53 protein-coding genes, 1 riboswitch and 1 other annotated feature (2 of these 55 only partly in view) are annotated in these 57,671 nt (G+C 39.8%); of the genes, 16 read left to right on the top strand and 37 right to left on the bottom strand.

All coding sequences use genetic code 11. The annotated features are described in order from the left end of the window. From treP to treR, 3 genes are all read left to right on the top strand, one after another. Positions 1–34 carry the 3' end of a PTS system trehalose-specific EIIBC component gene (gene treP / locus LC455_RS09240; protein ID WP_223590115.1) on the top strand. 1,391 nt of this gene lie to the left of the window's left edge, so the window shows 34 of its 1,425 coding nt (coding positions 1,392–1,425); its start codon lies off the left edge, out of view; the stop codon is at positions 32–34. Positions 35–107: 73 nt separating this feature from the next. Then, positions 108–1,775 carry an alpha,alpha-phosphotrehalase gene (gene treC / locus LC455_RS09245; RefSeq protein ID WP_223590117.1) on the top strand — a complete coding sequence of 556 codons (1,668 nt, stop codon included), beginning with the start codon at positions 108–110 and terminating at the stop codon, positions 1,773–1,775. Between the two features lie 14 nt (positions 1,776–1,789). Next, complete coding sequence (gene treR / locus LC455_RS09250) at positions 1,790–2,503, top strand: trehalose operon repressor (protein ID WP_223590119.1); 714 nt, start codon at positions 1,790–1,792, stop codon at positions 2,501–2,503. A 52-nt stretch (positions 2,504–2,555) separates the two neighbouring features. On the opposite strand, the gene LC455_RS31670 is transcribed toward treR, so the two are convergent. Then, entirely contained in the window at positions 2,556–4,106 is a 1,551-nt protein-coding gene (locus LC455_RS31670; RefSeq protein ID WP_223590121.1) for an ATP-binding protein, read from the bottom strand. A 192-nt stretch (positions 4,107–4,298) separates the two neighbouring features. Here LC455_RS31670 and LC455_RS09260 point away from each other — a divergent pair, with 192 nt between their 5' ends. Further along, the gene (locus LC455_RS09260; RefSeq protein WP_223590123.1) at positions 4,299–4,976 is read left to right on the top strand and encodes an SOS response-associated peptidase; all 678 of its coding nucleotides are present in this window, start codon (positions 4,299–4,301) and stop codon (positions 4,974–4,976) included. Between the two features lie 115 nt (positions 4,977–5,091). Here LC455_RS09260 and LC455_RS09265 read toward each other — a convergent pair whose 3' ends face one another. Further along, a complete protein-coding gene (locus LC455_RS09265) occupies positions 5,092–5,586 on the bottom strand; it encodes a GNAT family N-acetyltransferase (RefSeq protein ID WP_223590124.1) in 495 nt (164 codons plus the stop codon). A gap of 135 nt (positions 5,587–5,721) precedes the next feature. Further along, positions 5,722–6,087: a c-type cytochrome gene (locus tag LC455_RS09270; RefSeq protein WP_223590125.1), complete on the bottom strand. Its 366-nt coding sequence runs from the start codon at positions 6,085–6,087 to the stop codon at positions 5,722–5,724. A gap of 214 nt (positions 6,088–6,301) precedes the next feature. On the opposite strand from LC455_RS09270, the gene LC455_RS09275 reads away from it, so the two are divergent. From LC455_RS09275 to LC455_RS09285, 3 genes are all read left to right on the top strand, one after another. After that, on the top strand, positions 6,302–6,499 hold the full coding sequence (locus LC455_RS09275) for a hypothetical protein (protein WP_223590126.1): 198 nt from the start codon (positions 6,302–6,304) through the stop codon (positions 6,497–6,499). 96 nt (positions 6,500–6,595) lie between these two features. After that, a complete protein-coding gene (locus LC455_RS09280) occupies positions 6,596–6,994 on the top strand; it encodes a hypothetical protein (RefSeq protein WP_223590127.1) in 399 nt (132 codons plus the stop codon). A gap of 142 nt (positions 6,995–7,136) precedes the next feature. Further along, positions 7,137–8,027: an alpha/beta hydrolase gene (locus tag LC455_RS09285; protein WP_223590129.1), complete on the top strand. Its 891-nt coding sequence runs from the start codon at positions 7,137–7,139 to the stop codon at positions 8,025–8,027. A 499-nt stretch (positions 8,028–8,526) separates the two neighbouring features. Here the strand turns inward: LC455_RS09285 and LC455_RS09290 are convergent, their stop codons facing one another. The 13 genes from LC455_RS09290 to LC455_RS09350 form a co-directional block, all read right to left on the bottom strand. Beyond that, positions 8,527–8,811 (bottom strand): GNAT family N-acetyltransferase, encoded by a 285-nt coding sequence (locus tag LC455_RS09290; protein WP_263297737.1) that lies wholly within the window; start codon positions 8,809–8,811, stop codon positions 8,527–8,529. 183 nt (positions 8,812–8,994) lie between these two features. Then, a complete protein-coding gene (locus tag LC455_RS09295) occupies positions 8,995–9,714 on the bottom strand; it encodes a YebC/PmpR family DNA-binding transcriptional regulator (RefSeq protein WP_223590130.1) in 720 nt (239 codons plus the stop codon). A gap of 155 nt (positions 9,715–9,869) precedes the next feature. Further along, positions 9,870–10,067 carry a CLC_0170 family protein gene (locus LC455_RS09300; protein WP_223590132.1) on the bottom strand — a complete coding sequence of 66 codons (198 nt, stop codon included), beginning with the start codon at positions 10,065–10,067 and terminating at the stop codon, positions 9,870–9,872. Positions 10,068–10,090: 23 nt separating this feature from the next. Then, entirely contained in the window at positions 10,091–11,305 is a 1,215-nt protein-coding gene (locus LC455_RS09305; protein ID WP_223590133.1) for a Ger(x)C family spore germination protein, read from the bottom strand. Continuing rightward, on the bottom strand, positions 11,286–12,395 hold the full coding sequence (locus tag LC455_RS09310; RefSeq protein ID WP_223590135.1) for a GerAB/ArcD/ProY family transporter: 1,110 nt from the start codon (positions 12,393–12,395) through the stop codon (positions 11,286–11,288). Before LC455_RS09310 ends, LC455_RS09305 begins: the two co-directional genes overlap by 20 nt. Then, the gene (locus LC455_RS09315; RefSeq protein WP_223590902.1) at positions 12,343–13,962 is read right to left on the bottom strand and encodes a spore germination protein; all 1,620 of its coding nucleotides are present in this window, start codon (positions 13,960–13,962) and stop codon (positions 12,343–12,345) included. Before LC455_RS09315 ends, LC455_RS09310 begins: the two co-directional genes overlap by 53 nt. A 186-nt stretch (positions 13,963–14,148) precedes the next feature. Continuing rightward, positions 14,149–15,414 (bottom strand): threonine ammonia-lyase IlvA, encoded by a 1,266-nt coding sequence (gene ilvA / locus LC455_RS09320; protein ID WP_223590137.1) that lies wholly within the window; start codon positions 15,412–15,414, stop codon positions 14,149–14,151. 83 nt (positions 15,415–15,497) lie between these two features. Then, positions 15,498–15,767, bottom strand: a binding site (T-box leader). A 165-nt stretch (positions 15,768–15,932) separates the two neighbouring features. Continuing rightward, a complete protein-coding gene (locus LC455_RS09325; RefSeq protein ID WP_223590138.1) occupies positions 15,933–17,528 on the bottom strand; it encodes an amidohydrolase in 1,596 nt (531 codons plus the stop codon). 152 nt (positions 17,529–17,680) lie between these two features. Continuing rightward, on the bottom strand, positions 17,681–19,315 hold the full coding sequence (locus LC455_RS09330; RefSeq protein WP_223590139.1) for an ABC transporter substrate-binding protein: 1,635 nt from the start codon (positions 19,313–19,315) through the stop codon (positions 17,681–17,683). 48 nt (positions 19,316–19,363) lie between these two features. Further along, complete coding sequence (gene opp4C, locus LC455_RS09335) at positions 19,364–20,281, bottom strand: oligopeptide ABC transporter permease (protein ID WP_223590141.1); 918 nt, start codon at positions 20,279–20,281, stop codon at positions 19,364–19,366. Positions 20,282–20,298: 17 nt separating this feature from the next. Continuing rightward, a complete protein-coding gene (locus tag LC455_RS09340; protein ID WP_223590142.1) occupies positions 20,299–21,249 on the bottom strand; it encodes an ABC transporter permease in 951 nt (316 codons plus the stop codon). A gap of 30 nt (positions 21,250–21,279) precedes the next feature. Further along, entirely contained in the window at positions 21,280–22,272 is a 993-nt protein-coding gene (locus LC455_RS09345) for an ABC transporter ATP-binding protein (RefSeq protein ID WP_223590144.1), read from the bottom strand. Further along, positions 22,269–23,285, bottom strand: coding sequence for an ABC transporter ATP-binding protein (locus tag LC455_RS09350; protein ID WP_223590145.1), 1,017 nt, complete (start codon positions 23,283–23,285; stop codon positions 22,269–22,271). Before LC455_RS09350 ends, LC455_RS09345 begins: the two co-directional genes overlap by 4 nt. 235 nt (positions 23,286–23,520) lie before the next feature. Here LC455_RS09350 and LC455_RS09355 point away from each other — a divergent pair, with 235 nt between their 5' ends. Further along, the gene (locus LC455_RS09355; protein ID WP_223590147.1) at positions 23,521–24,258 is read left to right on the top strand and encodes a response regulator transcription factor; all 738 of its coding nucleotides are present in this window, start codon (positions 23,521–23,523) and stop codon (positions 24,256–24,258) included. A 13-nt stretch (positions 24,259–24,271) separates the two neighbouring features. Then, positions 24,272–26,041 (top strand): sensor histidine kinase, encoded by a 1,770-nt coding sequence (locus tag LC455_RS09360; protein WP_223590149.1) that lies wholly within the window; start codon positions 24,272–24,274, stop codon positions 26,039–26,041. A gap of 73 nt (positions 26,042–26,114) precedes the next feature. Here LC455_RS09360 and LC455_RS09365 read toward each other — a convergent pair whose 3' ends face one another. Together LC455_RS09365 and LC455_RS09370 are read right to left on the bottom strand one after the other, a co-directional pair. Further along, positions 26,115–27,302 carry a M20 metallopeptidase family protein gene (locus LC455_RS09365; RefSeq protein ID WP_223590150.1) on the bottom strand — a complete coding sequence of 396 codons (1,188 nt, stop codon included), beginning with the start codon at positions 27,300–27,302 and terminating at the stop codon, positions 26,115–26,117. A gap of 14 nt (positions 27,303–27,316) precedes the next feature. Further along, on the bottom strand, positions 27,317–28,504 hold the full coding sequence (locus LC455_RS09370; protein WP_263297738.1) for a M20 metallopeptidase family protein: 1,188 nt from the start codon (positions 28,502–28,504) through the stop codon (positions 27,317–27,319). A 199-nt stretch (positions 28,505–28,703) separates the two neighbouring features. Here LC455_RS09370 and LC455_RS09375 point away from each other — a divergent pair, with 199 nt between their 5' ends. The 3 genes from LC455_RS09375 (at position 28,704) to LC455_RS09385 (ending at position 30,162) form a co-directional block, all read left to right on the top strand. After that, entirely contained in the window at positions 28,704–29,216 is a 513-nt protein-coding gene (locus tag LC455_RS09375) for a gamma carbonic anhydrase family protein (RefSeq protein WP_223590152.1), read from the top strand. A gap of 231 nt (positions 29,217–29,447) precedes the next feature. After that, a complete protein-coding gene (locus LC455_RS09380) occupies positions 29,448–29,933 on the top strand; it encodes a DUF2975 domain-containing protein (protein WP_223590906.1) in 486 nt (161 codons plus the stop codon). 1 nt (position 29,934) lies between these two features. Continuing rightward, entirely contained in the window at positions 29,935–30,162 is a 228-nt protein-coding gene (locus tag LC455_RS09385; RefSeq protein ID WP_223590153.1) for a helix-turn-helix domain-containing protein, read from the top strand. A gap of 238 nt (positions 30,163–30,400) precedes the next feature. Here LC455_RS09385 and map read toward each other — a convergent pair whose 3' ends face one another. The 14 genes from map to nirB all read right to left on the bottom strand — a co-directional run bounded on the left by map (position 30,401) and on the right by nirB (position 48,709). Continuing rightward, positions 30,401–31,141 (bottom strand): type I methionyl aminopeptidase, encoded by a 741-nt coding sequence (gene map / locus LC455_RS09390; protein WP_223590154.1) that lies wholly within the window; start codon positions 31,139–31,141, stop codon positions 30,401–30,403. Positions 31,142–31,263: 122 nt separating this feature from the next. Next, positions 31,264–31,944 carry a YdeI/OmpD-associated family protein gene (locus LC455_RS09395; RefSeq protein WP_223590156.1) on the bottom strand — a complete coding sequence of 227 codons (681 nt, stop codon included), beginning with the start codon at positions 31,942–31,944 and terminating at the stop codon, positions 31,264–31,266. A gap of 83 nt (positions 31,945–32,027) precedes the next feature. Then, positions 32,028–33,353: an MDR family MFS transporter gene (locus LC455_RS09400; protein WP_223590158.1), complete on the bottom strand. Its 1,326-nt coding sequence runs from the start codon at positions 33,351–33,353 to the stop codon at positions 32,028–32,030. A gap of 139 nt (positions 33,354–33,492) precedes the next feature. After that, a complete protein-coding gene (locus LC455_RS09405) occupies positions 33,493–35,172 on the bottom strand; it encodes a SpoIID/LytB domain-containing protein (RefSeq protein WP_223590160.1) in 1,680 nt (559 codons plus the stop codon). A 105-nt stretch (positions 35,173–35,277) separates the two neighbouring features. Next, complete coding sequence (locus LC455_RS09410; RefSeq protein WP_223590162.1) at positions 35,278–35,547, bottom strand: aspartyl-phosphate phosphatase Spo0E family protein; 270 nt, start codon at positions 35,545–35,547, stop codon at positions 35,278–35,280. Between the two features lie 223 nt (positions 35,548–35,770). Continuing rightward, complete coding sequence (locus LC455_RS09415; RefSeq protein ID WP_223590164.1) at positions 35,771–37,012, bottom strand: ATP-binding protein; 1,242 nt, start codon at positions 37,010–37,012, stop codon at positions 35,771–35,773. A 175-nt stretch (positions 37,013–37,187) separates the two neighbouring features. Next, entirely contained in the window at positions 37,188–38,054 is an 867-nt protein-coding gene (locus LC455_RS09420) for a proline iminopeptidase-family hydrolase (RefSeq protein ID WP_223590166.1), read from the bottom strand. Beyond that, complete coding sequence (locus LC455_RS09425; RefSeq protein ID WP_223590167.1) at positions 38,047–38,706, bottom strand: Type 1 glutamine amidotransferase-like domain-containing protein; 660 nt, start codon at positions 38,704–38,706, stop codon at positions 38,047–38,049. The genes LC455_RS09420 and LC455_RS09425 overlap by 8 nt, the downstream gene beginning before the upstream one ends. A 14-nt stretch (positions 38,707–38,720) precedes the next feature. Beyond that, positions 38,721–39,548, bottom strand: coding sequence for a hypothetical protein (locus LC455_RS09430; RefSeq protein ID WP_223590169.1), 828 nt, complete (start codon positions 39,546–39,548; stop codon positions 38,721–38,723). A gap of 120 nt (positions 39,549–39,668) precedes the next feature. Beyond that, a complete protein-coding gene (locus LC455_RS09435; protein WP_223590170.1) occupies positions 39,669–40,787 on the bottom strand; it encodes an NADH-dependent flavin oxidoreductase in 1,119 nt (372 codons plus the stop codon). A 341-nt stretch (positions 40,788–41,128) separates the two neighbouring features. Next, a complete protein-coding gene (locus LC455_RS09440; protein ID WP_223590172.1) occupies positions 41,129–42,883 on the bottom strand; it encodes an AAA family ATPase in 1,755 nt (584 codons plus the stop codon). A gap of 711 nt (positions 42,884–43,594) precedes the next feature. Then, positions 43,595–43,888, bottom strand: coding sequence for a hypothetical protein (locus tag LC455_RS09445; protein WP_223590174.1), 294 nt, complete (start codon positions 43,886–43,888; stop codon positions 43,595–43,597). Between the two features lie 139 nt (positions 43,889–44,027). Next, positions 44,028–46,178, bottom strand: a complete 2,151-nt coding sequence (nasC, locus tag LC455_RS09450) for an assimilatory nitrate reductase catalytic subunit NasC (protein WP_223590176.1) — start codon at positions 46,176–46,178, stop codon at positions 44,028–44,030. Positions 46,179–46,342: 164 nt separating this feature from the next. Beyond that, positions 46,343–48,709, bottom strand: coding sequence for a nitrite reductase large subunit NirB (gene nirB / locus LC455_RS09455; protein WP_223590178.1), 2,367 nt, complete (start codon positions 48,707–48,709; stop codon positions 46,343–46,345). 329 nt (positions 48,710–49,038) lie between these two features. Between nirB and LC455_RS09460 the strand changes: the two genes are divergently transcribed. Further along, a complete protein-coding gene (locus LC455_RS09460) occupies positions 49,039–50,244 on the top strand; it encodes a nitrate/nitrite transporter (RefSeq protein WP_223590908.1) in 1,206 nt (401 codons plus the stop codon). A gap of 57 nt (positions 50,245–50,301) precedes the next feature. On the opposite strand, the gene aspA is transcribed toward LC455_RS09460, so the two are convergent. After that, positions 50,302–51,732 (bottom strand): aspartate ammonia-lyase, encoded by a 1,431-nt coding sequence (gene aspA / locus LC455_RS09465; RefSeq protein WP_223590910.1) that lies wholly within the window; start codon positions 51,730–51,732, stop codon positions 50,302–50,304. 36 nt (positions 51,733–51,768) lie between these two features. After that, positions 51,769–52,773, bottom strand: a complete 1,005-nt coding sequence (locus LC455_RS09470; RefSeq protein ID WP_223590180.1) for an asparaginase — start codon at positions 52,771–52,773, stop codon at positions 51,769–51,771. A 184-nt stretch (positions 52,774–52,957) separates the two neighbouring features. On the opposite strand from LC455_RS09470, the gene LC455_RS09475 reads away from it, so the two are divergent. Next, positions 52,958–53,314 carry a helix-turn-helix domain-containing protein gene (locus LC455_RS09475; protein WP_223590182.1) on the top strand — a complete coding sequence of 119 codons (357 nt, stop codon included), beginning with the start codon at positions 52,958–52,960 and terminating at the stop codon, positions 53,312–53,314. A gap of 29 nt (positions 53,315–53,343) precedes the next feature. Here LC455_RS09475 and LC455_RS09480 read toward each other — a convergent pair whose 3' ends face one another. Continuing rightward, positions 53,344–53,544 carry a hypothetical protein gene (locus tag LC455_RS09480; RefSeq protein WP_223590184.1) on the bottom strand — a complete coding sequence of 67 codons (201 nt, stop codon included), beginning with the start codon at positions 53,542–53,544 and terminating at the stop codon, positions 53,344–53,346. Beyond that, entirely contained in the window at positions 53,522–55,282 is a 1,761-nt protein-coding gene (gene thiC, locus LC455_RS09485; RefSeq protein ID WP_223590185.1) for a phosphomethylpyrimidine synthase ThiC, read from the bottom strand. Before thiC ends, LC455_RS09480 begins: the two co-directional genes overlap by 23 nt. Before the next feature lie 148 nt (positions 55,283–55,430). Next, positions 55,431–55,544: riboswitch (TPP riboswitch) on the bottom strand. Positions 55,545–55,707: 163 nt separating this feature from the next. On the opposite strand from thiC, the gene LC455_RS09490 reads away from it, so the two are divergent. Continuing rightward, positions 55,708–55,887 (top strand): small acid-soluble spore protein H, encoded by a 180-nt coding sequence (locus LC455_RS09490; protein WP_223590187.1) that lies wholly within the window; start codon positions 55,708–55,710, stop codon positions 55,885–55,887. Positions 55,888–56,215: 328 nt separating this feature from the next. After that, a complete protein-coding gene (locus tag LC455_RS09495; protein ID WP_223590188.1) occupies positions 56,216–56,953 on the top strand; it encodes a spore coat protein in 738 nt (245 codons plus the stop codon). Positions 56,954–57,022: 69 nt separating this feature from the next. On the opposite strand, the gene LC455_RS09500 is transcribed toward LC455_RS09495, so the two are convergent. Beyond that, a protein-coding gene (locus LC455_RS09500; RefSeq protein ID WP_223590190.1) for a DUF475 domain-containing protein crosses the window boundary here: on the bottom strand, positions 57,023–57,671 show its 3' portion. The gene runs 77 nt beyond the window's last position; only the last 649 of its 726 coding nucleotides appear in the window; its start codon lies off the right edge, out of view; the stop codon is at positions 57,023–57,025.

Raw genomic sequence — 57,671 nt, forward strand, 5'->3', positions numbered from 1 at the left:
AACAGGTGTTAAAAAGTTTTCTGTAAAAAAATAAAACTCCATTAGGAGGGAGACGGACTCCCTCCTTTTTGACATTAGAATAAAAAAATTTTAGGTGGGTGTTTGAATTGGCAACATCATGGTGGAAGAATGCAGTGGTATATCAAATCTATCCAAAAAGTTTTTATGATACATCAGGAAATGGTACAGGGGATATCCAGGGTATTATCGAAAAACTCGACTATTTAAAAAATCTCGGTGTCGATGTACTTTGGCTTACCCCTATTTATCAATCTCCACAGCGTGATAACGGTTATGATATAAGTGATTACTACCGCATTCACGAAGAGTATGGAACTATGGAAGATGTTGATCGGCTGCTCGAAGAAGCTCATAAACGTGGGCTTAAAATCATTATGGATATTGTCATCAACCATACGTCAACCGAACATGAATGGTTTAAACAAGCAAGATCCTCCAAGGATAACCCCTACAGGGACTTTTATATTTGGAAGGATGGTGAAAATGGCGGGCCTCCGACAAATTGGGAATCAAAATTTGGCGGTTCTGCTTGGGAATATGATAAGGTAACGGGGCAATATTACCTTCATTTATTCGATGTCACACAAGCGGATTTAAACTGGGAAAACGAGCAAGTCCGTACTGCTTTATATGATATGATGCATTTTTGGCTAAAAAAAGGTGTCGACGGCTTCCGGCTTGATGTGATAAATCTTATTTCCAAGGACCAGCAATTTCCTCAGGATGAAAGTGACGGACGCAAATTTTATACCGATGGCCCGCGGATTCATGAGTTTCTTCATGAAATGAATGAAAAGGTTTTTTCAAAATACGATATCATGACCGTTGGTGAAATGTCGTCAACGTCCATTGATAACTGTATTGGGTATACCAACCCTAATCGTGAAGAATTAAACATGATTTTTAGTTTCCACCATTTAAAAGTAGACTATCCGAATGGGGATAAATGGACGAAGGCGGAATTTGACTTTCAGGCTTTAAAGCAAATTCTTTCCAAGTGGCAGCTGGAAATGAATGAAGGCGGCGGCTGGAATGCCCTTTTCTGGTGCAACCATGACCAGCCTCGTGTAGTATCCCGTTTCGGTGATGACAAAAAATATCACAAAGAGTCGGCCAAAATGCTGGCAACGGCTTTGCATATGATGCAAGGAACCCCTTATATTTATCAAGGGGAAGAATTCGGAATGACAAACCCAGACTTTGATTCGATTGACGAATACCGCGATGTTGAATCGATAAATATTTTTAACATCAAGAAAAATGAAGGCCTGGATGAACAAGAAATTATTGAAGTCCTTAAGCAAAAATCCCGGGATAACTCTAGAACTCCTGTTCAGTGGAATGCTAGTTTTCATGCAGGTTTTACGGCGGGAACTCCTTGGATTGAAACAGCAGCCAATTATCAAGAGATTAATGCTGAGAACGCACTTCAGGATCCGACTTCCATCTTCTATCACTATCAAAAGCTAATTCACTTAAGGAAAGAATATGATGTGATCACGGACGGCAATTTCGAGTTAATTTTAGATCGTGATGAAGAAATATTTGCTTACGTAAGGGAAAACGGGCCGGAAAAATTACTGGTCATAAACAATTTTTATGGGAACGAAAAATTGATCACCCTCCCTGCCCATTTGCATCTTGATGATTATATTAGTGAAATGTTAATCTCAAACTATACAGATTCCCCTTCATTAAAAAGGGAAATCCAGCTGCGGCCATATGAGTCGCTTGTGTATTACCTGAAAAAATGAACGGAGAGGTCAACATGACGAACAAGTATCTAACCATTTATAACACCATTGTCGAGCAAATAAAGAGCGGCGAAATTCCACCGCAGACGCTCCTCCCTTCTGAGAATGAATTATCCGAACAATTCCATACCTCCAGGGAAACGATTAGAAAAGCGTTGAATTTGTTGTCGCAAAATGGCTATATTCAAAAAGTTAGAGGCAAAGGTTCGATTGTGATTGATCTTTCGAAGTTTGATTTTCCCGTTTCGGGCTTGGTCAGCTTTAAAGAGCTGGCACAAAAAATGGGCCGAAAACCAAAAACGATTGTGAATGAGTTTTCCTTAATCAAACCCGAAGCCTATATTCGGCAGCAACTTCACCTTTCAAGCAAGGACCTAGTTTGGAAAGTAGTTAGAACGCGGGAAATGGGCGGAGAAAAAATTATTTTAGATAAAGACTTCTTAGGTAAAAAATATGTACCCCATTTAACTGAGGAAATTTGTGCGGATTCGATTTATCAGTATCTTGAAAACGACTTAAACATGACCATCAGTTTTGCCAGAAAAGAAATTGTCGTGGAAGAGCCTACCAACGAGGATCGGACACTTCTGGATTTGGAGGGCTTTCATAATATCGTTGTAATCAAAAACTATGTCTATTTAGATGATGCAAGCCTTTTTCAATACACAGAATCAAGGCACCGTCCTGATAAATTCCGCTTTGTTGACTTTGCGCGGAGATCACGGTAACTCATAAGGAGACCCCTAATATTTAAAAAGGGATCTCCTTTTTCATATTTTTTTAGGCATTGTTCCCTGCCAGATAATCTTTCAAAGCGAATTGTAGTGTCCCTTTGAAATCCGCTACCTGGTCCAAATTTATGCCCAAATGAATTAACATCTTGACTATTTCTCCACGTAAACCGGTTACGACCGTTTTACACCCCATCATCGCTATGCCATTAATAAGATTCATTAATGAACGAGCGACTTCGGACTCCATCTGAGCAACACCCGAAAAATCGATGATGAGTGTTTGGATATGTGAATTTCCTATCTCTGAAATGGCTTTGTCTTCAATTGTTGAAACACGGTAGCTATCAATCTGTCCGATTAGCGGTAAAATGCAAATATTAGAAGAGATTGGGATGATCGGAACAGAGAGATTTTCTACTAATTTTCTTTGCGATTCTAGCAGTTCATCTTTATATTTTGTATAACTGATGAAAAAATAGTTTAGAAACTGATCAATCATTTGATTAATATTTTTTTCAAGCGTGAAGAATTCCTCTAAATCCGACATGGAATTGGTGCCTGCTTTGTAATTATAAAGGAAATCCCATAATGTTCTTCGAATGGCTTGAACCCACTCGAGCTTAAAAGCAATTGTTAAAGAATACCTTGACCATGCCACACCTTCCTGTTTGGCAAAGGAGATTAATTCATGCTCGCGTCCTTCAACAACAAACATGGCTAGTTTATGTGCATTATTTAAAAGATTGATATTACCCAATGTATGTATTTCTTCAATTTTATCTCTCACATTAATAGCTTCATTTAATAAACAATTTTCAAATTTTGCTCGATTAGCGACAAAAAAATCCTTTAACGTACTACTTTCTTCCACATCAAGCTCCAACCTTTTCACACCTCTTTTTTGTAAGTTAAATTGTTTGGGCAATCGTATTGTAAAGGTTGTCCCCTTTTTTTCCTCGCTGTCAATATTGATTTTCCCTCCATGCTGATAGACCACAGAAAACACTTGAGTTAATCCCATACCTGTTCCGTGATCCTTTGTGGTATAAAAAGGAGTACCAAGTAATGACAATTTTTCTGTTGGGATTCCAACTCCGGAATCTTCAATACTGACTATAAGTTCATCATGAGCTGCAAAATGGCAGATCGTTAAGTTGCCCTTCCCCTCAATTGATTCAATGGCATTTTTTATCAGATTGAAGAAAGCTTTTTTAAATTGATTCTTCTTCCCATAAATCGAATTGTCCGTGTCTTTAAATTGAGTGACTACTTGAATATGGTATAATTTGTCTTGAAATAAATTAAGGATGGACTCAAGCTCTACTGCAAGGTGAAAAGATTGCTTTTCTTCTTCCTCCTGATCCGGCTTAGAAACTTGGAGAAGATTATTTAAAGTTGTTAAAGCATTATCCAATTCTGTTTGTGCAATATTGATATAATCTGGTTTGTTCTCATGTTCAAGGAGTTGTAAAAAACCCTTTACTGCCGTTAATGGATTTCGAACTTCATGGGCTATACCAGCAGCAATTTGTCCTACAGATGCTAGTTGGCTTAAATGATTCTTAGTATCTACCTGCTCTTGATACGTTTCATTCACAATCACAATACCCTTTCTTTTATTACAAATTTTCTAATGCCTTAAAACAAATTGAATTATTTAGTATTTCTAAATAATTTTACCAAAATATTCAGAAAATTAATAGGTTAAATTTTCCTAGTACTATATAAATTTTGAAAAAAGCATCCTTATTTAGGTAAAATAATTGTAATTAGTTATGGGGGGATGAGTATGTGCGGCCGGTTCACATTAACAGCAAGTGTCGAGGAAATTATTGAAAGGTTTTTGATCGATTCTTTTTTAGAAGAAGAATTATTTTCGCCCAGCTATAATATTGCCCCCTCCCAGTCCGTCTTGGCGGTCATTAATGATGGAACTTCAAACCGAATGGGATTTTTAAAATGGGGGTTGATTCCACCCTGGGCAAAAGACATGTCCATTGCCAATAAAATGATTAATGCTCGAGCTGAAACCTTAGCTGAAAAGCCAAGTTTCAGAAATGCTTTTAAGAAGAAACGCTGTTTAATTATCGCCGATAGCTTTTATGAATGGAAGCGTCATGAAGATAAAACGAAGACCCCGATGCGAATTAAACTTAAATCTGAGGAATTGTTCGCGATGGCAGGCCTTTGGGAGCAATGGAAATCACCAGAGGGTAAAGCTATTTTCTCCTGCTCTGTTATCACCACCACTCCCAATGATTTAATGGCAGATATTCATGATCGGATGCCGGTGATTTTAAAGCCTGAGGATGAAAATACCTGGCTCAATCCCACTATTTCCGATCCTAACTTTTTAAATCAATTCCTAGTGCCGTTTGATCAAAATCTTATGGAGGCGTATGAGGTTTCCTCACAAGTTAATTCTCCTAAAAATAACAGCATTGATCTTATACAAAAAATTTGTTAAAAATTTTTTTAAAAATGGACATGTTCACTACATGCAAGTCCATGCTTGTTCATATGATGTATTACCCATAAAAGTTTTCCTTCTTTGGAAAGTGGCTGCGCCACTTTCTTTTTTTTTATAATTTCATGTGCAAAATGTACATCGGCCCCTGCCGGCCCATAGCTCGTATTCCTTCATCAATAAATCCGGATTTTTTATAGACATGCTGAGCGATGGTATTTATTTGGTTAACAGCAAGGATAATTTCATTTTTCCCTGGAAAATGCTCTTTCACGAATGCCGGCAATAATTCTAAAGAACTCTGAGCAATTCCTTTACCTTGAAAGGATGAATCCACTGAATAAGCTCTCAATAACAGAGCCTGCTTATTATCTGAATAATCCTTCACCCCATTCCAACCATGGAGGACGAAAAAACCTGCAATCTTATCTTTATAAAGAATCAATGTGGGAACACGCTCTTCATCATTTTCACATGCGCGAATGGCATCTATTGGATGTGCAGTGAATCTGGACTGTTCCTGAGACAAATAATAATTTTCCAACAAATGCAGATTCTCAGTTTGATAAAATTCTAAACGGGTTAACCCCTTCGAAATGGATTGTTCCATCCCCTATTCCCCTCCTTAAAAAGCATATCTTTCAATTTGATAGTATATCAAATTGAAAGATAGATTGTTGTGATTTTGTAAAATAAATCAAAATAGTCCGAACTTTGTCCGGACTATACCACAACTTAAGTATCATTATTTTTGATCCCATAAGTAACTTACTACAGCATCATATTCTTCTTTCGATAATGAAGCGGGGGCTGATTTTGGCATATTCTTTGAAACGAAAGCTTGTAGATCTTCCTTCGTTTTAAAATCAGCATGGATTCTGTTTGCATCCAGTACTTTTTGACCACCTGTAATGTCGCCGGAACTATGGCAGGTTATACAGCTTTTTTGAAAAATTTCATCCCCTGCTAAAGCAGCCGCCGGCTTACTCTCTTCCTGTTTTACAGCTTCTTTCGCTGGTTCCTTCGCGCTATCGCTGTCATCTTTGCCGCAAGCGCTCATGATACCAATCAAAAGAATAAAAAAAATGGCAAACCCAAAAATCTTTTTCAAGCCTCCACCTCTATTCTTATAGATTCTTAGAATTGCAAAAAAGCGGCAATTCCTAAATCCATATTATTGTAAAAGCTGTACAATTATTCCTATGCGTTTAGTAAAAAATGGACATAAATCTTACCGATGATACCGGGATGAAATGCCTATATTTTCCTTTGAAATGGGGATGTTAATATATGAAACCTAAACCAATGAAAATGGAGATGAAAATATGACTGACAGCAAACCAGCTCACGAAGAAGCACCTCTAGAGGCTGCAGACCAAATTAATAGTTTGCATACTTACAGCTTGGCAGCTAAAGATGATTCTTTAAATACTACCGACCAAATCACTGCCAATACCCTTGCTGAACCCGCAAAAGCAGCAAATGATTCGGCGGAAAATATGGTGGAATCGAAAAACCAATAAGGTAAATTTAAAAATAAATCCTCACCTCCCCAAAAATGTCATATCCTCCAGAACTGAACATAAAATAGAATATACGTTCGTAGGGAGGCGAGGATTTTGGTTAAACAATCCTTGATTACAGGTGAGATGTTAGTCAGGTATTACGAACTCAATAAACAGAAAAAAGAAATCGAGCTCGAAATGAATGCATTAAAAGAAGCTTTTCAAAGTTATTTTAATCATTTAGTTGGCATTGACCATAAAGGCGAAATCACCATTAGCGGCTATAAGCTGCAAAGGCAAATTCGGAAAACGGAAAAATATCATGAAGTGGAAACAATTAAAAGATTAGAAGAATTAAAGATGAATGACCTCATCCAAGTTGTGAAAAAACCGGATGATGTGAAAATCAAAGCTGCTCTTAATCTAGGTTTTTTAAAAGCCGATCAGTTGGATGGGTGTATTATTACTACTAATACCCCTGCGATTTCTGTTAAGCCGTTAACACCAAAATAAATTTTATCTCTAAAGAGGAACCTACATCTTTGATCTGTAGGTTCTTTTTTCATTGGTGTTAAATATTGGAGGATTTTCAAGAATGATGGAGAAATACATATATGTAAACACTTACATACCTTTTGAAAGGGGTAATTAGGAAATGGCAAGTCAAGAAAGTTTGTTAGTTCGGCAATATTTAAAGTCTTTTTCGTCCAACCAATCGGCAGAATTTAATCTTGAAGCAGCTAGAAATGGATTGGAGGCTTTATCTGGTTTAACACCGGTTGCATCCGATATTAGCGTAGAAAAAACAGAAATCGAAGGAATTCCGGCGGAATGGGTAGTGGCTCCAAATGCTGCTCTTGATCGTGTATTCCTTTACCTTCATGGCGGCGCCTACATCATGGGAAGCTGTAACACTCATCGTTTTTTAGCTTCTAAGCTTTCAAGGTCTACTGCTGCTCGTGTTTTAGTCCCAGAATATCGACTTGCACCAGAAAATCCTTTCCCAGCAGCGGTTGAGGATGCGGTTAAAGTGTATCGCTCTTTAATTTCTTCTGGTATTTCACCCGAACAAATCGTCATTGGCGGAGATTCAGCTGGCGGCGGTCTAACCTTATCAACACTGTTAACGTTAAAGGCCGAGGGAGATAAATTGCCAGCCTTGGCTGTTCTTCTGTCACCTTGGACTGATTTGGAAGGTACTGGAGAATCCATGGATACTCGTGCAGCTGTTGACCCTTGGCTATCTCCTAATTCATCACGTGTAGTCCCGGCTTTATATATCGGTGATTTGGATCGTCGTCACCCACTTGTTTCACCAATTTATGCTGATTTATCTGGTCTGCCTCAAATGCTGGTCCATGTCGGAAATGATGAAATCCTATTAAGCGATTCGGCCCGCCTTGTTGACCGTGCCCGTGCTGCGGGAGTCGAAGTCAACTTTAAAGTTTGGGATGATATGTGGCATGTCTTCCAAACCTTCCAAATTCCTGAAGGCCAGCAATCGATCGATGAAATCGGCGAATTTGTTGTTAATCAATTGGGCTAGTTTTAAATGGAACGCTTGGACTTATTCCGAAGCGTTCTATTTTTTTGTCGTATAAGTTGTAAGCTAAGTATTAGATCTTAAGTTGAATTTCCAGTTAATATCCAGAAAATGTCGTAAATTTTTAAAAATAAGTAGTAATTACGGGAATATAGGTCGTAAATTGCTAAAAATACGTCATAAGTTTTGGAGGTTCGAAAGGATTTCCAGTTATTATCCAGAAAGTGTCGTGAATTTTAAAAAAATAAGTATTAATTAAGGGAATATAGGTTGTAAGTTGCTAAAAATACGTCATAAGTTTTGGAGGTTCGAAAGGATTTCCAGCTATTATCCAGCAAGTGTCGTAAATTTTAAAAAATAAGTAGTAATTGCGGAAATATAGGTCGTAAATTGCAAAAAATACGTCATAAGTTTTGGAGGTTCGAAAGGATTCCATAAAAAAAGAAAAGCCCTTAGAAAACTAAGGTTTTTCTCTACAATTCTAGCTCCCAAGTTTCACCGACTAATCATGACCCAAAATGTGATGATTCTCTTCAGCGACCAGTTTAAAACCCTGCGTCTGATAGATATGTCTAGCCTCGATTAAAATACTATTGGTCCATAAAACCATTTTTTTATAGCCAACTTGCTTAGAAAATTGAATACATTCCTTTACAAGCCGGGTACCGAGACCCAACTCTCTGGCCTCAGGGTCTACTAAAAGCAACCTTAGTTTGGAGATAGAATTGCCACCATCCAAATTGCCACCATCTACGACAAAAACGGATCCAACCACTTCTCCGTTCATTTCCGCAATCCAGCAGCGTTCTTTAATCCCTTTTCACCTATTCTACCAGAACCACACAGAGTGCCCGACTTCTTCGATTTTTCCTACTCATGGGCACCAGCGAGTAACAAAATCCAGTTTCATAAGAGGAGGAATATACCAGAAATAAAAAACAGACCCATCAATAGGGTCTGCAATTAAAGCTTATTCATCTAAATCAACATTATGATACACTTGCTGCACATCATCTAAATCTTCTAAAGCATCGATCATTTTTTCAAATTTTGCTTGTCCGTCCTCTGGCAGGGTAACGTCGTTTTGCGCAAGCATAGTTAATTCTGCAACCGTAAAATCAGTGATTCCCGCACTTCTGAATGCTTCTTGAACCGCATGGAACTGTTCAGGCTCAGCATATACGATGACTTGATCCTCTTCTTCGATGATGTCGCGCACATCTAAATCAGCTTCCATTAATAGCTCAAGTACTTCTTCTTCTGTCTTACCTTCCACACCAATAACAGCAGTAGCATCAAACATATAGGCTACAGAACCGCTGACACCCATGTTTCCGCCGTTTTTACCGAATGCCGCACGAACGTCTGAAGCGGTACGATTTACGTTATTTGTTAATGCATCGACGATCACCATGGAACCGTTTGGACCAAAGCCTTCATAACGAAGTTCGGTATAGCTCTCTTCTGAACCGCCTTTTGCTTTATCAATCGCACGGTCAATAATATGTTTTGGTACATTGTATGTTTTGGCACGTTCAAGGACAAATCGTAAAGCTTGATTGGATTCTGGATTTGGTTCACCTTGTTTTGCTGCTACATAAATTTCAACACCAAACTTTGCATAAATACGACTCGTATTTGCGTCCTTTGATGCTTTCTTTTCTTTAATATTGTTCCATTTACGACCCATTTTGAACACTCTCTTTCTTCTTGATTCAATGCCTATTCTATTGCCTATAAATCAATAAATTATACATGCTCCACTTGCACAGATATTATTATACAGTAAATAGGCCATTTGTTAAGTGATAAATATTTAAAAAAATAAAGGGTTGCCTATACAAATCATAGAAAAATATTGTACACCCAATTGACACTCATTAAGGTAAACCCAAGAGAGATGTTTATCCAGCCTAAAACCTTCGATGCTTTTTGTTCTTTTTCTAGATTTGCATTCTTATATGCTTTAACATCCGTCAACAGAATTAAAGCGCCTGCGACGTAAAGTAAAGTGACCACATATCCTAAGTAACCAATATTCAAAATTCAACTTCCTTTCTCTCTGCCTATTTTGCTTTCATACCAACTCGATGAATGTTTGTTTCTACATGAACATCAAAGGTTAAATCTTTATAAAACCTATCCCAATTTTCTTTTGTTTTAATTTTTCTATTCCAATAACTCGGTAGTTTTGCTCGAAAATGCTCCCCAAAACCAAAGATATCTGATTTAGTTTTTTGTGTTTTTTTAATTAAATCCCGGATGGATTTAGCGGTGTCTTTTGATGCCTGCTTATCGATATCTCTAATCATCTTAGATTTTAATAAGGAAATGGTTGGACTATACTTTTCATCAATTTCGCTCTCGTATCTAACCTTAATATCAACATGGGGGTTGCCGTCTTTTATTCTAACCTTAATTTTGGTATTTCTGGAAACAGCCCTTACCAATACCATTTCTTCCTTTCCTGGTATTTTTGTAAAAGCTCCATACCCGCCTTTTTTTATTCCAATGATAGACATATAAACTCCTATTTCCGAAGGGCTTGTCTTGCCGACCATGCGATCGCCATGAAAATATGCGAAGCCGTTTAATTGAATATTTGATCCTTTTTTGAGTGCTAAGTAAGGTAGGATTGGATCCTGACCTTTACTTGAAAGAATGGCCCAAAATAGTCCAATAAAACTTGGGGGGAATTTTCCAAGAGCTGTAAGATTATCAACCATGTCAGCCAAATAAAGTGATGGAACGCGTTCAAGTTCTGGAGACAATTTCATATATTTGGCTGCTGGTTCTTTTGAAACCACTAGCGAAGCCGTTCTACGTATTTCTGGATTGCGCTTAAGGAAATCATTAAACCGCTGTGTGCCTCTTTTCGCAACCTTTTCATTTAAAACGATTATCCGTAAATGTCCAAGAAATAATTTATCCGCTAAATCTTGCTGAAGATTAAGAATAGCATCATCTAATGTATGACCAACCACTTCCATGACTAATACGGGCTTTTCAGCACCGCCTGTTTGTACTGGACCTAATGGTATCCGGCCAGGGATGGCAATTTGTGCAGTTAATTTAATCATTTGTTCGCTTGGAATTGGAAATTGATTCTTTAAATGGGAAATTTCATCTTCTTTTGGCGCCTTCGAATCAACAACGTCAATACCTATCGCCAATACAGTTGCGCGCTGCTCAATTTCTTGACTGTCCCAGCACCCTGATAGTAAAGGGAAAAGAAGGAAAAAAAGAATAATCAGCTGAAGCTTACAATTGTTGTGAAACACTTTTCTTCCTCCTCCAGCCCTTTATGAAATCTATCAATAATAACAAGCCAGGATAAAAAATAGTGATCAATAAGCCTGCTCTGCCTACGTATTGGATAACCTCATACAATTGTAATATGTCTTTGGGAACCATGGCCAAAATAAAAACAAAGGGGAGAATAAAGTAACTCAGCATTTTATGATCCTTAAGATGACATATTTCCTTGATGGAATGAATGGTAAAGAAATAACTCGAAAAAAGTGTCGTGAAAACGGCAGTTACCCATACCGCTAGAAAAATGACATCCAGCCTCTGCAAAATATTGCCTGGCACTGTGGTTGTTCTGGCCAACTCCAATGTAGGCCAGAAAATTTGTTTGATCTCTTCAGGACCAAACACAGCAACTGTCGCAATGACCAATAAGAGGTATAAACCACCAGAAATAGATATGCCCCAAAAGCTTGCCTTCAACGCTTTATTAGGCGTTTTCATTGAAGGAATAATCATCGTGATGATGAAAGTACCTTGAAAAAGCGCAGAGATTGTTAACATGCCCGTAAACATATCATAAAAATTTGTGCCAATAAGAGGACGTAAATAAAGGATATTGGCATTCTTTAATGACAAAACAACTACAATCATGGCAGGTGCCAATATCATTGGAACATAAAAATTGTGAATATAGGAAAATACGTTAATGTTGTTTCTACAGCTTAAACAAGCAAGCAAAAGCATGACTATGACGGTAACCTCCAATGGTGTTTCTCTTAAGACTGCAGAAACCACAACTTCCCCAAATTCACGCGAGGCAAGTCCAGTTAAAATTAAAAAAAAGAAAATAACAAATAAACTGCAAAATCTCCCCATCCATTTACCTAATATTTCCTGGCTGTATGTGATGATGGTTTTTTCTGGATGACGCATTCCCAGTACAGTGATTATAAATAACCCAATAGCTGCCAAAGCTATACCGGATAATGTAACAAGTGGCGCACCTGTATCACCAGCTCTCACAGCAAATAAGGGCAGTGGAAGAACTCCTACCCCAATAATGGTACTAATTAAGATTGTCGATGTTTGAAGTGTTGTGATTTCTTTCGGATCCCCCATTATTCAAACCCTCCCGTTGATCATTGCCAATCTTACTGTGTTTTAAGACTGTGTTATTATTTTTTTTAAGTCTATTCCGATTATCAGGGTGGAGAAAATTCGGTCTTTTTGGCATCCACCATAAAGGACTTCGAAAGACTACATCTTTTATGCCTTGATAATCCTCTGGGGAAACAGGAGCCATATATGGTACACCAAAAGATTTTAACGACAGCATATGATTAAAGATAAAGATAATTCCAATCACAACTCCGTATAAACCGAAAATTCCAGCCATAATCATAATTGGAAACCTGAGCATTCTTAGGGCAAAGGCGGCTGAATATGCTGGAGTTGCAAACGAACCAATGGTAGTTATGGCAATGACGACTACGGTAATCGGGCTGGATAACCCCGCTTCAACTGCCGCCTGCCCAATAACTAAAACACCTACAATTGATAATGCACCGCCTACTTGCTTAGGAAGACGAACTGTAGCTTCCCTTAATACTTCCATAGCAACTTCAATTATCAAAACTTCAAAAACCGCTGGAAAAGGAACTCCTGCTCTTCCGCCAGCCACAGCAACGGCAAATTCGGTTGGCAGCAATTCCGGATTAAAAGAAATTAAGGAAACATAAAGGGATGGAAACACTAATGAGAAAACTAAAGCTAATATCCTTGCCATTCTGACAAAGCTGCCCATCAAAAACCTGGAAGAGTAATCCTCCGTTGTTTGATAAAATTGGTTAAACACAACAGGAACCATTAAGGCAAAGGGTGAACCATCCACAAGAATAGCCACCCTGCCTTCGATTAAATTCGCCACTGTCCTATCGGGCCTTTCAGTACTTTGCGTTTGCGGAAATGGCGAAAAAGGATTATCCTCGATAAATTGTTCTAAATAGCCAACATCCATAATCGCATCAATATCAATTTCAGATAATCTTTTTTCAACTTCCTTTATGACTGTCTCGTTAGCAATACCTTTTAAATAGCAATACGCTACAGTTGATTTGGTAAGCCGACCTATATTCATTGTTTTTACTTGGAAATCTGCTGTAGGGAGTCGATATCTTAGTAAGGCAATATTCGTTGCTATATTTTCAATAAATCCTTCACGAGGACCCAAAATAACTTGTTCTGTTTCCGGCTGGGCAATGGATCGCTTTTCAATGCTCCTTGTTCCGATATGAATGGCTTCTTGAATACCATCGATGCAAATTACTGTTTCACCGCGCAACAGAACCTCAATTAATTTTTCAATATTAGATTCTATTCGTGCTTGACAATGATATAAAGCTTCATTAAGAATCAAATCAATTAATTGAAGGAGAGGCTTTTCTCTACCTAACAAATGTTCGGGGACATACATTAAGGGCTTTAATATATCAATATTGATAATTTCCATATTAACTAAATTAGGAAAATAGAAAACTGCCGCATGATATTGACCAAAAATTTTAAAATACTTTATATCAAGATCATCATTTTCTCCTAAAATTTCTTTGATTAATTCCTCTGTTTCTTTTAACGAACTCGTAGTTGGTGCGTCACTGTGCTCCTCTATTACTTTACTTGGGACCAGAGGTTTTGCTTTTATAGTGCTTAATTTTCTTTTGTTAGTATTTCGAAATAAAGACACATCACCACCACCCTTTTATAACTTTTACCAATTTAATATAAATATTCCAATAAGGCATGCTGTTTTGGTGTGATTACATACAAAAAAGTGGTTCAGGTTATACTGAACCACTTTTTGGCAGGATTATCGCTATACAAGCATTTGAAATAAGGTACTATCTTTGTTGACTTCCCGATAAACGAATCCCTTTGTTTTGATCCGATCAATTAATGGATAGTAATCGTCTTTATCCTTTAACTCAATACCAACCAGAGCCGGGCCGGTTTCACGATTATTCTTTTTCGTATATTCAAAATGGCTAATATCATCATTTGGACCTAGGACGTCTAATAAGAATTCACGTAATGCACCTGGCCGCTGCGGGAACTGGACAATAAAATAATGCTGCAGGCCTTCAAATAGCTTCGAACGCTCTTTAATTTCCTGCATTCTTCCGATATCATTGTTTCCGCCGCTGACGATACAAACCACCGTTTTTCCTTTAATTTCATCTGCGTATGTATCTAAGGCCGCAACGGAAAGTGCTCCTGTTGGCTCAACGACAATCGCATTTTCGTTATAAAGAGTTAATAGGGTCGTACATACCTTTCCTTCTGGAACAACGATGATATCATCAACAATTTCTTTACAAATATTGAAGGTCTTGGTTCCTACTGTTTTAACCGCGGCACCATCAACAAATGGATCAATTTTTTCAAGTGAAGTTACTTCACCCTTTACGATTGATTCCTTCATTCCAGGTGCTCCTTCAGGCTCGACACCAATTAAATGTGTCTCAGGAGAGATGTGCTTTAAATATGTTCCTACCCCGGCCATAAGCCCGCCGCCGCCGATTGCGCCGAATAGATAATCAACTTTTTCTGGACAATCATTAAGAAGTTCAACCGCCACCGTACCTTGACCCGCGATGACGTCAAAGTCATCAAAAGGATGAATGAAGGTTCGGTTTTCAGCACGGCTGCATTCCAGCGCCTTTTCAGAAGCATCATCAAAGGTATCTCCAACTAATACAATTTCAACACTATCCCTGCCCCAGAATTTCACTGAGTTTACCTTTTGTTTAGGGGTTGTGGTTGGCATGAAAATTTTGCCGTTAATTTTTAATAGATGACAAGAGTAAGCCACTCCTTGGGCATGGTTGCCTGCACTTGCACAGATAATTCCGTTTTGCATTTCTTCAGGGCTTAGTTTTTTAATCCGATTATAGGCCCCGCGAATTTTAAAGGAACGGACACTTTGCATGTCTTCCCGTTTTAAATATACATTACAGCCATACCGTTCAGATAATAAATGGTTAAATTGCAGAGGAGTTGGCGAAATCACGTCCCTAATCGTGTGACTTGCAATGATGATATCCTCTACATTCAGCGTTTTTTTATCTACTTGTTGACTCATTTCTCGGTTCCTCCTCATATTCAAACATCAATCTTTTCTCATCTGATGATGGTTTATACACAACAAAAAACCCGTCCCATATGGATAGGGACGAGTTGTTCTCGCGTTACCACCCTACTTCCGCAGCAAATCTTTCGTTGCGGCTCTCGATAGACGTACAGCACTTTACTCTTAGCTTCTCGTACTTGTACGCATTCCAATATAACGGCGGAATTTGCCGGTATAGCTTACTGATTCCGTTCAGCTATACATCTCGGAGATGATCTTCAGAAGGTCCCTGCTATCGACTCCCACCACACGTCGACTCTCTAGGAAACAAGGAGCAATCTTACTCTTCTCGTCACTGATTTAAGATTAATTTTTTATTAGGTTACCACCGAAAAAAAAACCTGTCAATATTTTTTGACTATTTTTTATATTTAGACAATTTATAAAGCGCTTACATTTTAAAAAAGACATCTGTCCTCTACGGGAGGACAAATGTCCACGAATGGTGCCTGACACCATTGATGACACCATTATTGGTATTTTATTTCGCCGTTTATGATGGTCATTTCGATCTCAGTTGTGAGGAGCTCATCTGGGTTTTCTAGTGTCATTAGGTTTTTGGAATAGACGGTCATGTCGGCCAGTTTGCCGCGTGAGATGGTTCCTTTTATATGTTCTTCATTGGTGGCGTAGGCTCCGCCTATTGTAAACAATTTAATTGCTTCCAACATAGATAACTTTTCATTCGCATTCCAGCCTTCATGTGTTTGTCCTGGAGCTCTCCGGGTTACGGCTGCATGGATACCAAGCAAAGGGTCAACAGGCTCTACTGGTGCATCAGATCCGCCGGCACATAAAACTCCTCCATTCAGTAACGTTTTCCATGCATATAAATATTGCTCTCTTACTTCCCCTACTCTTTCTCGTACCCATGGATAGTCCCCAACGACAAATCTTGGCTGGATGTCTGCAATTCGACTCCTGTCAGCTAATCGCTGAACTAAATCCGGGCGAACCAGAGAGGTGTGAATGATGCGATCACGAAAACTCACGGATGGAAATTGGTCGAGTATGTCTAAAACATTTTCCAAAGCTTGGTCACCAATGGTATGAACAGCAATAGGCATAGAGAAATCACGAGCCTTTTTGACAATTTCATATAAAGCTTCTTGGGATAGCATCGCATCTCCGAATTGGCTCGGATCATCCTGATACGGCTCTGAAAGCAGCGCTGTTCTCCGGCCGAAAGCCCCATCAGCAAAAATTTTGATAGCGCCTATTTGGAGCCTCTCATTACCAAAACCAGCATGCATTTCTCTTTCTTTCAATTGTTTTAGAAAAGGATAATCAATGAGGAGATTGCTCCGTAAACCAACTTGCTCCTGATTCAATAATTCATCATACAATCGATACGTTTGATCAAGCCCGCCTAAATAAGCAGGGTCATTGGTATGTACACTTGTTAGCCCCTTCGAAATGGCAAAATTCATGGCATTTCGCAATCCACTTTTTAATTCCTCATAACTTTTATCTGGAATGTTTTTCGTCACTAGCTTGGAAGCAGATTCCAACAGAAGACCATTCGGCTTTTTCGAAACTGGATCTATGACTACGGTTCCACCAACCGGCACTTCAACAGAAGGATGGTACCCGCTCATTTCTAAGGCTTTGCTATTCACCAAAAATGCATGGGTACATATTCGCTTTAGGTAAATGGGACAATGCGGGGCAACATAATCCAGCTCCGCGATGGTCGGAATGGTGCCCTCAGTGAAAAGATTTTCATCCCAGCCCATACCAACAAGCCAGGTCCCTGGAGGAACGGTTTCCGCCCGATCCTCAATCTTCCTAAGCATTTCGCTTTTGGACTTCACTCCTGTTAAATTGAGGTCTAAAAGATTAAAAGCAACACCTGAAAGATGTAAATGGCTGTCAATCAGACCTGGAGTAACCGTTCTGCCCTGTAAATCAATAATTTCAGCATCGTCTCTTCCCCATTGAAGCACCATATCGCTATGGTTTCCTAAATCAATAATTCTGCCATTCTCAGCCACAACTGCTTCTACTAATGGCAAATTCGAATCAAGCGTATAGATTTTTCCGTTAGTAAAAATTGACTTTGTCATAAACCGTTCCCCCTAGCCTTAAAAATTGTTTGAACTATTTCTTCTATATATAATACCAAAGATGATAGATTACTCGACAACTTCATTTAAAATATAGTTAAACTAAAAAAGAGACCACATTCATTTAGGGAAGTAGTCTCTTTTTAATGCTATTATTTTTGTACTACCCAATCTTGAACATTATAAAACATACCAAATTGTTTTGGTAAACCTACTTTTACCTTTTTAGATACGGCTCCCATCAGGTAATCGGAATAAAGTGAAATGGTAGGCAGATCTTCATGTAAAATTTCTTGAACTTTATTGTAAATGACTCTGCGATTTTCAGGGTTTGGTTCTAATTTTCCTTTATTCAACAATTCATCTACCTCTGGATTACTATAACCCGCAAAGTTATAAGGTCCGCCTGTTCCATAGAAGGCACTTACATCAGGATCCACTTGATAAGGTATTCCAAGGAACATTAAATCAAAATCATGTTTTGCTCCTTTTTGCATATGTGTAGGGAAATCAAACTTTTGGATTTGAACATTTAAGCCGACTGCTTTTAAATTTTCAGCAATAATAACAGCTGATTGTTCACGAACCTGGTTGCCAATTGGAACATTGACGCGAATTGGCTTACTCTTATCCCAGCCTGATTCCTCAATAAGCTGCTTAGCTTTCTCGGGATCATATTCATAGTTCTTAATATCTTTATCAAAATAAGGGTGCAGTTTTGTATACGGCCCATCAATGATCTCAGCTTTCCCTTTTAGCAGCTTCTCAACAATTTGAGGTCGGTTAATCGCATAGGCAATAGCTTGACGCATCTTCGGATCAGTAAACGTTTTAGTATTCATGTAGATTTCTTGATAATCATAGCCCTTGCCGTCTACAGCCTCGACATTAGCCATATTTTTCACCTTTTCAACATCTTGGATGGCAATAGCTCCAGTGGATGGGTAATTCAAATGAATTTCACCCGTTTGCAGCTGTGCAGTCAAATTGGCTTGTGGCACAACTTTAAAGAAAAGCTTTTCGGTCTTTGGTGCCCCGCGGTAATATTCAGGGTTCGCCTTATATTCCACTTGAGTTTCCCCTTTGAAATTTACAAGTGTATAAGCACCATCTGATACAGTCGGCTTCAGCATAAATGGATCTTGATGAAGCTTGGCAGGATCTTTATCTTTTAGGATATGGCTTGGAATGGTTCGGATATTAATTAAGTTTCCTTTAATATAGTTAGGGTCAGTCGGTTTTTTTGTATGAATGATAAATGTTTTATCATCGACGATTTCGATCCCTTTTACCGTTTTTTCCCCTTTTGGCAGCTGCCCATTTTCATCTAAACCTTCAATGATATTAAGAGTTTTTAGGCCAACGCTTTGAACAGCAGGATTTGCTAATGTGTCAAAGGTGAATTTAACATCCTCTGTTGTAACAGGCTTCCCATCCGTCCAATTTGCTTTTGAATTAAGTTTAATTGTAAAGGCTTGATTATCCTTTGTTTCAAAGCTTTCTGCTAACTTAAATTGGAATTCCATATTTTCGTTTAGTTCAAAGAAAGGGTCGAATAAAATCGATGATAGAGTCATAGCTCCTAAATCACGCGCGTTAATCGGATTAAGTGTACCTATGGCGTTTGAAACACCCACAACAATGGTATCACTCAAACTTGCAGATGTATTCCCCTTTCCTTTGTCCTTTGTTGAAGACGATGTTTCATTTGCACCAGAACATGCACTTAATAATAGCAGCAAAGCAATGGAAAAAATGGTTAAAAACTTTACCTTCCCTTTTCTCATCTCTGTCCCTCTTTTCCTTATAAAATATTAGATTAGCTTTTTACAAAACTATTTCAATGTTTTCGGATCAAGTGCATCTCGCAGCCCGTCTCCGATAAAATTGATGGCTAAAACAACAAGAACAATCATAACCCCTGGTGGAACCCAAAGCCATGGCTGCGAGGTTAATACCGTTAAGGATTGGGCATCTGTCAGCATATTTCCCCAGCTCGCTGTCGGCGGCTGTACCCCCATACCTAGAAAACTAAGCGAAGCTTCAACAATGATGGCTGCCGCAATTCCAAAGGTAGCCTGGACAAGAATAGGTGCAATCGCATTCGGCAATATATGCTGAAATAAAATCCTTGGAGTACTTAACCCAAGCACCACTCCAGATTTCACAAAATCAACATGCTTTAACGAAAGGACGCTGCCGCGGACAAGTCTGGCAACGGAAGGCCAGCCTAGAAGTCCCAATATCCAGATAATATTTAACAAATTAGGTCCCAAAATACTGACGACTACAAGGATTAACATCAGGCTTGGGAATGACATAAAGACATCGGTTAAGCGCATTAACACGATATCCACCCATCCTCCAAAGTAGCCTGAAACCGCCCCGACAATCGTACCTATGATACTATAAATCAAAACGGCACCAAGACCGACTATCATCGATACGCGGGAAGCATAGATTAAGCGGGTAAAAAGATCCCGTCCAACTTGATCGGTGCCTAACCAGTGCTCCGGTGACGGCGGTGCTGAAAATTCATCATAAACCTGAAAGGGTTCCTTTGGTGCAATCCAAGGAGCAAAAATAGCAACGAGAATAATGAAAAGCATAAAAATACTCCCTGCCACCGCTAATCGATGCTTCATAAAGCGTTTTACGATAAGCTGTAAAGGTGTTTCCTCCTTCCCAAGCTCTTTATTGGAAATGGGTGGTATTTCCACTTCATTTTTGATACCAGTTTCCAGTATCGGCATAAACGATCCCTCCTCTCCTACTTATATTTAATCCGTGGATCCACAAACGAATAGAGAATGTCCGTAAATAGGTTTGCAAATAAAACCATAAAAGCTGTTAAAAGATTGAGCGCCATCAGAGTTGGATAATCCCTTGACATGATGGATTGGATGGTAAGCTGTCCCATTCCCGGCCACTGAAAGACCTGTTCTGTAATAACCGCCCCGCCTAGTAAAAAAGGAATTTCAAGACCGATAATTGTGATAATCGGAATGAGTGCATTTTTTAAAGCATGTTTATTGGTGATGACGATTTCTTTTAATCCCTTAGCCCTGGCAGTCCGCAAATAATCCTGTCCCAGTACCTCTAGGAGACTTGCCCTGACATAGCGGACGTATTGTCCGGCAATTCCGACCGCAAGAACCATAACCGGTAGGATGAGATGCTTGATCTTGTCGAAGAAATCATCTTCACTTCCGAGGGTCGACATTCCTCCTGCAGGAAGCCATTGTAATTGTACGGCGAAAATATAAATAAGACCTAAGCCAAGGAAAAAATGCGGGATGGATATCCCGAAAAAGGAAGTGCCTGTCGCCAAATAATCAAGTTTGCTATATTGCTTTACCGCACTCATAATTCCGATTGGCAGCGCAATGATTAATCCTACGATAAGGGCAAGAAACGTTAATTGAAAAGTAGGGCCAATCCTTTCTAAGATCACTTTCGAAACAGGTTCATAGGTAGAAAACGAGTAGCCTAAATTGCCCTGCACCAGATTACCGAGCCAATGGAAAAATTGAACCCATAAAGGGTCATTCAAGCCTAATTGTTCTTTCCGTAAATTGAGAAGCTCCTGTGAAGTGTTGGGGTCAACATACATATCAACCGGGTTCCCGGGAGCCATATTAATAATGATAAAGTTGACAATCGTTACCCCAAATAAGACTGGAATAGCAATTAATAGCCTGCGAATAATATATGGAACCAAATTTGCCCCCTCCTTCTAAAACGTATCTTCTTACGCTTCATTAATGGCAAAGCATGCAACGCCATGTTCCTTCCCTTTAAGAACCGGACTTTGCTCCCGGCAAATCGCTGTTGCGATTGGGCACCGTGTATGAAAGCTGCATCCGCTCGGCGGATTGGCTGGGCTTGGCACATCGCCTGGTATGATGATTCTTTCTTTCGATCTTAGTTCAGGGTTCGGAATAGGATAGGAGCTTAATAATGCCTTTGTATAAGGATGCTTAGGATTGCGAAAAATTTCTTCCGTTTTCGCTACTTCAACGATTTTCCCTAAATACATGACGGCAATTCGGTCACTGATGTATTTCACGGCACCTAATCCATGGGCAATAAATAAATAGGTCAGGTTAAATTCCTTTTGCAAATCCTTTAAAAGGTTTAGTATTTGAGCCTGAATCGAAACATCCAAAGCAGAAACGGGTTCATCACAAATGATCAATTTTGGATTAAGAGATAAGGCTCTGGCAATTCCAATCCGCTGCCTTTGACCGCCGGAAAATTCATGCGGATAACGACTTTTATAGCTTTTAGGTAATCCGACCAATTCAAGAAGTTCATCCACTCGTTTATGGAGGTTTTCTTTTTCCACTACTCGATGAATTTTCATCGGTTCCTCTAATAGATCCTTGATTCGCTTCCTGGGATTTAAAGAAGAATAGGGATCTTGAAAAATAATTTGCAGGTCCCTGCGAATACTTTTCATCGTTTCACTATTTGCTTTCGTAATTTCCTGCTCCTGAAAGAACACTTTACCCTCGGATGCATTTTCAAGCCTTACAAGTGTTTTCCCAATGGTTGATTTACCACAGCCAGATTCCCCTACCAATCCAAGTGTTTCACCGGATTGAATGAAAAAATCCACCCCATCCACTGCTTTCACATGTCCAACCGTTCTAGAAAGGATCCCTTTTTTAATAGGATAATAGGTTTTTAATTTTTCTACTCTTAATAGAGGATTCGTTCCCTTTTCCATCGTGATGTTCATTTGACTAATGCCTCCTTTGGCATTCCAGTAATCATACTTGGTTGAACATCCTCGATTAACCAGCATCTCACTTTGTGCCCTTCCTGAATTTGCTCAAGTCCAGGCTGTTCCTGCTGGCATCGCTTTGTGGCATGTGGACATCTAGCATGAAATCTGCAACCTTGCGGCATATTCTTCAAACTTGGGACCGAACCAGGAATTGACGCAAGCCGCTGTTCATTTTCATATTCCAAATGAGGTATGGACGCCATTAACCCTTGTGTATAAGGATGCTTCGGTCCCTTAAAAAGCGTGAATACATCGGCCTCCTCAACGACCTGTCCTGCATACATCACAATGACTCGATCGGCCGTCTCGGCAATAACTCCAAGATCATGGGTAATGAGCATAATGGCCGTATCTGAATCCTTTTGCAAGTTTTTCATCAAAAGTAAAATTTGTGCCTGGATCGTTACATCCAATGCCGTAGTTGGTTCATCCGCGATAAGGAGCTTCGGTTTACAAGCCAGGGCCATGGCAATCATCACTCTCTGCCTCATCCCTCCCGATAACGCATACGGATACTCCTTCATGATTTCCTTTGCCCTTGGAATACCAACCTTTTTTAACATTTCTATTGCATATTCCTTGGCTTCCTTACTATTCATTTTCAGATGGAGCTTGATTCCCTCTATCATTTGATTGCCAATGCTGAAAACAGGATTTAGGGAGGTCATAGGTTCCTGAAAAATCATAGAAATTTCATTCCCTCTGATTTCTCTTAGGCGTTGTTGTGTTACCTGTGTCAGATCTTCATCACAGAAAATTATATGTCCATTTTTTACTTTTCCGTTTTTACCGAGCAGACCCATAATCGACAATGAAGTAACACTTTTGCCGCAACCAGATTCACCCACAATCCCGATTGTTTCACCCGGTTTGACAGAAAAACTAACCTCTTCAACCGAAATCACTTCTTCCTTGTCCGACTCAAAGGCAATTTTCACATGATCAACTTCAAGCAAAGGCCGCATTTCCTCACCACTCTTCCAAAGATATAATATTAAAAATATTCAGTCTTTTAAAAAGCTGTTTCATTACCGTTAAACTTGATTAACACTATTTAATCAAAGTATAGAAATGAAAAAAAGGGACTTGGATTGACATTTCGTATCATTAATTGACAAGCAAAAAAAGGATTCCTCTTGTTGAACTAATAAAACTATTGTATATTTTGAATATTAGAATAATTTTACAGGAGGTGTAGGAATGTATAATTTGGTGATTGCTGATGATGAATATGAAATCCGGCATGGATTAGTAAACTATTTCCCATGGGAAGAAATTGGTTTCGAAGTGATTGGACAGGCATCAAATGGTAAAGAGGTACTGGAGTTGATTTCCGAGAGCAATACTGATGTATTACTCTGTGACATACAAATGCCAATCATGACTGGCATTGAGGTAATAAAAGAAATTCACCAGCAGAATTCACCTGTAATGACTATTTTTCTTAGCGGTTATCAGGAATTTCACTATGCTCAGTCAGCCATTAAATATGGGGTAAAGAATTATATTTTGAAACCGACTAAATTTTCGGATTTAACAGAAGCGTTTACGCAAATCAAGAAAGAACTAGATCTAAGAAATCCCTCCCCTCCCCTAACGGATATTGCAACAAACGTAAAAGATGAAGACCCTATTATTCTAAAAATAAAAGATTATGTAAAAAACAATTATAAAAACGCCACCTTAGAAGATGCCGCACAAATTGTTTTTATGAACCCCCATTATGTAAGCAAATATTTTAAACAAAAAACAGAAGAAAATTTCTCTGACTTTGTCTTTCAAATAAAAATGGAAGAAGCAGCGAATTTATTAAAAACGATGAAATATAAGGCTTATGAGGTCAGTGAAATGGTCGGATACAGTAACGCCAAGAATTTCACCAGAGCTTTCCGTAAATATTTCGGTATTAGTCCGAAAGAATATAGACTCATAAATTAAGGACCCACAATACATGGACTCACTTAAACGTTCTTTTTATATTAAAAATTTGATCAAGCTTCTTATTCCAATGCTCATTCCTATCTTCATTCTAGGATCAATTGCGATACCCTTAATTCATTTCAATTTAAAGGAAAAAATTAATCAGGAAAATCTTAACCTGCTCAATCAAATTCAAATGAATGTGGAAATGATTTTTGATGAATTGAATTCGATCAATTTAACGATTGCGGCTAGTGCAGTTGAATTTATTGATCTGCAAAACATGCTTGAAAAAGAATGGCTTGACCAAGAGGATTATGTAAAGCTGGCATCCATCAAAAATACGATTGATTCCCCTGCTATTGCACATCCCTATGTTGATTCCATTTACATTTACATAGAAAATGACCAAAATCGATTTTTAACCTCTACAACCGGCGGAGTGGTCGATCTTAATACTTTTGAAGACACTTCTTGGTACGAGAGTTTAATTAAACAGAAAAGCAGTGATAAAGTATGGACAAAGAAAAGAACTATCGTTCGAAAGCCAGTAAATTTTCCAGCTAAAAAGATAGAAGTCATTTCCGTGTATCGAAGTTTTACTCTTGCAAATGGCGATTTTGGTTACATTGTCTTGAATGTAAACACAACTTATTTGAAAGATTATCTAAATAGTTTATATAAAATGCCAGGTCAAAATATTTTGGTGATGGATATGACTAACCAGGTTCTCTTTGAAAACCATCCAGTCCATTTAACCTCTTCTGAGATCGAGAAAATGGTTACTACACAAAATGAAATCGACACCCTGAAAATTCAGAACGAAGCTTCTATCGTTTTTAAATTGGAATCTGAAAAATATAGTTGGTTGTTTTTTTCATCCATTCCGAAGAGCTCTCTTTATAAACTCCCGTATCAATTGATTATGGTTACAATAATTCTACTAATCCTGTCTATCATAGTTGGAGGAATTTCAGCTTATTTCTTAACGAAAAGAAATTTCGCAGACATCCGTTCCATTATCACCATTTTAAATAAAGCAGAAAAAGGTGAACCTCTCCCACATTTACCAACCGTGGTAACGGATGTTCACAGCTTTATTATTCATAAAATCGTGACAAACTTTATGGAGCAATCCTATATGAAGGTGCTTCTATCCGAACGAAAGTATAAAATGCAGGCACTGGAATTATCTATGCATCAATCACAATTAAATCCTCATTTTTTATTTAATACACTGGAAACGATTAATTGGAAGGTTATTAGTCTTACGAAGAGACCAAATGAAATTAATGATATGATCGATCATTTGGCAAATATCCTTCGTTTTTCTTTAGATGCAAATGATGATTTAGTGGTATTAAAGGATGAAATTAAACATACGAAAAGTTATGTGGAAATTCAAAAGATCAGGCACAAAGATCAATTTACATGTGTATGGGAATGTGATGAGGGTGTTGAAAAATATTATGTCGTAAAACTTCTTCTGCAGCCCCTTATTGAAAATTCGCTCGAGCATGGCATGGCGGGATTGGAAAGAATTCTTTCCATAAAAGTGCGAATCAAAAGCAGTGCATCATTCCTAAATGTATCGGTCATTGACAATGGTACGGGAATTGGAGCGGAAAAATTAATGGATATTCGCTCAAAATTGAAGTCAGCTTATTCCTCTTCTGATCATATCGGTCTTTATAATACGAACAAGCGTTTACAATTAACCTATGGAGAAAAATACGGAATTACCATTCGAAGTAAGCTCGGATGGGGAACGATAGTGGATGTGAAGATCCCAATCAATTAAATTTAGAATATATAAAAATGAAGCTGACGAAGAGCAAAACAAACTGCCACGCCGGCTTCTTCCTGCTTCATGTTTATTTTTCATTTAAAAAATTTAAGGAAGTCCGTACAAAATAATGAACCCCAAGAATCAGAGCCTCTTCTTTTACATCAAATTTTGGATGATGATGCGGATAATTTTCAGCAGGATTTTCGCTTCCTGCGCCCAGGAAGGCAAAACAGCCTGGAGCAACCTCGGCAAACGCTGAGAAATCTTCACTTCCCATCAAGGCTTGGGACCGGACAAAATTGCTTTCCCCAAAGGTTTCTACAATCGTTTTTTCTACAAGAGAGGTGATTTTTTCTTCATTTATAGTTGGACTATATCCAAAGTTATAGTCCAATTGATAGGTTGCATCGTTTGCCGCTGTCAGCCCCTTCGTTAACTTTTCAATCCAAACTGGAATTTGTTTACGAATTTCAGGGTCAAACATACGGACGGTGCCCCCGATCGTCACACGATCAGGTATGATATTATTGGCGGTTCCTCCATGGAACTGGGTAACTGAAATAACGGCACGATGGCCTGCATCCACTTTACGGGAAATAAGCTGATTGATCCCGTTCACAAGCTGTACACCAATCGCAATGGGATCAACCGTTCCATTGGGTTCTGAACCATGCCCCCCCTTGCCTTGAATTACGATATCAAAATCATCACATGCTGCTGTTACAGCTCCATAACAAAGGGAAAATTTCCCTAAAGGACCTTGAGAACCAAGGTGAAGCCCAATTACGCCATCGATCCCCTCTGCTGCGCCTGCCTTGATCATCTCCTGTGCACCGCCAGGGGACAATTCCTCCGCATGCTGAAAGAAAAATCGAATTTCCCCATTAATTTCGTCCTTTAACTGGGAAAGGACTTTTGCAGCGCCTAGAAGCATGGCCGTATGCCCATCATGTCCACAAGCATGCATGACCCCGCTTTTTTTTGAGTCAAAGGGCAAACCCGTTTCTTCCTGAATGGGCAGAGCATCCATATCGGCTCTCAAGCCAATCACCCTGCCTGGATGTCTTCCAAAAAGGCGTCCCATAACACTTGTAGGTGTTACCCAAGAAACCTCGATATTTCCGAAGGATTGCAATTTTTCAAATACGAATTTGGAGGTTTCGACTTCTTCAAATGAAAGCTCAGGATTTTCATGGAAATGCCTGCGCCATTGGACCACTTCCGCTTCAATGGCTTCTACCAAGTTTTGAATATCGACGATTTTTTCAATCACAATACAAGCCTCCTCTATTTTTCATTCAAGAATTTTAAGGCTGATTGCACGTAATACTGTACACCAAGAATCAGGGACTCTTCTTTAACATCGAATTTAGGATGATGATGCGGGTAATTCTCTTCCGGTTTTTCACTTCCTGCACCTAAGAAAACAAAACAACCTGGGGCAACTGCCGAAAATGCTGAGAAGTCCTCTCCTCCCATGATGGCATCGGCAATCACGCGATTACTTTCTCCAAACGATTCCACAATGGTTTGATCTACCATTGCAGTGATCTTCTCCTCATTCACAACGGAAGAGTAGCCCAATTGATAATTCAATTGATAGGAAGCATCATGGGCTTCGGTTAGCCCTTTGGTAATCTGTTCAATCCAAACCGGAATCTGACTGCGGATTTCCGGATCAAAGGTACGAACCGTGCCGCCAAGGGTCACTCGGTCAGGAATGATGTTATTAGCTGTTCCTCCATTAAATTTTGTAACAGAAATGACCGCACGTTTACTGGCATCAACTTTTCGAGAAATAATCTGATTGATTCCATTTACAATCTGAACACCAATTGCAATTGGATCTACAGTTGCAAAGGGTGCCGACCCATGTCCACCCTTACCTTGGATCTCAATATCAAAAGCATCCGTTCCAGCTGTTACAGGACCATAGCACACGAAAAATTTGCCGGCAGGAATCTGCGACGCAAGATGGAGTCCAATTACGCCATCAATTCCTTCTGTAACGCCAGCTTTAACCATTTCAGCTGCGCCACCTGGGAAATGTTCTTCAGCATGCTGGAAGAAAAATCTGATTTCCCCTTTTATTTCGTTTTTTAATTGAGAAAGGACCTTTGCGGCTCCTAAAAGCATGGCAGTATGTCCATCATGACCACATGCGTGCATGACATCCTTGTTTTTGGAGGCAAACGGCAGTCCTGTTTCCTCCTGAATTGGGAGCGCATCCATATCTGCTCTTAAGGCCACTACTCTGCCTGGCTGTTTGCCAACGATTCGTCCTAATACACTCGTAGTAGTTACCTTTGAAACTTCGATATTACCGAAGGCTTGGAGCTTTTCAAAAACGTATTTGGATGTTTCAAACTCTTTAAACGAAAGCTCAGGATTCTCATGGAAATGCCTGCGCCACTCAACTACTTCCTCTTCAACGGCTTCAACCAATTTCTGAATATCAACGACTTTTTCAATCATATCCCTTTACCTCCTCCAAATTCTGTATTCAAGATAATTTTAGAGAAAAAAGGCGGATGAAAACAATAAAAATTTAGAATATTCGAATAGTTGCCAATTAAAGAGTATTTTTCTTAAAACAAGAGACCTTTTAGTCGCCCTTATGCTATATTAAATTCAAAAGATTCAAAAGATTCAAAATAAATAGGAGAGATGAAAAATGAAGATTCCATTCAATGGGAAATCCCCTGCGATTCATGAATCTGTATTTGTCGCACCAGGGGCTTATTTGGTTGGGGATGTGCAAATTGGAAAGGATTCAACGGTTTGGTTTAATGCGGTATTAAGGGCAGATGAAGGACCAATTATTATCGGAGAAAGATGCAGCATCCAGGATAACACCACTATCCACTTATATGAAGGGTTTCCCGTCATCATTGAGGATGATGTTACCGTTGGCCATAATGTTATTTTGCATGGGTGTAAAGTTGGCAGGAATTCGATTATCGGAATGGGCTCTACACTATTGGATAATGTCGAGGTTGGTGAGGAATGCATTATTGGCGCCAATACACTCCTAGCTGGCGGAATCAAAATCCCGCCCCGCTCCCTTGTGGTCGGCTCACCAGGTAAAGTGGTACGTGAGTTAAACGAGAAGGACTTGCAATTACTGAAAATGTCCAGTGAATCTTATGTTCAAAAAGGAAAGGAATATAAAGAAATATTGGAATAATGTAAAAAGGAGGTCTGGATAGTAACGGGTTCTCTGTTGGGGAACAAAATTCAATTTCACAATACATTTTTTGCGTGAATTCACACAGGAATTCACGCTTTTTATTTTTTGTCAAATTTAAAGGAGCTTTGAATAACAATAATAATATAATAAGAGACAATACTAATTTATTGTAATACAATAAATCGTGTGCTAAAATCATGTTGTTATTTTATAAGTGAGGTGTTTTAAATAAATGGTAAACGAGGTTCAACCATTTTCTTAAAGGTAATTATTTTTCTGGCTGGAATTGCAGTGCTTGCTTTATGTATATTTTTTGTACCCCGTTTGGCGAATTTTGCAGCAAAATTATATCCAAATATTGCCTCATTGAAATATCTCATATTCATCGTGATGTATGGAGCGGCTGTGCCTTTTTACTTCGCTCTCTATCAGGCTTTCAACCTTTTACGGTACATTGACGAAAACACAGCGTTCTCTGAATTATCTGTAAAGGCATTAAAGAACATAAAAAGCTGTGCGATTACAATCAGTGGTTTGTATGTATTAGGTTTGCCACTCTTTCATTTTATAGCGAAGAAAGTTGACCCTCCTATTGGATTAATGGTAATCATCATCGTTTTTGCTTCGTTGGTTATCGCCGTTTTTTCTGCTATCCTCCAACGGCTTCTACAAGAAGCAATTAACATAAAATCAGAAAATGATTTGACGGTCTGAGGTGGAGGATATGACAATTATTATTAATATTGATGTGATGTTAGCAAAACGGAAAATGAGCGTAACGGAGCTTTCAGAGAGGGTTGGAATTACTATGGCGAATCTTTCTATTCTGAAAAATGGGAAAGCAAAAGCGGTTCGTTTTTCAACATTAGAAGCGATATGTAAGGCTTTGAATTGTCAGCCAGGTGATATTTTGGAGTACAAAAGCGACGAAGACACTCAATAAAAACAGACAATAAATTTATTAAACTTGAGTAGATAAAGAATTTAAGGGATAGCAATTAAGCTATCCCTTCTTAAAAATAAGATTTGATTTGCAATGTTTGCACCTCAAAAGGGAACCCAATAGCGGGATAGCACCACTTTTGATTTATTTGGATAGTAGCGAGCTTTCATTGACCGTCTAGGTCTTTTTTGTTTCTCGGTAAATGAACCGAGTTTTTTTCGTATTAATAAGAAACTAATTATTGTGTAATAATAATTGGTCCGTCTTTGGTAAGGATCAATGTATGTTCAATCTGAGCGACAAAGCTTTTTTCAGTAGCATAAGTCCATTCGTCGTCTTTTTGAAACACTTCTTCTTCATGTGTGGAGATAAACGGTTCAAAGGCAATGACCATTCCCTCTTTTAGCAGCTCATCATCCCATGGTTCATAATAATTGTAAACATGGTCCGGTGCTTCATGAATCCTGCGGCCAATTCCATGCCCTGTTAGGTTCTTAATAACGGTTAACCCATTTTGTTTAGCAGTTTGGTGGACGGCCTTGCCGATCCCGCTTTTTTTAGCGCCTGGTCTCGCTTTCTTTAGACCTGCTTCAAAAGCTAATTTTGCTACATCACAAATTTTCTGCAGAATGTCTTTCCCTTCACCGACTACAAAGGAAATACCGGTGTCAGCGAAATAACCGTTTTTAGAACCCGAAACATCGATATTAACAAGGTCTCCATCCTGAATAACCCGCTTACCAGGAATACCATGTGCCACCTCATCATTGACACTTATACACGTAAATCCGGGGAAATCGTACTCTCCTTTTGGAGCAGAAATGGCACCTGCTTTTTCAAAAAGCTCACCTGCGATTTCATCCAATTCTTTTGTCGTAATGCCCGGCTTCGTTTGACGAACCATTTCATCCCTTATGGATGCCACAATTTTACCAATTTCCTTTAAACTTTTAAAATCTTCTTCTGTCTTTGCAATCATTGTCTATTACCTACTCTTTTTTTAATGTTATCATTTTAATATTTTACCTTTAGTTGCGTGAAAAATCCAAGAAAAAAACAATGATAAAAGGCCTCTCTCATTTAAAAGGCCCTTTTTGCAACTTAATTCCTCTTACTTTGTCGATATAATTCCATGGATTTAAAACCATCTCCTAAAACGGTTTCCATTTCTATGAGGCGTTTTTCCTGGGTTTCTTTCCTTTTGGCGCTGTATACATACCGTGCCCAATCCTTTTGATAGCCAGGAGTTAGGTCATTATAGAAATTTAATAAATCCACTTTATTCTTTAAATACTGCTTAATGTCTTCCACATTATTAATATAGTCATCCACACATTGACTGGCTTTTGAACTTGCTGCTTTTTTTGCTTTTTTTGGTTCGGATTTCAATCCTACCACCGTGAACACATCATTCAAACTTACCATTCTGGCGAACTTAATATCACTTCCGGAAACATAGCCTTCTTCATCCACACCAATGCCGTGGAATATACTATCGCGCTCTATGTATTCCTTATACGTTGGATTTCCTTTTTTCGGATAAGCAAAAAACAAATATCCTTTATCCTTCAATAGTTTCTTTTCAATCACAAGCTTTATTTGCTTGGAAAACTCTTCTAAGCGGAAGACAAAGAAAAAGCACATATCGTATTGTTCTTTTTGAATCGATGAATCGAATTCAAGGTCATTAAAATCGCTCACAGCTTCTGGCAGGCCAAGTATGAGCTTCGTCGGATATTTTGCAAGATTCAACTTATCAACAATCGTTTTTTGCGAATTCATTTTCATAGCTCCCTTAGTCTCTATTTCCTATAGTATAAATTTAAAAACCCGCCTTCGTCTACAACGGAAGGCGGGTTTTTATCTTAATTTTCGCTTAAAGCAGCCGTTTTGGCTGGTATGAAGAAGCTTAATAAGACCGTTACCAAACTTAAACATAATGCATACAGAAAGACGTTTTTCATGCCGATTGAAATGCTGGCCGCTTGGTTAATTAGGAGGCCCATGATGGTTACCCCAATCGAGGTCCCGATGTTTCTTAAGAACATTTGCAAGGAAGTTGATACCCCTTTAATATCCGCGTCAGCAAATTCCTGTGAGGCAATGGTACCAACTGCAAATAATAAGCCAAAGGAAACCCCTTGGACGGTCAAAATTAGAAACATCCCTAAGTAGGATAGTTCATTGAGGAATAAAAATAATGCCAGTCCTGATAAAGCCGTGATAAAGCTTCCAATGATAAATAAATTTTTATAACCGAACCGGATAATCCATTTGCCAGCCGGTGTGCTTCCAAACATCCAGCCGATGGCAATACTTAAGAGAATCAGCCCGCTTTTATAAATGCTCATGTGGTTTCCTTCTTGCAAATACAGAGGAATAAAGTTGGATGTTCCGAAAAAGGAAAGACAGTAGACCAACATAAAAAGATTGGACATGAGGATTCCCTTGTTTTTAAACAACGAAACAGGAAGAAATGGATGTTTCTCTTTCTTTTCAACAAAAACAAAGACAATCAATCCAATAAATCCAATGATCACGTACCAAAGGGCATGGCTGACATTTGTGGCCAGCAATAATAGGGAGATTGAGATCCCGAACAGGAAAAAGCCTTTAAAGTCGATATAGGTCTTTTTAAATTCAGATTGTTCCTGATAAGGTATTAAACACAGCACGGTTGCAATACCTATTGGGATATTGATAAAGAAAATCCATCTCCAAGATAATGCTTCAACAAAAAAAGAACCTAGAACAGGACCGACAATAGAGGATATTGCCCAAATACTGCTAAAAACAGCCTGGATTCTCCCTCGTGTTTCGATGGTAAATAAATCACCAACGATGATGATGGAGAGTGGAATCATCCCGCCGGCTCCCAAGCCCTGAATACCTCTGAAAATAATGAGGCTCACCATCGAGTTCGCCATGCCGCACAGGATTGAACCGAGAGTAAATAAGCCGACCGCAAACATTAATAGTTTTTTTCGGCCGTACATATCTGAAAGTTTACCGTAAAGTGGAACGGTAACAGTGCTTGCCAGCATATAAACGACAAATATCCAGGCGAATAACTCCATGCCGCCAAGCTGCTTTACGATGGTCGGGCTTGCCGTTTGCATGATGTTGGCATCGAGTGCCGAAATGAGGGTTGTAATGACTAATCCCCAGAATACATATTTATTTTTGTTCATAAAACCTCCTGTAAAAAGACCTGTTGATTTTCAACTACCTATTTTTTACAATACTTCTCCTATGTATCATTATAGCAAAATTGGAATCTATTTTTCTAATGTTTTTCAATAAAAAAAGGCTGAAGGAATTCAGCCGTGATTACCTGATTAAATACCCGCTCGTATGGAATTGATACCATTTTCCTGCAATATATTGACGGTTTTGAACCATTTCGCCGTTTTTTGATAAATAGTAGGTTTTCCCTTTATCTTTAATCCAGCCGGTTGCCATCGCACCTGTGGAAGTTAAGTAGTACCATTTATTTTTGTCCTTAAGCCATCCAGTCGCCATTGCTCCAGTTGGTTTCAAGTAATACCATTTCCCGCCGATAGACTTCCAGCCTGTTTGCATTTCACCATTGCCATTTAGGTAATACCACTGGCTGGCATTCTTTAGCCAGTCTGTTGCCATTGAACCGTTTGGATTAAAAAAGTACCATTTCCCATGGTCCTTCACCCAGCCAGTTCGTTTGCTGCCTTGCACCGCAATCGATGATGGTCCATACATGTTAACAATGGAAATCCCGGAATAATAAAATTTTAAAATTTCATCGTACGTTTTCCCGGCATCAGCCATGTTTTTGGCGCCCCATTGACTCATCCCGACACCATGGCCATCTCCCAATCCCTTGACAGAAAAAGTATCATTATCAGATTTAAATTCAGCCACTAAATAACTCCACATTACACGATTCCCAATAATGGAGCGGACTATTGATGCACTTACATCGGCTATGGCTAGACGCTTGAGAATTAATTTTCCATCGGCATCCACGTTATCTTTTTCTATAAACTCGACCGTCATGCTCCCCTTATTTACTCTGCCGCCAGAACCAGCAGCATATAGAGAAAATTCAGGGATAGCCGTGATTTTAATTTCATTATTTGCATAGCCATTGGCATTTAGCCACATTTTAATATTAGATGTAATTGTCTGATCTGCTTCTTTAATTGTGGACCACCATTCAGAAGACTTTGCTAAATCTAGAGAGGATATATCCATTTGTCTTTTATGAAGAGAAAAGCTCCAAACTGTTCTGGGGTCATAAGGGTCTTGCTTGATAGGTAAATAAGGAACGAGTGCCGTCCCCCAGGCATTAGCGTTGTTCTCAGTCCGTCCGCCGTTGCTTGCAGAATATACAGCATTGATTAACCGCCCGTTATACTCGGCAACCTGCCCCTTCGTCTCATCAACAGCTTTTGTAGAATTTGGAGTCCAATTGTAGCCGCCGTATACTTGATAAGCGATCGTATCATCAATAACACCACGAGTACTGTAGCTCATCGCATACGTTCTTGCTGCCACAGCCTGCGTTTTCAGGGCTTCAACCTTCCATGAAGGATACATTTCAATGGGCACAACACCTTTTAAATAATCCTCCATGAACACAGAATTAATCGGACGAACATAGCGGTTATTTTCCACCTCAAAATCAAAACTGCCAAGGTAGATGCGATTATTGATGGAAAGCTGGGAAGTTGGCTTCACAGGATTGGCCGATAAAACATTAGAAGAATAAAGAAGAGCGCCATCTTTATATAAAGAGATTTTTCCATTTTCCTGTTTTAGTAGATAACTATTACCTGAAATTAACTTGATATTCTGGTCACTCGTAAGATAATCGCCATTTGGTTTTAAAGTAATTTCTGATTTGTTACCTAAATAATTAATCAACTTCACTTTAACAATTGGTTCTGCCTGTTCGGCAAAAATCATATTATGAGGAACCAATGGAACAATGATTGTAAAAATAATCACATATAGCAGGACTTTTTTCAATCTATTTTTCCCTCCGAAACTATTAATAGTACCAAGTGCTAAGATTATCATATATTAGTAGTTCAGAAGTCCTCAATGGAATATTATTTCCAAATATAAATCCTTTTAAACTTGAAAGTAACGAATGTATGAACTGCACCCAAACATTAAAAGCTTAAATATGCATTCATTTAAGAAAAGTATAAAATCATGATATTGTTGGATGGGTTTAAAACGGTTAGGTTGCAATTTTAATCGATTATATTCGTTAATCATATCGTCCAGTTCCTGGCTGCAGTGAATTGTTTCTTCGCATTGGAGTCCTTTTGCCAAACCTATTTTTATCATCTCGTCTCTTTTCTTGTTTATTGCCTTTTCTAACTGTTCCTGTCTCATAGCAAAAATACACCTCAGAAAAAAATATGTAATAATTTCGAATACTGTAAACAATTGACGCAAAATGTATTATATCACGTTATCGGTTTAGTAGAATCGTTTCGCTAAAACAAGCTAAAAAAAGACGGGATTCCAATATTTTCGACCTTTTCATACAACGAAATACCTAAATCGACATCTTCTTGCAAAAAAGAATCCCCGGTCCATGGAGATTCTTTTTGAGCTATGAATAGCTGTATTCCTTTTTCAGCAATGGCTGTGTGATCGTCGGCAAAACGATTTCAATTGTCGTGCCTTGATTTATTTCACTTTGGATCAAAAGCTGGCCATTATGACTTTCAATAATCCGGTAACAGGTCATTAAACCGAGACCTGTTCCTTTTTCTTTGGTCGTATAAAAAGGCTCACCAAGAGTGGCGATTCTCTCTGCAGGAATACCTACCCCTTGATCAGTAATATTTATCGAAATATTTCCCTCTTCTCTTTCCTTGACCTTCACAAAAATATTACCGCCATCCGGCATAGCTTCAATAGCATTTTTTAAAAGATTTAAAAATACTTGCTTTAACTGGTTTTCCTCACAGCTGATTGTCGGAATCTCCCCTTCAAAATCGACGAAGATTTCCACGCTGTTTAATATGGATTGGGTGTTCATTAAGGTGATGACATCCCTAATCAAGACCGTTACATCTTTTTCAATAAAAACAGCCACGGTTGGTCTTGCCAAAAAAAGAAATTCCCCAACAATCGAATTGATCCGTTCAAGCTCTGCTAAAACTATATCAAAATACTCATCCTGCTGCTGATTGGCCTTAAATAGCTGGATAAAACCTTTGATAGAAGTAAGTGGATTACGGATTTCATGGGCAATCCCGGCGGCCATTTGTCCTAACAATGCCAGTTTCTCAGACTTTTGTAACAAACGGTCTGTTTGCTCTTTTCGATCGGTAATGTCTTTCCCAATCGTCAGAAGCGCCTCTTTACCGCCAAATACGATATTCATAGAAGAAGCCTCAAAATAAAATATCGTTCCGTCGAGCCGCCGTGCTTTGTATTCAATCGTATTGACCGGCTGTTTTGCTTTTTTAATTTGCTTATATCGCTCCAATAAACGTTCCTGATATTCAGGAACAATGAAATCCATAATGGTTTTTCCGAACAATTCTTCTTTATTCTTTGCACGAGCCATGGATAATGCAGCTTGATTTAAATAAATAAATTTATGGTCTTGGGTAATATAAACCGGTTCAGGTAAGGAATCGATCAATTTCTTGTAACTTTCCTCACTATCAAGAGCTTTTTTTCCCAAGTAGCAAGCTTTATCATATTGCCATCCGACCACCCAGGAGATTGCGGTAAAAATTAAAAAATCAAGCGTGAAAAAGGGATGGTGTTCGAAGAATCTTTGATATATTGAAAAAAGTATCGAGATGGATACTAAAGAGATTTGACCCATGCGTTTCATTGCTTTGCCCCTTATATAGGAAAATTGTCTTATAACACATTTCGGCATAATCCTATTTATTCCTTCTTCTAAATCTATTTTTCTTTTTAATAATAGCAAAATAATAATGCAAAGAAAGGATCTCTTGTAAAAAGGAAAAATCCACCAGGATCGAATGGTGGATTTTTTGTAAATTTTAGTCGACTGATTTCAGATACTCTCCTACCACCTGCAAAAATTCCTCCGGCTCTTCGACATACGGCATATGAGCACTGTTCTCAAACACATAGAATTTACCATTATTTGTCAGTTTGCTAAAATATTCGGTTGATTCCGGAGTCGCTTCATCAAAACGACCGCACGTAAACAAAGTGGGACAAGTGATTTCCTTTAATTGGGAAGTACAATCAAAATTTTTCAAGTTTCCTAGTACTGTGAATTCGGACGGTCCCCACATAATATTGTATACTTCTGGATTGCGATATTGGGAGCCTTGTTTCAACCAGTCTGGATACGGATCCATTCTATTTACAAAGTTTTTATTAAACTCAAGCGTTGCTTCATGATATTCCTTAGAATCTGTCATTCCCGATTCTTCACAGCGTAAAATGGTTTCTTGAATCTCTTGTGGCAGCTTTTTCAGGTTCCGCCGCTGATCTTCCTCCCACAAAGGTGCGCTAAGGCAGGGACTTGAAAACATAACACTCTTCACACCGCTTGGCTTTGTTATACAATAAGCTGCAGCTAGCGTCGTCCCCCATGAATGACCTAAAATATGTACTTCATTTAAGTTAAGGGCACCTCTGATTTGGGCTAATTCCTCGACAAACCGTTCAAGTTTCCATAATGTGGTGTCCGTTGGCCTCTCTGACCTGCCACAACCAAGTTGATCGTAAAAAATAACCGGACGATCCTGTGCCAAAGCTTTTAACCCTTGGAGCGAATAACACGAGGACCCTGGTCCTCCGTGTAAAATGATGACAGGCGTCCCAGCACCTTCTTTATTGTACATTTCATACCAAACCTTGCCGCCTGTTACTTCAATAAATCCTTCTTCATGCATGATGTGAACCCCCTTCAATGATTTTTCCATTACGAATTTCATTAATCTTCCCATAAAACTCGATATGATCACCATGAATGACAATGCCATCACCGTCATTACAGGTATTAATTGTCTTCTGTTTAGAATACGCCAAAAGCTCCGGTAACCGCTGCTTTTGTGTTTGCCAATGCGGCATAAACTCAAATTCTATTAAATTTAAAGCGTTTAATTGCTCCAAGTGAACGAAATTTTCATCTATGTATGATGCAATTTTTATCGTCTTTGACATCAAAATGGCTCCGGCACTTACACCAATCAATAGTTTCCCATTGATTGCCATCTCATTTAGTTTTCCCAGCAAGTTTCTCTTTTGTAAGTTTTTTAAAAAATAGAAGGTATTCCCGCCGGATAAGTAGAGGCCATCACAGCTTTCGAGCTCTCCCAGCAAGGATTCGTCATACTCCTCATCTACATCAAAATAAAGGAACTCGTTTATATCTAAAGAACGAAAATATTCCTTTGCCGCGGTAAAGTATTTCTTTTCTTTATCTGACTGGGAGGGAATATATCCAAGTTTAAATGATTTCACTAAGATAAGCTCTTTAATCCGCTCTTCTAACTGAAGATTATTTTTCTTGGAAAAATCACTTAATAATACTAAATTTAACAATTTTCTATCCTCTCTTACAATCCTTTTTTTATTTGATAAAGTATATAACTTACTACCAAGGTTAAAAGCGAAAAAAGGAAAGCAATCCCCGATAAGGCCAGGACATAGGCATTAAATTCCGCCAGTTTGAGGATTAGCCGGTAGCTGTCTAAATGGAGCAGGCCTGCAGCAAGATTAAACAAAACCAATAGAAAGAAGATGGTCAACAGTCCTTTTGCTGAGCCTTGGATATCCGATTTACTCAGAGCAATATGGGAAGAAATACTGATGGCAATAACTAAAAAGATCCAAAAAAGCGGGTTGATGAAATTTTCTATGGTAAAAAGACTTTTACTAATCGCTAATATGGCTCCCACTATTGATTTAATAACATTTATATCCAACTTTTCAAGTGAAATATGCTCACGAAGCTGCTGTTGAAAGGTTTTAAAGGATTGGGGCACGAACAGATACATCCCCAATATTAACGAACCGATTCCACTAAAAATGGGGCCTAAACCAATAAAAAAATTCCCCACCTGCTGATACATGCTGTTTCGGTTATATTGATGCTCGACAAATCCAAGCACGCCATTCGAACTGTTCAACTGAAGTAGTTTGACCCTTGTAACCCGATGTCCCCACAGAAAGCACTGGATAAGATGGCCGATTTCATGAATGGGAGTCCCAATCCATGCGGTTACCAACACTCCTCTAGGACCAAAGGCACGTACCAGGTATGAATTGGAATGCCTTTCCAGAAACCCTAATATAAACCCAACCGCAATGAGGGTTCCCACCAGATAGATCAATTCTATAAAACTTAACAGTAACATATGAAAAAAAGATAATAGGATGTCCATCTCTATTGGTCCTTTCGATGATATTTTTCCTATTTACCCATGCTATACCAAATTCACTAAAATATTCATTAACCATTTTATCACAAAAAAAAAGCATCTTAATCAGATGCTTTTCGAATATTATACACCTGGAAACCATCCAGGGGTATGGATAATGGCTTGCCAAAGTGGATCTGGAACGACAAGTTCATTCTGTTTCGTTTTGTCTATCTTGGTTATAATCTCATTTTCCTTTCCTCCTGCAATCTTTTGCACCCAATCCGGATCCATAATGATTTCACGCCCAAGTGCAAGTAAAGGAATCCCTGTTTCAAGTGCTTTTAGTGCTTCATCCGCTGTCTGAATCGACCCTACACCGATAACAGGAACACGGGAGCCGACGCGCTCTTGAATAATTTCAATTCGTGAACGGGTATCATCAATGCCTCTTCTAGGTGTGGACCAAAAATCAATTAGCGATACATGCAAATAATCGAGATCTTTTTCCGCAAGTGCATCTATTAAATACAATGTATCAGCCATGGTAATTCCGGGTGTTTCCGGTTCTTCTGGTGAAAAGCGGTACCCTATAATAAATGAATCATTGGCATACTTTGCAGCAACATTCTTTACCTCGTCCACTACTGCCAATGGGAAGTTCAGACGTTTATCAAGACTTCCTCCCCAGCAGTCTTCACGACGGTTGGAATGGGGGGAGAAAAATTGTTGAATAAGATACCCGTTCGCCCCATGAATTTCAACACCATCAAAGCCAGATTCAATTGCCCGACGTGTTGTTTCTCCAAAGTCCCTGATTATCGCCTCTACCTCTTGTTCAGATAATTCTCTAGGAACTGGCTTTCCTTCACCTTCAGCAGGAATGCTGCTCGCACTGACAACATCGCCGTTTACTAGCTCTGGCGGAACTTGGCGTCCGCCATGAAAAATTTGCAGAATCGCTTTTGATCCCTTTTCTTTTATCGCCGATGCAAGCCTTTTAAGACTTGGAATAAACTCATCCCGATCCCCGCCGAATTCTCCATGAAAGCCTTTCCCATTAGCGGTTACATATGTACAAGCCGTAATGACCATTCCTACACCCGCGGAACGCCTTGCATAATATTTAACCTCGGCGTCGGAAACAGTACCATCCTGATTGGATGAAAAATTTGTCATCGGTGCCATAACAATCCGATTCTTTAAAGTTATTCCATTCAAAAACGTAAATGGCTGGAATATAGTTGCATATTTAGAATTCATTGAACTTCCCCTCCATATTTCAAGAAATAAGGAGTTGCTAATTAACAACTCCTTGTTTTTATCTAATTATTGACCATCTGCCCCATTTTGCGTTACTCTACGAATATGGTCATCTTCAAAGTTGTTTTAACGAGCCTTTTCTACTTTATCGTTTAACAATTTCTTTTCATCAGCGTCTGGTGAAGACTGCAGTTTCTTTTTTGACAAGTTAAATTCCCCTTAATAAACCTTGTTTACCTTTTTTATTTTGCTTCTTTTAAATAAAAATACTCTTCATTTCTGTTATCGATATAAAACAACAACGAAAAACCTCGTTTATTAACGAGGCTAATCGGTTCTGTTTATTTTGTTTCCTCTATCTCATCTGTCCCTTCGTCTACTGGATTCACTGAAGGTAAACCTAGGACAAGTGGATTCTCGAAAGATTCGAGGGTTACTACCTTTCGTGGTTCTGGTCTGGTTTGGCCATACAGGCGAACATAAAGCTCTTCAATTTCCTCACCCGTTAAATCGCCTCGCTTTAATAATTCCCCAGCAATCGAATGGACGAAATCGGCATGCTCATTGACAAGCTGCTTAACCTGTTTCATCTGGTCCTTCAATAGCAGATTGATTTTTGGACGTAATGCTCGAAGTCCATCAATTCGGGTTCCTACCGCAAGCCAGCTGAATAATTCATCGCCCATGCCGACCATACCAAGGTAAGCACCTGCTATCATCGTGGCCTGCTGGAGATCGGAGGTAACCCCGTTTAATTTCTTGCCAAGGAATTCCTCTTCCACTGCTCTCGCAGCCAAACAAACTTGAATTTCTGCGAGCATTTCGCTGTCACTTCGGTTATACCGCTCTTCGGTCGGTTTAGTTGCCGCAAGGCCAAGCGCACCGCCGCGCCGGATAATCGTGACCTTCCATACACGTTCATGGGGCTTCAACAGGTACTGTGCTACCGCATGACCGGCTTCATGATAGGCGACATTCCGCTTCTCATCCTCCATCATGGAGCTTAATGGCTGTTTAAGCCCCCACTCATAGGTTTCCATCGCAGCCCGGAAGTCCTCGTAACTAGCTAGCTGGGCCCCGCGCTGATGGGCGATGACGACAGACTCATTAACAATATGTCTGATTTGCGCTGGACTATAGCCGATTGTGTCAAGAGCGGCCTTCTCGGAGGTCAGCGATGAATCAATTTTTACTTTTTTAAGATAGTATTGGAATACATCTACCCGGCCATCATAATCAGGAGAGTCGACCCAAAGCTTGCGGTCAAAGCGGCCCGGCCGGAGCAATGCCTGGTCGAGGACATCAGGAAGGTTGGTTGCGCCTATCGTTAGAACGGCTGGGCGCTCTGCTACTTTTTTTCGTAACCCCAGTGAGCGTAGAAACTTCGCGATTTTGGAGTTATCGATGTTCGGAGGGTCCATTTGTAAAAGGAGTTCATTAAGCAATCCGGCTCCCCCCATTCCGGCCATGCCCATCAGACCTGCTCCTCCTCCGCCTCCTCCTCCGCCTTGTCGGCTCATGCCAATGGCGTCGATTTCATCGATAAATATAATGCAGGCACCATATACATCTGCGAGCTTCCTGGCTTTCTTGTAGAGACCCATCACTTTAAGGTTACCAACGCCGAAGAACATATTTTGAAAGCTTGGGGCTGATGCATAGGCAAAGGGTACCTGTGCTTCGTTGGCGATTACTTGAGCCAAATAGGACTTCCCGGTGCCTGGCGGGCCGCATAGGAGTAAGCCTCTGATCGCTTCGCCACCCATATCTTTAAACTCTTTTACACCCCTAAGAAGGGTAACTATCCTTCTGGCATTTTCCACAATTTCTGGATTGCCCCGATAGTCGTCCCAGGTTGTACCGGTCTCACCAGGCAAGATCCAGTACGTTCGTCCCCGGGCCAGAAACCAGAAGAGTGCAACAAACTGTATGATCATAAATAACATTGCGAATAGCAATTGAAATAAAAAGCTGATTATTGTCAAGGCGACCGACCAATAGGAAGGTCCTCCCTTCACCAATATTACGCCAATAAATATGATAAAGGCGAGCCAGAGCAGGAATTTGCGCCACTTTATCCACTTATGACTCTTCATGGTCCCACTTCCATTTCGGAAAATTTGGAATATTATATGATGAAACAGCCTAAAGGTGTAAGCAGTAATATCTTAAAATCGAGATTTTTTTTGAAATTTTATTAAAATTTTTATGGACTGAAAATATCCTTTCTTAATGACCGTCGCGGCACTATTTGAAGGGTGATGGGAATTAGGATCCTCCCTTAATGACCGTCGTGGCACAATTTGAAGGGTGATGGGCAATAGGAGTCTCTCTTAACGACCGTCGCGGTACTTTTTGAAAGGTGATGGGCATTAGGATCCTCTCTTAGTGACCGTCGCGGCACAATTTGAAGGGTGATGGGCATTAGGGCCTTTTCTTAATGACCGTCGCGGCACAATTTGAAGGGTGATGGGCATTAGGGCCCTCTCTTAGTGACCGTCGTGGCACAATTTGAAGGGTGATGGGCATTAGGGCCCTTTCTTAATGACCGTCGCGGCACAATTTGAAAGGTGATGGTCATTAGGAGCCTCCCTTAGTGACCGTCGAGGCACAATTTGAAAGTTGATGGGCATTAGGAGTCTCTCTTAATGACCGTCGCGGCACTTTTTGAAGGATGATAGGAATTAGGATCCTCCATTAATGACCGTCCCGGCACTTTTCGGTGGCTGATGAGCATTAGGGCCCTTTCTTAATGACCCTTACCCAATGCAAAAGACCCTCCCAAAAAAGAGAGGGCCTCAAATCAATTATTTTACAAGTTTGTTTTTGATGTCCATCAAGTACTTGATTACGACAGCAAGACCGCCAATGAAGTAGAAGGTCGTCATAATCCATCCTGTTGGATCAATTGAATTCATGGAAATAAGAAGGTTCAATGGAAGAACGAAGTAAACGATATCCTTTAAATAATCTAGTACAAAACTTGTATCAAAAGAGCCTTTCCAGAACATTTGGATAAACTGAATTAGGAAATTAAGAATCATTAGTCCAAAAACGGCCTGCATAGTATATAGCATCCAGGCTGATAGTCCGAAGTCCATTTATCATCACCACCTTTGCTATATACTATGCTTGTAATAATAACTGGTGATGGGAATAGCCCTTCATAATTCACAAAATATTCATAATAATCAGCAACGAAAAAACATTTTCCAAACACTAAAATACAACATAGAATTTTTATTGTAAAAATGGATCCATTAACGGACTTACTCTCACTGCTGTCACTTTAAATCCAGGCATTTGGCAGTCAGGATCTAATTTATTTGAAACTAGAAGATTCACATTTTGTGAATCTCCCCAATGAAAGGGGATGAAAACGGTATCTTTGCGAATCATCTCCGACCACTTGCTTCTAACAACAATGCTGCCTCGTTTGGATTCGATTTTTACCAAGGAATGATTTGGAATCTGATATTTCAAGGCCATCGCCGGATGGATCTCCAGGTATGATTCCACATTCCTTGCCGCTAATCCAGCGCTTTTCCGTGTTTGGACACCGGTTAAATAATGCGACATAACTCTTCCGGTCGTGAGTAACAAAGGAAATTGTTCACTTGCTTGGTCTTTTGCTACAGTTGGTTTGTTTGGAGCGATGACCATGACTGCCTTTCCATCCGGATGTGCGAAGGAAGCTTCAAACAGCCTATTCGTCCCGCTATGTCCTATATCAGGACATGGCCATAATATACCGCCTTCTTTTCGCAGACGCTCATACGTAATCCCGTAATAATCAGCCTTTCCGCCACGACTTGCTACTCGTAATTCTTGAAAAATTTCTTCGGCTGAAGTAAACGAAAAGCCCTTTTCTTTACCAAGAACACGTGCTATTTCACAAATAATTTGCCAGTCGTGCTTAACCTCTCCTGGACATGGATAGCTCGCATCGCGCAAGGTGACCCGGCCTTCTACATTTGTCATCGTACCCTCATCTTCCAAATAAGACGAAGCGGGCAAAATCAAATCGGCTAATTTTGCCGTTTCAGACAAAAATAGATCGGCAGCAACAAAGAATTTTAATTTTTTTAAGGCATTTTTCACAAAATGCGCATTCGGATGGGAAACAACCGGATTCGAGCACATTAAAAACAGACCAGTAATTTTAGCTTCATTGATTTTCTCCATCATTTCGTAAGCAGAAACTCCTTTTCCCGGCAATTCGGATTCATTGATTCCCCAAACACTGGCGATATATGCCCGGTGTTCCTCGTTTTCAATGGCTCGATATCCCGGAAGCTGATCGGCTTTTTGGCCATGTTCACGGGCTCCTTGTCCATTGCCCTGTCCTGTTATCGCTCCATAACCGCAATGTGGCTTGCCAATTTTCCCAGTTGAAAGCAGAATATTCAAGAAATTGCGAACAGCAATCGCTCCATCGGTTTGCTGCTCCACCCCTCTTGCTGTAAAAATCATTCCTGTTGCTACTTTTCCAAACTTTATTGCCGCTTTTCGAATTTGGGCGATTGAAACACCGGTTATGTTTTCGATTTCCTCCAGTGTTAACGTTGAAACATACTCCTTTACTTCTTCAAACCCTTTTACCCTTTCTTGGATAAAGGTTTTATTAATATAGTTTTCTTCTATTATTATTTTTAACAGCCCATTTGCGAGTGCGGCATCGGTTCCCGGTTTAAGCTGCAAATGCAAATCTGCTAGTTTCGTCGTCGCGGTTTCACGCGGGTCTATCGCAATGATATAAGCGCCGTTTTCCTTCGCTTTTTCAATATATGGAAACATAGTGGGCTGACATTCGGCGATATTTGTTCCCGCTAAGATGATGCAATTTGTATAAGGAATTTCAGATAGGCTGTTGGTGAATCCTCTGTCCATTCCGAATGTTTGGCTCGCAGCAGAGGCTGCGGCAGACATACATAAGCGGCCGTTGTAATCAATGTATTTGGTTTTTAAAGCACTTCGTGCAAACTTTCCTAGTAAATAAGCTTCTTCATTGGTGAGTGAGGCGCTGCCATAAACCGCCAAAGCGTTCAGGCCATTTTCCGCTTGGATGCACGTAAAATTCTCTTTGATTTTGTCCAGGGCTTCCTCCCAGGTAATGCGGACAAATTCTCCATTCACTTTTAATAATGGATATTTTAAGCGTTCGCGATGGAGGGCATGCTGATGCGCATGCATGCCTTTGATGCATAAACGCCCTTCTGAAGTGGGGTTATCTTTTCCGATTGTCTTATATGTTTTTCGTGTAACAATCGATTGTTCAATCAATTGCATTTTGCACTGCATACTGCAAAAAGGGCATTGGGTAGTAAAGGTTTGTTCCGACTCCACCTTTTGCTGCTTGGTCCGGAAGTATTTTAATAGCATCTCAGTCAAGGAATCGCCTCCGAATTTTTTGTTGAATTAATGGGAAATCATAGGATTATACAAATTTGGGGATTTATTCTACAAAAATGGATTAGTATTCTACAATTCTTTGGGTGTTACCTTCATAAATGCGGTCAAATTGGACCAAAATAAGGTCACATTCTACAATCGCCTCAAGTAGACAATTCTGTTTTCACATAGAAACCCTTCCGCAACAACCTTTCCTCTTCCAAGCGATCCAACAATTGCTGGCGAAGCTCAAAATCAAATAATACTTCTCTTATATGAACTAAGCTAAGTCGATCAATCCATTCCCATGTCCGCTCCAGAAAATTGGCTGTCTCCCGGTAATATTGGACAAATCCTGTAACCATTTCAAACGCTTCTTTATCCGAGGCAGCAATACACAGCAGCTCACCACCACGGACGTTCCGGCCGCTGCTCCCTCCTACATAAATTTCCCAGCCTCGTTCCATTCCGATTACCCCGATATCTTTCGTAGTGGAGCCTGCCCCATTATGCAAACAGGAAGAAACACCCATCTTCACACGATAAGGAGTGGCTAGAAATTCCAATCTCTTTTCTAGACTCGCAGAAAGATGGAGAGAGGATTGTTTATCACATCGGCAAATATGTTCTCCAATACAAGTTTTAATCGTTTGCACCTTATTTCCATAGGTTGAACTTAACCGCATGTTCAAATCTGCCCACACACCAGCGAGGTCTCTTTCTTTTATCCCCATCAAATGAATCCGTTGTTCACTTGTAATGGCAATATCCACGATCCCATATTTGTCAGCGACATCCGCTATATTTCGCAATTGATCCGACTTGGTTATTCCGCCGTACATTTGCGGGACGACGAAATATGTGCCGTCCTGTTGCACGGTGGCATTCATCTTATCGTTTAAAAATAGGGTTTCCTGGATATTCTCATATTCCGGATTAATCATCGCTAAATAATAGGACAAGGCAGGCCGGCATTTCGTACAGCCTTGTTTGTTGTTCCAATGAAGGACATTCATCACCTCCGATAAGGAGACTAAATCTAACAGCTGTATCTGTTGAACCACTTCATCCTCTGATAAAGAAGTACAGGAACAAAAGGACGTCTTCTCTATCACCTCGGAAAAATCATTACTATTAATATAGGATAATAGCTCTTCTATCATAGGCTTGCAGCCGCCACACGAACTTGACGCCTTTGTGCATGTTTTCACCTGTTCAACGGACGATACACCAATTTTCTGCACCGCCTCGATGATTGCCCCTTTTGTTACCCCATTGCAATGGCAAATCAAATCTCTGTTGGCCATGGAAGTAACTAAATGGCTTTCACCTTTTGAGGTTGGAAAAAGGACAACTTTTTCAACATCCTGTAAATCTTGTTGTTTTATAATCATTTCTAGTAATTTTCCCCGCTCGCTTGTATCCCCGTACATGACAGCACCAATAATTTTATCCCCTTTGAAAACCATCTTTTTATAAACTCCAGCTATCTCATCGTAAATTTTAATCGCCTTTGTAGCTGGGTCTTCCTCAAAGCGGCCTACTGAAAATACCTCTACTCCCGAAATTTTCAATTGCGTAGAAAGAACCGACCCTTCATATCCCTTACTTGCGATTCCGCAAATCCGTTTGGCTAACACCCTCCCTTGTTCATAGAGAGGCTTCACCAATCCGTAAACCATTCCGCGATGCTCCACACATTCCCCTACAGCGTAGATGTTCGGAATACTCGATTCTAAAAAATCATTAACAAGAATCCCGCGTTTGGTCTCAATCCCGCTATCTTTCGCCAACTGGACATTCGGCCTGACCCCCGCTGCCATGACAATCAAATCGGCTTCTATTTCTGTTCCGTCTTTGAACCGTAACCCTTCAACCCGCTCGTTTCCGAAAATCTCCGATGTCTCTTTCTCCAAAAGAAACATCATCCCTTGCCGTTCCAACTCAGTTTGCAGCATTTTCGCCGCTGTTTGATCCAATTGCCTTTCCATTAAAAAACTAAAAAGATGAACCACCTTTACGTCCATACCCAGATTCAACAGCCCTCTTGCCGCTTCCAATCCTAATAGCCCGCCGCCAATTACGACTGCTTTCTTAAACTTCTTCGCTGTTTCGATCATGAATTGACAATCTTCAATGGTCCTAAAAGAAATTACCCCTTCCTTTTCTCCGCCAGGTATAGGCAGCATAAACGGAGTTGATCCAGTAGCTAAAATAAGCTGGTCATATGATACCGCCCTCTGCTTATCTGTTAAGAGAATCTGTTTGTCGGTATCAATTTTTAGGACCATTTCCCCTAAAAGCAGCTTGATATGGTGTTGGTTATACCATTCCCTGCTATTTATGGTAATGTCGGCTAGCGATGTGTTCCCTTGCAAAACAGTCGATAATAATATCCGATTATAGTTTGGGTGCGGTTCACTGCCAATTACGGTTATATCAAACCGATCAGGATTTAACTTTAAGATTTCCTCCAGACAGCGGATGCCGGCCATTCCATTCCCAATCAAAATTAATTTTTGTTTTACCATTTATAAACCTCCAGACAATCCAAGGGTAAGCTGACGCGATGAACTTTCTCCATTATTCCATAAAACAAATGAGCAGAAATTAATTGTGTTATATTTTCTAACATGAAATTTTTAGTAAAAATTCCTTGTCAGGATACCTTACATATTTTCTGACAAGAGGAGTTGTGTCCCTCTATGCTAAAAAAAGCAAATGATTGGGAGGTAAGGGCATGAAAAAAACAATTGGGATTATTTCATTTTTATTTTTGTTAGGAAGAGTGATACTTTCAAAAAAACAGAATATCGGCTGGTAAGTGAAGCTTAATTAAGTTAGAAAGGGGTAATGAATGATGAAATTAACGGATTTAAAGAAGAGCGGTCATGCACCGTCATTGTTGGCATCATTTTTATACTTTGATGTTAGTTTTATGATTTGGGTCATATTAGGGGCACTAGGAGTCTTTATCACAAAAGATTTTGGTTTATCGCCCTCTCAGAAGGGGCTAATTGTTGCGGTTCCTATCCTCAGTGGCTCCTTTTTCCGTCTTGTCCTTGGCGTCTTAACAGATCGAATTGGACCTCGTAAAACGGCGATAAGCGGAATGCTCGTCACCATTATTCCTCTAGTGTGGGGATGGTTATTTGGACGAACATTACCAGAGCTTTATTCAATCGGAATCCTCCTTGGTGTTGCGGGTGCAAGCTTTGCGGCAGCGATTCCGATGGCGAGCCGTTGGTATCCACCCCAATTACAAGGCTTGGCAATGGGAATAGCCGGTGCTGGTAATAGTGGAACATTATTTGCGACGCTGTTCGGTCCGCGAATCGCGGAAAATATCGGCTGGCATAACGTGATGGGATTGGCAATCCTGCCTCTTTTAATCGTTTTTATCCTATATTTCATAATGGCCAAGGATGCTCCTTCCCAGCCGACAGCAAAACCGATTTTTGAATACTTCAAGGTGCTGAAACAACGGGATACCTGGTATTTTTGCTTGCTTTATAGTGTCACCTTCGGTGGATTTGTGGGATTATCCAGTTTTTTAAGTATCTTTTTTGTGGATCAGTACGAGTTATCAATCGTGACCGCGGGAGATTTCGTGACAGTGTGCGTGGCTGCAGGTAGCTTTTTCAGGCCAGTTGGCGGATACATAGCCGATCGGATTGGCGGCGGCCGTTTACTGACATTCTTATTTATCGTCGTAGCACTATCGATGTTCGGCGTAAGCCAGCTTCCTTCTATTTACCTTGTGACTTCCATGTTGTTTATCGGCATGCTTTGCCTTGGGATGGGAAATGGGGCGGTGTTTCAATTGGTGCCGCAGCGGTTCCGGGAAGAGATTGGCATTGTTACCGGTATTGTTGGGGCCGCCGGCGGGATTGGTGGATTTTTTGTACCAAATATTCTTGGTTCACTTAAACAAATTTCCGGCACCTATTCAACCGGTTTTATAGTGATTGCCGGGATCGGAATAGCTGCCCTTTTAGTGCTCACACTTGCCCAGCTATCATGGCGCAAGGCCTTGTCTCCTAATGAGGCATCTGTCAAAATGTGATCGTCAAAAAAAAGGTGCCTGATACCCTCCAAAAAAAGAGAGTTAGGCACCTTTTCTTTAGTCTCTATCCAGCAAGGCCGCCCCTGCAATCCCTGGGTGGGTCATCTCGTAAGGATCAAGAATTAAATCAAGCTCTTCTTCGGTCAATACTTGATATTTTAAACATAAATCACGAATTGACGCACCGCTTAGAATCGCCTCTCTGGCAATTCTTGCTGCCGGTTCGTAGCCAAGATGTGGATTTACGGCAGTAATTACCCCGGCGCTCTTTTCCACATACTCCTTTAAGCGATCTTCATTTGCTTTGATCCCTTTTAGACAGTGTTCCGTAAAGGCGCGGAAGGCATTATTCATGATGCTGATCGACTGCAGCAGGTTGAAAACCAACACCGGCTCCATCACATTTAATTCAAGCTGGCCTGCTTCTGAGGCAAGGCAGATCGTATGATCATTTCCGATTACTTGGAATGCGACTTGGTTAATCACTTCCGGCATAACCGGATTCACTTTTCCTGGCATGATGGAAGATCCTGGCTGACGGGCAGGCAATTGGATTTCTGCCAAACCCGCACGAGGGCCGGATGCCATAAGGCGCAGGTCGTTCGCGATTTTAGACATATTCATCATACAAACTTTTAAAGCGGCAGAAACTTCGGTATAGGCATCAGTATTCTGGGTGGCATCCACGAGATGCTCAGCTCCAACTAATGGCAGCCTGCTGATTTCGGCAAGATATTTGACCACTTGTTCAATATAACGGGGATCGGCATTTAATCCGGTTCCAACAGCGGTTGCGCCCATGTTCAATTCATATAAATGCTGGCGCGATTGCTTAATTCTCTTAATGTCCCGTTCGATAACCCTTGCATAAGCTTCAAATTCCTGGCCAAGGCGGATTGGCACCGCATCCTGAAGATGGGTCCGTCCCATTTTGATAACATGATTGAATTCTTGAGCCTTTTGATGAAAAGCACTATGCATCACGTTCATGGTTTCCAGCAGTTTTTCAAGAAGGTTTAATACGGCAATATGAATGGCAGTCGGAAAGGCATCGTTTGTCGATTGCGACATGTTCACATGGGTGTTCGGGCTGCAATGAAAATAGTCCCCTTTTTCTTTACCCATTAATTCGATGGCGCGGTTGGCAATGACCTCATTGACGTTCATATTAATCGATGTCCCGGCACCGCCTTGAATCGGGTCAACAATTATTTGGTCATGCAGCTTGCCATCCATTAATTCTTCTGCAGCCTTAACGATTGCCTCGCCAATGCCGGAATAAAGCTGTTTAACATCCATATTTGCCAATGCTGCCGCTTTTTTCACCATCGCCATTGCTATTATTAAGTCTTCATGAATCCGGTAGCCCGTAATCGGGAAATTTTCGACTGCCCTAAGCGTTTGAACACCGTAATAGGCGTCAGCCGGCACTTCCTTTGTTCCTAAAAAATCCTTCTCAATTCGGACATTTCCATTGGTCGTTTGCATAGTGGACATAGTATCTCTCCTCGATTTTAAATGACATTATTCTTCTTTATCAGAATTGATCGTTAAATCTCCTGCAAGAGGCGTTTCAATGATTTTTTTGACCTCGTCTAAACTTTCCGATTGCCCAAGGGCCCACATCAGCTTCGCGACAATCGCTTCTGTGTTCATATCCCCTGATAAAATAACGTTATGTTGGGCTACCTTCCGGCCAACTTCATAGAGCAGCAAATCTTCCCCTTCTTCCAGGCATTGGGTCGTAATGACGACCGCCACCCCAGCTTCGGTCAACTCTTGGATTTTTGAAAGAAGGTTCCGCCCTTCAAAAGGCAATCCCCCGTTACCAAAGCTTTCTATTATAATCCCTTTATATAATCCTTTTAAACTATCAAAAATCTCTGGTTTGGTTCCAGGATATAATTTCATTAGAAAGACGTCGGTGCATAAACGAGTGTTAATAGAAACCTTGTGTGTGACTGGTGCTGGTTTCCATTGATATTTTACATCCTTGTCATTCACAAACGCAACATATGGGTGATTCACACTTTCAAAAGCATCATAGCTTTTTGTTCGCATTTTAACCGCTCTTGTACCAAGAATGACTCGGCCATCAAAAACGATAAAGACTCCACCAATCGTTTCACAGGCAAACCGGATGGCGTCGGCGACATTTTTTTTCGCATCGGTTTTTTTGAAGCTGATCGGAACTTGTGATCCTGTTAAAACAACCGGCTTATCAAGTCCTTGAAGCATGTAAGAAAGCGCAGCAGATGTATAGGCTAATGTATCAGTTCCATGTGTAATGACAAAACCGTCATATTCTTGATAATAATTATGGATGGCTTGGGCCATATCCACCCAATGCTCTGGCTGCATATTCGTGCTATCAATATTCATTAAGATTTTACTATCAATTTTTAAATCATAGGAGGTAATCGGGCAATAATGAAGCAATTCCTCAGCGGATAGCCCTGGGACGAGTCCCTCATTTCCTTCAACGGATGCTATAGTCCCTCCGGTGGCAAGTAATAAGATTTTCTTCAACTGTATCAGCTCCATTGAGTGAAAAAATAGTCTTTTATTCGCGTAATGCGTATCTACACTTTCATTATAGAACTAAAATAGGATAAATCAATAGTTTGTACTCGAAACGCGTACATTTTTCTATTCGAGTCTATAATTCTATGTTATAATTTGAACAATATTATGAAAATGGAGTTGGAGACGAATGCTGGATCGTTTATCCGAATTAAGAAAAGAACGAAAATGGTCGCTGCAGGAAACCGCTGATCAATTAGGTATTGCTAAAAGTACTTATGCAGGCTATGAGTCAGGATACCGGGAACCGTCCTTACTCTCACTAACACAAATTGCAGAATTATTTGATACGACTGTTGATTATTTGTTGGGGAGAACAGATGAGTTGCATCGGATGCAGACTTCAGTAGAAATCACAACAGCCATTCATACCCCATCTCCCTCTCTTTTGATTGATGGGGAACCATTAACAGCAGACGAATTAATCGACTTTATCGCCTTTATACGCTCAAAAAGAGACTTAAAATTAGAAAAAGGCCCAGCATGAAAATGTTGAGCCTTTTGTTTCTTACTCTATTAATAATAGGTGCTTTCAGCGAACCCACACTTATGGCATTTTCTCATTCCAGGGGTTTCCAAAAAAATATGCTTACAATGGCGTTGAATGGATTCTATTCTACCTTTTAAAAAATGAATATTTTGGTGTAAATAATCAATTTCTTCTATTAATCTATTTACTTCATTGGTAGGAGTATTATTGGTATATTTTTGATCCATTGAAGATAAACTCCTCCGCTTTTTTCTTCATACCTGCATTCCTTTCTTCATCTTCCTTTGCCATCCCCCGGATTTCATGGGAAATTTTCATCGAACAAAACTTTGGACCGCACATGGAACAAAAATGCGCTGTTTTGGCCCCTTCAGCAGGGAGCGTTTCATCATGGTATTCTCTTGCGCGTTCTGGATCTAATGATAGGTTGAATTGGTCCTCCCATCTAAATTCGAAACGAGCTTTCGATAAGGCATTGTCTCTCATTTGGGCCCCAGGATGGCCTTTTGCCAAATCTGCTGCATGTGCCGCGATTTTATAAGCAATAACGCCATCACGGACATCATTCTTATTGGGTAAACCAAGATGCTCCTTTGGTGTCACATAGCATAGCATGGCGGTTCCAAACCAGCCAATCATTGCGGCGCCAATAGCGGAAGTAATATGGTCGTATCCGGGAGCAATATCGGTGGTTAACGGCCCAAGTGTATAAAAAGGTGCTTCTTTACAGATTTCCATTTGCTTATCCACATTTTCCTTAATTCTATGCATCGGAACATGGCCGGGGCCTTCAATCATCACTTGCACATCATGCTTCCAGGCAATATCCGTCAATTCACCTAAAGTTTCAAGCTCTGCAAATTGCGCTTCATCATTGGCATCGGCAATGCTGCCAGGACGCAGTCCATCCCCGAGGGAAACCGAAATATCATATTGCTTTAAAATCTCGCATATTTCTTCAAAATGGGTGTAGAGGAAGTTTTCGTGATGGTGGGCCAGACACCACTGCGCCATAATAGAACCACCACGGGATACAATTCCTGTTGTCCGTTTCGCTGTCAATGGAATAAAACGTAACAATACACCAGCATGAATCGTAAAATAATCGACCCCTTGTTCTGCTTGTTCAATCAAAGTATCGCGATAAACTTCCCAGGTAAGATTCTCAGCAACTCCATTCACTTTTTCAAGAGCTTGATAAATAGGCACCGTCCCAACCGGCACCGGGGAATTGCGGATAATCCATTCTCTTGTTGTATGAATATTTTTTCCAGTTGATAAATCCATGATTGTATCTGTTCCCCAGCGTGTTGCCCAAGTCATCTTTTCAACCTCTTGTTCAATCGAGGATGAGACAGCTGAATTCCCAATATTGGCGTTGATTTTTACATGGAAATTTCGTCCAATAATCATCGGTTCAGTTTCAGGATGGTTGATATTGGCTGGAATAATCGCTCTCCCGCGGGCAACCTCATCCCTGACAAATGCAGGCTCTACATTTTCACGAATCGCGATAAACTCCATCTCAGGTGTGATGATCCCTTTTTTCGCATAATGCATTTGGGTAACATTATGACCTTTTTTGGCACGCAAAGGTGATTTGTTTATGTTAGGAAACCATTCAAGATTGGCCCGCTCGTCTTCAACACGGTAGCCATTGTCTATTGGCATTATTTCTCTTCCCGCATAGTTTTCAACATCATTACGCTCCAAAATCCATTTTTTGCGTAATGCGTGAAGCCCTTTCCTTATATCAATAGGATGGTTCGGGTCTGTATAAGGCCCACTAGTATCATAAACTCGAACAGGTGCATTTTCTTCTTCTCCATAAGTTGTAACCGTTCGTGACAACTGGATTTCTCTCATCGGCACCTTAATATCAGTTCTTGATCCCTCAAGATATACTTTTCTGCTTCCAGTAAATGGTGATTGTAATTCGATGTTTACGTTTGCTTCCTTTTGCATTGTAACTTCCTCCTAAAAATGATAGATTTTGCAATCTAGAAGTTACAGCATAGTCCATAAATGGATGACAATAAAAAAAGGCTCTGTTTGAAAACAGAACCTGATTAATCGTCAAAAAGTAGCGGCGCATAATAGAAAAACTCGAGTGACGCCTTCGAAACTACTTCCCTACGCTGGTATGATCCAGATCAGGTTCAAAGGGTCAAAGGATTTTATGCATCCTTCTCTCAGTCCGAGCTATCGGACCCCCCTAGTAGAACTAACAACAATATATTGTTTTATAACTTACATATAATTAATAACATAATTTTAACCATAAATAAAGCTTTTTACATTACTCAACAATAAATTTTTCCATTCATAAGAATAAACCCTTCGTTTATTACAAATACTCTTGTAGTAAAAAACGAAAGGAGGTTACTCATATGGATGCACAACGCGCACAGGAAATATGTAATTCACCACAAATGGAAAACGTGACCTATAACGGTACCCGTATTTATATTGAGCATGTGGACCAGCAAAGTGGAAAAGCAACCATTCATCCGCTGGACGAACCAAACAATAAACAAAGTGTTTCCGTTACCAACCTAGTAGAACAATGATGAAACGAAAGCAGTAAAGAAAGTTTTACTGCTTTTTTATTTATCCCCCCAACAGTCCTATTAACTTCCGCCTAACACCTTCATTTTTTTTAACCGCAAGCTGATCGAATATCAGTAAAAAATTTTTTTAAAACCCGATTTATAAGCAGGATACAAGCACAAACAAAGTATGTCCATCTGGGTTCTGGCCTTGTATCATACTCTATCATCTGCCTATTTTCTCTTAATCTTTGAAAAAAAGGCTAATTTATTAGGACAACGTCATTCCATGACACATATAGATGCAGTGTTAATATAATTTATAAAATTTACAGGGGGAAAACTTATTATGCATAATGACATCATGAAATACTTTATTGGGAAAGTAATAAAGGTCAATCGTGGCGGCCCAGAATCCAGAATCGGGAAGTTAATGGATGCCAGTGAAGATCATGTTGCTCTTTTCACGGAAGACGACGGTCTCGTTTACTATAATACCCAGCATATTAAAAGCTTTACCGATAACATGAAGGGCGAAATGGAATTTAACATCGTGGTTCCAAATGATATTCAATATAAAAAAGCAGATAACTTCTATAGCTTACTGGAATCATTGAAATTTCAATGGGTCAAAATTAATCGCGGGGGCCCGGAGAAGCTTGAAGGTGTATTAAGTGATGTCCATCCAGATTATATTTCTTTGATTAACAAAGAGGAAATTGTCCGCCTGGCGATGTTCCATATCACAAATATTAGCTATGGCCTTAAAATTGAAAATGCCCAAGATCAAAAATCGAATAACCAGGCTTCAAAACAATCGAAGCAATCAAACAAACAAGAGGTTTACCGATCCTCTAAATCAGAGCGACAAGACGTCTCTCAATATGAAGCCGAAAAAAAATCATATTCAGATTCGAAGAAATCAAGTCAACGTGTTATAAATTATAGTCAAGAGGAACCTTTAACACTAGAGGAACCTTATGAAGAGGAAGTTATAATGGAAAGAGCGGATGATGAAGATGTATCTTTAAATGAATTACTGTCCTCAATGGAGAAGTATTTACGAAAGGTCTCTAAGAAGGAGTAACAACTATTACCAATAGATTAACAAATCAATTAATAGCAGGGTAATTGCTACCCTGCTCCATTTTTGAAATTAGATTATTCTTTCCGAATTGCTTCGGAAAAAATGAATGATAAAGGTTCCCATGAATACTGCTATTAAAATACTAAAGAAAATTAATTCATCGAGATGGAAACCGAAGGCAGCAGCAATCATTTTAATGGCAATGATCGCTATTAAAATAAAGGCCGTCGTTTCCAATTCCGGTACTTTTTCAATTAAGGTTAGGAATAATTGAGCGACACCACGCATCATTAAGATCCCTAACATTCCTCCCAATAGCAGCACCCATACATGATTCGAGACACCGAATGCGGCAATAATACTGTCAAAGCTAAAGGCAATGTCCATAAGCTCAACGGTTATCACGGTTCTCCAAAAGCCCATTCTTCTGCCTTGGATTTCGCCTTCATCTTCATTTTTCTTAATGAAATTTTGAAAGACCATCCAAAGGAGATAATGACCGCAGACAATTTTGATCCAAGCAATATTGATTAAGGAGACTCCTAACCCTATCGCGATAACACGAAAAAAATAAGCACCAAAAATCCCATAGAATAAGGCTTTCTTTCGCTGATGTTTTGGCAGATGCTTCACCATAACGGCTAAGACTAGTGCGTTATCGGCCGAAAGCAGACCTTCCAAAATGATTAGAGTTCCAATAATCCCCCAACTTGCAGGA

It is taken from the genome of Neobacillus bataviensis (genome assembly GCF_019969725.1).

What these genes read in the sequence shown, in the direction of transcription:
- treR (WP_223590119.1), top strand. Translation starts at nt 1,790, where the DNA reads ATGACGAACAAGTATCTAACCATTTATAACACCATTGTCGAGCAAATA.
- LC455_RS09260 (WP_223590123.1), top strand. Translation starts at nt 4,299, where the DNA reads ATGTGCGGCCGGTTCACATTAACAGCAAGTGTCGAGGAAATTATTGAA.
- LC455_RS09265 (WP_223590124.1), bottom strand. Translation starts at nt 5,586, where the DNA reads ATGGAACAATCCATTTCGAAGGGGTTAACCCGTTTAGAATTTTATCAA.
- LC455_RS09275 (WP_223590126.1), top strand. Translation starts at nt 6,302, where the DNA reads ATGACTGACAGCAAACCAGCTCACGAAGAAGCACCTCTAGAGGCTGCA.
- LC455_RS09285 (WP_223590129.1), top strand. Translation starts at nt 7,137, where the DNA reads ATGGCAAGTCAAGAAAGTTTGTTAGTTCGGCAATATTTAAAGTCTTTT.
- LC455_RS09290 (WP_263297737.1), bottom strand. Translation starts at nt 8,811, where the DNA reads ATGAACGGAGAAGTGGTTGGATCCGTTTTTGTCGTAGATGGTGGCAAT.
- LC455_RS09295 (WP_223590130.1), bottom strand. Translation starts at nt 9,714, where the DNA reads ATGGGTCGTAAATGGAACAATATTAAAGAAAAGAAAGCATCAAAGGAC.
- LC455_RS09310 (WP_223590135.1), bottom strand. Translation starts at nt 12,395, where the DNA reads ATGGGGGATCCGAAAGAAATCACAACACTTCAAACATCGACAATCTTA.
- ilvA (WP_223590137.1), bottom strand. Translation starts at nt 15,414, where the DNA reads ATGAGTCAACAAGTAGATAAAAAAACGCTGAATGTAGAGGATATCATC.
- LC455_RS09325 (WP_223590138.1), bottom strand. Translation starts at nt 17,528, where the DNA reads ATGACAAAGTCAATTTTTACTAACGGAAAAATCTATACGCTTGATTCG.
- LC455_RS09330 (WP_223590139.1), bottom strand. Translation starts at nt 19,315, where the DNA reads ATGAGAAAAGGGAAGGTAAAGTTTTTAACCATTTTTTCCATTGCTTTG.
- opp4C (WP_223590141.1), bottom strand. Translation starts at nt 20,281, where the DNA reads ATGCCGATACTGGAAACTGGTATCAAAAATGAAGTGGAAATACCACCC.
- LC455_RS09345 (WP_223590144.1), bottom strand. Translation starts at nt 22,272, where the DNA reads ATGAACATCACGATGGAAAAGGGAACGAATCCTCTATTAAGAGTAGAA.
- LC455_RS09350 (WP_223590145.1), bottom strand. Translation starts at nt 23,285, where the DNA reads ATGCGGCCTTTGCTTGAAGTTGATCATGTGAAAATTGCCTTTGAGTCG.
- LC455_RS09355 (WP_223590147.1), top strand. Translation starts at nt 23,521, where the DNA reads ATGTATAATTTGGTGATTGCTGATGATGAATATGAAATCCGGCATGGA.
- LC455_RS09360 (WP_223590149.1), top strand. Translation starts at nt 24,272, where the DNA reads ATGGACTCACTTAAACGTTCTTTTTATATTAAAAATTTGATCAAGCTT.
- LC455_RS09370 (WP_263297738.1), bottom strand. Translation starts at nt 28,504, where the DNA reads ATGATTGAAAAAGTCGTTGATATTCAGAAATTGGTTGAAGCCGTTGAA.
- LC455_RS09375 (WP_223590152.1), top strand. Translation starts at nt 28,704, where the DNA reads ATGAAGATTCCATTCAATGGGAAATCCCCTGCGATTCATGAATCTGTA.
- map (WP_223590154.1), bottom strand. Translation starts at nt 31,141, where the DNA reads ATGATTGCAAAGACAGAAGAAGATTTTAAAAGTTTAAAGGAAATTGGT.
- LC455_RS09395 (WP_223590156.1), bottom strand. Translation starts at nt 31,944, where the DNA reads ATGAATTCGCAAAAAACGATTGTTGATAAGTTGAATCTTGCAAAATAT.
- LC455_RS09400 (WP_223590158.1), bottom strand. Translation starts at nt 33,353, where the DNA reads ATGAACAAAAATAAATATGTATTCTGGGGATTAGTCATTACAACCCTC.
- LC455_RS09410 (WP_223590162.1), bottom strand. Translation starts at nt 35,547, where the DNA reads ATGAGACAGGAACAGTTAGAAAAGGCAATAAACAAGAAAAGAGACGAG.
- LC455_RS09415 (WP_223590164.1), bottom strand. Translation starts at nt 37,012, where the DNA reads ATGAAACGCATGGGTCAAATCTCTTTAGTATCCATCTCGATACTTTTT.
- LC455_RS09420 (WP_223590166.1), bottom strand. Translation starts at nt 38,054, where the DNA reads ATGCATGAAGAAGGATTTATTGAAGTAACAGGCGGCAAGGTTTGGTAT.
- LC455_RS09430 (WP_223590169.1), bottom strand. Translation starts at nt 39,548, where the DNA reads ATGGACATCCTATTATCTTTTTTTCATATGTTACTGTTAAGTTTTATA.
- LC455_RS09435 (WP_223590170.1), bottom strand. Translation starts at nt 40,787, where the DNA reads ATGAATTCTAAATATGCAACTATATTCCAGCCATTTACGTTTTTGAAT.
- LC455_RS09440 (WP_223590172.1), bottom strand. Translation starts at nt 42,883, where the DNA reads ATGAAGAGTCATAAGTGGATAAAGTGGCGCAAATTCCTGCTCTGGCTC.
- LC455_RS09445 (WP_223590174.1), bottom strand. Translation starts at nt 43,888, where the DNA reads ATGGACTTCGGACTATCAGCCTGGATGCTATATACTATGCAGGCCGTT.
- nirB (WP_223590178.1), bottom strand. Translation starts at nt 48,709, where the DNA reads ATGGTAAAACAAAAATTAATTTTGATTGGGAATGGAATGGCCGGCATC.
- LC455_RS09460 (WP_223590908.1), top strand. Translation starts at nt 49,039, where the DNA reads ATGAAATTAACGGATTTAAAGAAGAGCGGTCATGCACCGTCATTGTTG.
- aspA (WP_223590910.1), bottom strand. Translation starts at nt 51,732, where the DNA reads ATGCAAACGACCAATGGAAATGTCCGAATTGAGAAGGATTTTTTAGGA.
- LC455_RS09475 (WP_223590182.1), top strand. Translation starts at nt 52,958, where the DNA reads ATGCTGGATCGTTTATCCGAATTAAGAAAAGAACGAAAATGGTCGCTG.
- LC455_RS09480 (WP_223590184.1), bottom strand. Translation starts at nt 53,544, where the DNA reads ATGGATCAAAAATATACCAATAATACTCCTACCAATGAAGTAAATAGA.
- thiC (WP_223590185.1), bottom strand. Translation starts at nt 55,282, where the DNA reads ATGCAAAAGGAAGCAAACGTAAACATCGAATTACAATCACCATTTACT.
- LC455_RS09490 (WP_223590187.1), top strand. Translation starts at nt 55,708, where the DNA reads ATGGATGCACAACGCGCACAGGAAATATGTAATTCACCACAAATGGAA.
- LC455_RS09495 (WP_223590188.1), top strand. Translation starts at nt 56,216, where the DNA reads ATGCATAATGACATCATGAAATACTTTATTGGGAAAGTAATAAAGGTC.